The 57,671-nt window shown below is 64.1% G+C and carries 52 protein-coding genes and 1 pseudogene (2 of these 53 running past the window's edge); 31 read left to right on the top strand and 22 right to left on the bottom strand.

The features are described 5' to 3' along the window. Positions 1–3,132, bottom strand: partial view of a LamG-like jellyroll fold domain-containing protein gene (locus tag A3E1_RS0103120; RefSeq protein WP_169454359.1) — the start only. 8,682 nt of this gene lie to the left of the window's left edge; 3,132 of the gene's 11,814 nt are visible here — the first part of the coding sequence; the start codon lies at positions 3,130–3,132; the stop codon falls past the left edge of the window. Positions 3,133–3,219: 87 nt separating this feature from the next. Then, on the bottom strand, positions 3,220–3,612 hold the full coding sequence (locus A3E1_RS38615) for a hypothetical protein (RefSeq protein WP_020519279.1): 393 nt from the start codon (positions 3,610–3,612) through the stop codon (positions 3,220–3,222). Positions 3,613–3,734: 122 nt separating this feature from the next. Between A3E1_RS38615 and A3E1_RS49030 the strand changes: the two are divergent. From A3E1_RS49030 to A3E1_RS0103085, 7 genes and pseudogenes are all read left to right on the top strand, one after another. Next, positions 3,735–5,111: pseudogene (locus A3E1_RS49030) on the top strand (BTAD domain-containing putative transcriptional regulator); the annotation flags it as partial. A 1,066-nt stretch (positions 5,112–6,177) separates the two neighbouring features. Further along, positions 6,178–6,450, top strand: coding sequence for a tetratricopeptide repeat protein (locus A3E1_RS49025; protein WP_083929332.1), 273 nt, complete (start codon positions 6,178–6,180; stop codon positions 6,448–6,450). A gap of 546 nt (positions 6,451–6,996) precedes the next feature. Beyond that, complete coding sequence (locus A3E1_RS0103105) at positions 6,997–7,338, top strand: hypothetical protein (RefSeq protein WP_020519278.1); 342 nt, start codon at positions 6,997–6,999, stop codon at positions 7,336–7,338. 10 nt (positions 7,339–7,348) lie between these two features. Then, complete coding sequence (locus tag A3E1_RS0103100) at positions 7,349–7,639, top strand: hypothetical protein (RefSeq protein WP_245571067.1); 291 nt, start codon at positions 7,349–7,351, stop codon at positions 7,637–7,639. 14 nt (positions 7,640–7,653) lie between these two features. Further along, positions 7,654–7,947 (top strand): hypothetical protein, encoded by a 294-nt coding sequence (locus tag A3E1_RS0103095; protein WP_245571066.1) that lies wholly within the window; start codon positions 7,654–7,656, stop codon positions 7,945–7,947. 30 nt (positions 7,948–7,977) lie between these two features. Beyond that, positions 7,978–8,967: an MvdC/MvdD family ATP grasp protein gene (locus tag A3E1_RS0103090; protein ID WP_020519275.1), complete on the top strand. Its 990-nt coding sequence runs from the start codon at positions 7,978–7,980 to the stop codon at positions 8,965–8,967. Next, complete coding sequence (locus A3E1_RS0103085; RefSeq protein WP_020519274.1) at positions 8,967–10,748, top strand: ABC transporter ATP-binding protein; 1,782 nt, start codon at positions 8,967–8,969, stop codon at positions 10,746–10,748. Before A3E1_RS0103090 ends, A3E1_RS0103085 begins: the two co-directional genes overlap by 1 nt. Positions 10,749–10,812: 64 nt before the next feature. Here the strand turns inward: A3E1_RS0103085 and A3E1_RS0103080 are convergent, their stop codons facing one another. Continuing rightward, positions 10,813–11,940, bottom strand: coding sequence for an epoxide hydrolase family protein (locus tag A3E1_RS0103080; protein ID WP_020519273.1), 1,128 nt, complete (start codon positions 11,938–11,940; stop codon positions 10,813–10,815). A 103-nt stretch (positions 11,941–12,043) separates the two neighbouring features. Here A3E1_RS0103080 and A3E1_RS0103075 point away from each other — a divergent pair, with 103 nt between their 5' ends. Then, positions 12,044–12,676, top strand: coding sequence for a TetR/AcrR family transcriptional regulator (locus tag A3E1_RS0103075; RefSeq protein WP_020519272.1), 633 nt, complete (start codon positions 12,044–12,046; stop codon positions 12,674–12,676). Between the two features lie 9 nt (positions 12,677–12,685). On the opposite strand, the gene A3E1_RS0103070 is transcribed toward A3E1_RS0103075, so the two are convergent. The 4 genes from A3E1_RS0103070 to ahcY form a co-directional block, all read right to left on the bottom strand. Next, positions 12,686–13,048, bottom strand: coding sequence for a GntR family transcriptional regulator (locus A3E1_RS0103070; protein WP_020519271.1), 363 nt, complete (start codon positions 13,046–13,048; stop codon positions 12,686–12,688). After that, positions 13,045–13,824 carry a hypothetical protein gene (locus A3E1_RS0103065; protein WP_020519270.1) on the bottom strand — a complete coding sequence of 260 codons (780 nt, stop codon included), beginning with the start codon at positions 13,822–13,824 and terminating at the stop codon, positions 13,045–13,047. The genes A3E1_RS0103070 and A3E1_RS0103065 overlap by 4 nt, the downstream gene beginning before the upstream one ends. Positions 13,825–13,910: 86 nt before the next feature. Beyond that, positions 13,911–14,852: an acyltransferase domain-containing protein gene (locus A3E1_RS0103060; RefSeq protein WP_020519269.1), complete on the bottom strand. Its 942-nt coding sequence runs from the start codon at positions 14,850–14,852 to the stop codon at positions 13,911–13,913. A gap of 125 nt (positions 14,853–14,977) precedes the next feature. Continuing rightward, positions 14,978–16,438 (bottom strand): adenosylhomocysteinase, encoded by a 1,461-nt coding sequence (ahcY, locus tag A3E1_RS0103055; RefSeq protein ID WP_020519268.1) that lies wholly within the window; start codon positions 16,436–16,438, stop codon positions 14,978–14,980. Positions 16,439–16,789: 351 nt separating this feature from the next. Between ahcY and A3E1_RS0103050 the strand changes: the two genes are divergently transcribed. Then, positions 16,790–17,308 carry a hypothetical protein gene (locus A3E1_RS0103050; protein ID WP_020519267.1) on the top strand — a complete coding sequence of 173 codons (519 nt, stop codon included), beginning with the start codon at positions 16,790–16,792 and terminating at the stop codon, positions 17,306–17,308. A 99-nt stretch (positions 17,309–17,407) separates the two neighbouring features. Next, positions 17,408–18,211, top strand: coding sequence for a cyclase family protein (locus tag A3E1_RS0103045; RefSeq protein ID WP_040390325.1), 804 nt, complete (start codon positions 17,408–17,410; stop codon positions 18,209–18,211). On the opposite strand, the gene A3E1_RS38605 is transcribed toward A3E1_RS0103045, so the two are convergent. Continuing rightward, a complete protein-coding gene (locus A3E1_RS38605) occupies positions 18,174–20,468 on the bottom strand; it encodes a putative bifunctional diguanylate cyclase/phosphodiesterase (RefSeq protein ID WP_083929330.1) in 2,295 nt (764 codons plus the stop codon). The two genes, A3E1_RS0103045 and A3E1_RS38605, sit on opposite strands and share 38 nt — an antisense overlap. Positions 20,469–21,113: 645 nt before the next feature. On the opposite strand from A3E1_RS38605, the gene A3E1_RS0103035 reads away from it, so the two are divergent. Continuing rightward, positions 21,114–22,457, top strand: coding sequence for an aspartate aminotransferase family protein (locus A3E1_RS0103035; protein WP_020519264.1), 1,344 nt, complete (start codon positions 21,114–21,116; stop codon positions 22,455–22,457). Here A3E1_RS0103035 and A3E1_RS0103030 read toward each other — a convergent pair. The 4 genes from A3E1_RS0103030 to A3E1_RS0103015 are packed head-to-tail and all read right to left on the bottom strand — an operon-like array spanning position 22,442 to position 27,188. Continuing rightward, positions 22,442–23,449, bottom strand: coding sequence for a TIGR03842 family LLM class F420-dependent oxidoreductase (locus A3E1_RS0103030; protein WP_020519263.1), 1,008 nt, complete (start codon positions 23,447–23,449; stop codon positions 22,442–22,444). The two genes, A3E1_RS0103035 and A3E1_RS0103030, sit on opposite strands and share 16 nt — an antisense overlap. Positions 23,450–23,453: 4 nt before the next feature. Next, positions 23,454–24,935 carry a CoA-acylating methylmalonate-semialdehyde dehydrogenase gene (locus A3E1_RS0103025; RefSeq protein WP_020519262.1) on the bottom strand — a complete coding sequence of 494 codons (1,482 nt, stop codon included), beginning with the start codon at positions 24,933–24,935 and terminating at the stop codon, positions 23,454–23,456. Between the two features lie 10 nt (positions 24,936–24,945). After that, positions 24,946–26,349 carry a dihydropyrimidinase gene (gene hydA, locus A3E1_RS0103020; RefSeq protein WP_020519261.1) on the bottom strand — a complete coding sequence of 468 codons (1,404 nt, stop codon included), beginning with the start codon at positions 26,347–26,349 and terminating at the stop codon, positions 24,946–24,948. Next, entirely contained in the window at positions 26,346–27,188 is an 843-nt protein-coding gene (locus A3E1_RS0103015) for a nitrilase-related carbon-nitrogen hydrolase (RefSeq protein ID WP_026208031.1), read from the bottom strand. The genes hydA and A3E1_RS0103015 overlap by 4 nt, the downstream gene beginning before the upstream one ends. Positions 27,189–27,344: 156 nt before the next feature. Between A3E1_RS0103015 and A3E1_RS0103010 the strand changes: the two genes are divergently transcribed. Next, complete coding sequence (locus tag A3E1_RS0103010; RefSeq protein WP_020519259.1) at positions 27,345–28,718, top strand: aminotransferase-like domain-containing protein; 1,374 nt, start codon at positions 27,345–27,347, stop codon at positions 28,716–28,718. 155 nt (positions 28,719–28,873) lie between these two features. Here A3E1_RS0103010 and A3E1_RS0103005 read toward each other — a convergent pair whose 3' ends face one another. Then, positions 28,874–30,049: an acyltransferase family protein gene (locus A3E1_RS0103005; protein ID WP_157631273.1), complete on the bottom strand. Its 1,176-nt coding sequence runs from the start codon at positions 30,047–30,049 to the stop codon at positions 28,874–28,876. A 382-nt stretch (positions 30,050–30,431) separates the two neighbouring features. Between A3E1_RS0103005 and A3E1_RS0103000 the strand changes: the two genes are divergently transcribed. From A3E1_RS0103000 to A3E1_RS49280, 16 genes are all read left to right on the top strand, one after another. Further along, positions 30,432–30,701 (top strand): metal-sensitive transcriptional regulator, encoded by a 270-nt coding sequence (locus A3E1_RS0103000; protein ID WP_020519257.1) that lies wholly within the window; start codon positions 30,432–30,434, stop codon positions 30,699–30,701. Between the two features lie 88 nt (positions 30,702–30,789). Further along, positions 30,790–31,101 (top strand): rhodanese-like domain-containing protein, encoded by a 312-nt coding sequence (locus A3E1_RS0102995; protein WP_020519256.1) that lies wholly within the window; start codon positions 30,790–30,792, stop codon positions 31,099–31,101. A 72-nt stretch (positions 31,102–31,173) separates the two neighbouring features. Next, entirely contained in the window at positions 31,174–31,743 is a 570-nt protein-coding gene (locus A3E1_RS0102990; protein WP_020519255.1) for a rhodanese-like domain-containing protein, read from the top strand. After that, positions 31,740–32,501 (top strand): sulfite exporter TauE/SafE family protein, encoded by a 762-nt coding sequence (locus A3E1_RS0102985; RefSeq protein ID WP_020519254.1) that lies wholly within the window; start codon positions 31,740–31,742, stop codon positions 32,499–32,501. Before A3E1_RS0102990 ends, A3E1_RS0102985 begins: the two co-directional genes overlap by 4 nt. Positions 32,502–32,600: 99 nt before the next feature. Then, on the top strand, positions 32,601–33,986 hold the full coding sequence (locus A3E1_RS0102980) for an MBL fold metallo-hydrolase (protein ID WP_020519253.1): 1,386 nt from the start codon (positions 32,601–32,603) through the stop codon (positions 33,984–33,986). A gap of 582 nt (positions 33,987–34,568) precedes the next feature. Beyond that, positions 34,569–35,918, top strand: a complete 1,350-nt coding sequence (locus A3E1_RS0102975) for a ferredoxin reductase family protein (protein WP_169454358.1) — start codon at positions 34,569–34,571, stop codon at positions 35,916–35,918. Between the two features lie 4 nt (positions 35,919–35,922). Beyond that, positions 35,923–36,498, top strand: a complete 576-nt coding sequence (locus A3E1_RS38600) for an FMN-binding protein (protein ID WP_020519251.1) — start codon at positions 35,923–35,925, stop codon at positions 36,496–36,498. Between the two features lie 35 nt (positions 36,499–36,533). Next, entirely contained in the window at positions 36,534–37,256 is a 723-nt protein-coding gene (locus A3E1_RS0102965; RefSeq protein ID WP_020519250.1) for an FAD:protein FMN transferase, read from the top strand. Between the two features lie 520 nt (positions 37,257–37,776). Continuing rightward, entirely contained in the window at positions 37,777–38,475 is a 699-nt protein-coding gene (locus A3E1_RS0102955) for a response regulator transcription factor (RefSeq protein WP_020519248.1), read from the top strand. Next, on the top strand, positions 38,472–39,770 hold the full coding sequence (locus tag A3E1_RS0102950; protein WP_020519247.1) for a sensor histidine kinase: 1,299 nt from the start codon (positions 38,472–38,474) through the stop codon (positions 39,768–39,770). Before A3E1_RS0102955 ends, A3E1_RS0102950 begins: the two co-directional genes overlap by 4 nt. A 122-nt stretch (positions 39,771–39,892) precedes the next feature. Beyond that, positions 39,893–42,661, top strand: coding sequence for an AfsR/SARP family transcriptional regulator (locus A3E1_RS0102945; RefSeq protein WP_020519246.1), 2,769 nt, complete (start codon positions 39,893–39,895; stop codon positions 42,659–42,661). 48 nt (positions 42,662–42,709) lie between these two features. Beyond that, positions 42,710–43,861, top strand: coding sequence for an epoxide hydrolase family protein (locus tag A3E1_RS0102940; RefSeq protein ID WP_020519245.1), 1,152 nt, complete (start codon positions 42,710–42,712; stop codon positions 43,859–43,861). Beyond that, positions 43,861–44,439, top strand: a complete 579-nt coding sequence (locus A3E1_RS38590) for a TIGR03086 family metal-binding protein (RefSeq protein ID WP_020519244.1) — start codon at positions 43,861–43,863, stop codon at positions 44,437–44,439. Before A3E1_RS0102940 ends, A3E1_RS38590 begins: the two co-directional genes overlap by 1 nt. Before the next feature lie 409 nt (positions 44,440–44,848). Then, a complete protein-coding gene (locus A3E1_RS38585) occupies positions 44,849–47,020 on the top strand; it encodes an acyltransferase family protein (RefSeq protein WP_245571064.1) in 2,172 nt (723 codons plus the stop codon). Between the two features lie 137 nt (positions 47,021–47,157). After that, the gene (locus A3E1_RS49285; protein ID WP_020519242.1) at positions 47,158–47,268 is read left to right on the top strand and encodes a VOC family protein; all 111 of its coding nucleotides are present in this window, start codon (positions 47,158–47,160) and stop codon (positions 47,266–47,268) included. 24 nt (positions 47,269–47,292) lie between these two features. Further along, positions 47,293–47,532, top strand: coding sequence for a VOC family protein (locus A3E1_RS49280; RefSeq protein WP_456064336.1), 240 nt, complete (start codon positions 47,293–47,295; stop codon positions 47,530–47,532). On the opposite strand, the gene A3E1_RS0102915 is transcribed toward A3E1_RS49280, so the two are convergent. Both A3E1_RS0102915 and A3E1_RS0102910 read right to left on the bottom strand, forming a co-directional pair. Then, positions 47,514–48,107, bottom strand: coding sequence for a histidine phosphatase family protein (locus tag A3E1_RS0102915; protein ID WP_020519240.1), 594 nt, complete (start codon positions 48,105–48,107; stop codon positions 47,514–47,516). The two genes, A3E1_RS49280 and A3E1_RS0102915, sit on opposite strands and share 19 nt — an antisense overlap. A gap of 4 nt (positions 48,108–48,111) precedes the next feature. Continuing rightward, a complete protein-coding gene (locus A3E1_RS0102910) occupies positions 48,112–49,227 on the bottom strand; it encodes a PEP/pyruvate-binding domain-containing protein (protein ID WP_020519239.1) in 1,116 nt (371 codons plus the stop codon). A gap of 55 nt (positions 49,228–49,282) precedes the next feature. Here A3E1_RS0102910 and A3E1_RS0102905 point away from each other — a divergent pair, with 55 nt between their 5' ends. Both A3E1_RS0102905 and A3E1_RS0102900 read left to right on the top strand, forming a co-directional pair. Beyond that, complete coding sequence (locus tag A3E1_RS0102905; protein ID WP_040390459.1) at positions 49,283–49,669, top strand: hypothetical protein; 387 nt, start codon at positions 49,283–49,285, stop codon at positions 49,667–49,669. After that, a complete protein-coding gene (locus tag A3E1_RS0102900; protein WP_020519237.1) occupies positions 49,666–50,298 on the top strand; it encodes a hypothetical protein in 633 nt (210 codons plus the stop codon). Before A3E1_RS0102905 ends, A3E1_RS0102900 begins: the two co-directional genes overlap by 4 nt. A gap of 47 nt (positions 50,299–50,345) precedes the next feature. Here the strand turns inward: A3E1_RS0102900 and A3E1_RS0102895 are convergent, their stop codons facing one another. Then, the gene (locus tag A3E1_RS0102895; RefSeq protein WP_020519236.1) at positions 50,346–50,879 is read right to left on the bottom strand and encodes a dihydrofolate reductase family protein; all 534 of its coding nucleotides are present in this window, start codon (positions 50,877–50,879) and stop codon (positions 50,346–50,348) included. A gap of 156 nt (positions 50,880–51,035) precedes the next feature. Here A3E1_RS0102895 and A3E1_RS0102890 point away from each other — a divergent pair, with 156 nt between their 5' ends. After that, positions 51,036–51,782 (top strand): TetR/AcrR family transcriptional regulator, encoded by a 747-nt coding sequence (locus tag A3E1_RS0102890; RefSeq protein WP_020519235.1) that lies wholly within the window; start codon positions 51,036–51,038, stop codon positions 51,780–51,782. On the opposite strand, the gene A3E1_RS0102885 is transcribed toward A3E1_RS0102890, so the two are convergent. The 6 genes from A3E1_RS0102885 to A3E1_RS48235 all read right to left on the bottom strand — a co-directional run. After that, positions 51,765–52,157 (bottom strand): VOC family protein, encoded by a 393-nt coding sequence (locus A3E1_RS0102885; protein ID WP_020519234.1) that lies wholly within the window; start codon positions 52,155–52,157, stop codon positions 51,765–51,767. The two genes, A3E1_RS0102890 and A3E1_RS0102885, sit on opposite strands and share 18 nt — an antisense overlap. A 75-nt stretch (positions 52,158–52,232) precedes the next feature. After that, positions 52,233–53,000 carry an enoyl-CoA hydratase gene (locus A3E1_RS0102880; RefSeq protein WP_020519233.1) on the bottom strand — a complete coding sequence of 256 codons (768 nt, stop codon included), beginning with the start codon at positions 52,998–53,000 and terminating at the stop codon, positions 52,233–52,235. A gap of 17 nt (positions 53,001–53,017) precedes the next feature. Next, the gene (locus A3E1_RS0102875; RefSeq protein ID WP_020519232.1) at positions 53,018–54,337 is read right to left on the bottom strand and encodes a ferredoxin reductase domain-containing protein; all 1,320 of its coding nucleotides are present in this window, start codon (positions 54,335–54,337) and stop codon (positions 53,018–53,020) included. Beyond that, positions 54,334–55,917, bottom strand: a complete 1,584-nt coding sequence (locus A3E1_RS0102870) for an amino acid adenylation domain-containing protein (RefSeq protein ID WP_020519231.1) — start codon at positions 55,915–55,917, stop codon at positions 54,334–54,336. Before A3E1_RS0102870 ends, A3E1_RS0102875 begins: the two co-directional genes overlap by 4 nt. 100 nt (positions 55,918–56,017) lie before the next feature. Beyond that, complete coding sequence (locus tag A3E1_RS38575) at positions 56,018–56,971, bottom strand: sensor histidine kinase (protein WP_157631271.1); 954 nt, start codon at positions 56,969–56,971, stop codon at positions 56,018–56,020. Then, positions 56,968–57,671, bottom strand: partial view of an aminotransferase class I/II-fold pyridoxal phosphate-dependent enzyme gene (locus A3E1_RS48235; protein ID WP_020519229.1) — the 3' portion only. It continues 409 nt past the right edge of the window; the window shows 704 of its 1,113 coding nt (coding positions 410–1,113); its start codon lies off the right edge, out of view; its stop codon occupies positions 56,968–56,970. The genes A3E1_RS38575 and A3E1_RS48235 overlap by 4 nt, the downstream gene beginning before the upstream one ends.

Raw genomic sequence — 57,671 nt, 5'->3', positions numbered from 1 at the left:
CTGAGGTGCGATTGGGTACCCACCAACGAGTTTTCCATCAGAGCCGACGTAGAGCAGGGGCTGATAGAGACCGCTGGTGGCTGTTGCCGTAATCGGATCCCATGACTGCCCGAACAGCACCTGATCAGTCGCCGTGGAGGTTTTGAACCACATAGAGATTGCCTGGTACCCCGACTGCGACTCCAGCTTCGCGGGCAAGCTCACGTGCGACGAGGTGCCGTTAAAGCCCGCCGCTGTGGCCGCCGTCCCGGCGAGTTTGCCGGGCTGCCCGAGCGCGACCTCGGAGTAGGTGCCGACATCGGTGCCTGCCCGCTCCAGCACATTACTCAGGGCGGCAGGTCCACTCGCCTCGCCGAGGCGCCAGTAGGAGTAGGGGTCAAGGTTTTCCACCGTGGACGGGTAAAGATTTGCGTCCACATAGGAGTATTGCGTGCACTTGACATCGCTCGCCGGAGAGCACACCTTCACCAGCTGGTTGCCGTTGTAGGCGTAGGTCCACGCGAGCGCCGAGTTCGGATCGCTGGCGGTGACCAGATCGGTCGTGACCTTCGCGATGCGGTTGTTCGCTCCCCACTCGATGTGGAGGTTACGCCCGGACGCCGCGGTCAGCTTGGTGACTTTCGTGCCGGTGTAGGTAAGGGTCAGCGCATTGCCTTGCGCGTCTGTAATCGACGTTAGGCCAACGGCTCCCGACCCTGCGGTGAAAAGGTAGCTGGTGCCGTCCTTGTCGGTCAGCTGGTAGCCACCGGTGACCGTCTTGAAGACCGATGCGCGGCCAAGCCCCGGTGAGAAAGAGCCGTCATCGTTGCGGCCGAAGGAAACCTGTTGCCCCGTGGGATACGTCACGGTCACCGCGACGACGGCGCCCGTGGAGTCGTGCTGTTCCACCGCGTTCATATCGAGCACCGAGGTCCAGCCCTCGCCAAACGCGCCGGATGTCCGCGGGTCGAGCGAATGGTAGGAACGCTGGATGGCTAGCGGCGGCCCAACGGTTTCGACCTTCGCATCCACCGCGGCGGTGGTGTAGGACCCAGAGCCGGCCTGGAATCCGGCGGGACCATTTGAGCCGAGCGTCGACGTGATGACGGCTTGCGGGACCGGAGTGGTGAGCACAAAGCGCCAATCCGGCTGCCAAGGGAACGACGGCTTGCCGTTGTTGGATCGCCCGTCATGCGCGGTCACGTGCCACCGGTACCGGCCGCCCCATTTCAGCACTCCGGCCGGCACGGTCCACGATTTGCTTGTCTGCCAATTGGATTCGGCGATCTTCACCTGGTTCTTGTCGTCTTCGGCGTTGAAGATCTCGAAGTTGTATTCAAGAGTCGCGGGGAAGCCGTCTGAGTCATAAACATCGGCGATCAGCTGTGGCCGCAAGGAAGACACTTGCGTGCCCGATGGTGGGAAAAGATTGTTGACCTGAGGCTTCTCATTCTCGGTGTACGTCAGCTCCAGCGAGGGCCGGCAGTATTCTGTGCCGCACGTGCTTTCACCGAGATTGGCCGAGGTGAACCGCTTCCACGACGTGGTGACGTTCTCCGGGGCCGTCAGCGCCAGCCCGAGAGCCGGCGACGAACCCCGGTTCGTGGCCCAATCGCGAAACGTTGTGGGATCGAGCGTGACCGCGTGCCATTGCCCGACCGTGCGGTTACCGCCAGTGTTGGTGCACGCCGGAGAATGGTCCGTGATCTTCAGCGAGCCGATCGGAGACGTGTACGACGGTGCGGGAGGCGAGGCTAGCCCGGCGTCGGACAGCCCTGCCACCGACCATGCGGAGGTCACGCGGTGAACGTTGAACACATCCGTGGAGCTACAGGTGTTTGACCAGGTGTGGAAGAGGTGCAGCTTCGCAGCGGAGATCTTCTTGCCCAGGAAACCGCCGTTGTCGAACTGGTCGAAGGAAAGGAAGGAACGCGCGATGCCACCCGAATGCCGGCCCACGGCCAGTGACGTGCCGTTCTGGTCCTCAGCGTGGGTGTCCGACTCGTTGTCCACATAGACGTCGGCGTAGTCGCCCGAATAGCGCACCAAGGTCGTCGGGTCGAGGTAGACCGGCCACACCCGCTTCGGGTCATCCAGCCACGCTGTGCCCATGATGAGCTTCAGCGCGGGACGCCCGTCCAAAGTGGTCAGCTCATAGCGGGCATCGTAGGACTTCGGCCGTTCACCTCGCTCGTTGACCGGTGCGGAGTCCTCCATCCACGGCCGCGGGATCTCCATGGCCACTTTGCCCTGGACATCGAGCAACTCGACGTGACCCGCAGCGGTCAGCCGGGGCGTCAACCCAGTCAGGTTCAGCGGGAAAACGAACTCTCGTGCAGCTGAGCGGTTCTTGAGAACCAGCGTTTCCTTGACCCCATTGGCAAGAGCGGACAACTGAACGTCGACGTTTGGCAAAGCGTCGGGATAGGACGCTGTCTGGCCGGCGATCGTGGCGGTCACGTCCTTCGTGCCATGCAAGCCGTAGCTGAGCGACTGCCCACCGGTCAGCTTGACAGTCGCGAGATCCTGTGTCGCTAAGCCCCGCGCGGCGACCGAAATCTGCACGTCATTGGCGGCCACAGCCCAGCGGCCAGCCTGATTCACCAGCCGGCTGTCGATCGGCTGCCAGCGACCGTTGCGGTCGCGATAGTTCACCGCACCCTGCGTGTAGCGGACCGTGATCGACCCGTCCGTGTTCTCGTACACGTTGGCCCCGCGGCCAGAACTCTCGGCCAAGCGTTTGGAGGTTGCGGGATTGAAAGAATTCTCCCCGCCGGGCGCCCATTGGGGACGCGGCGGCGTCGTTGGCTGCTCCCGCTGGTTCTTGTTGGGCGCGTGGTGCCCACGGTCGTGCCCTGAGCCCATGGTTTGCTTGGGCACGCCTGCATAGGCCAGTGCCGCGTCGCCAAACGAGAACCTGACGTTAAGCCAGTCCAGCGGGAACGTTCCACCAGGGGTGACCTCTGCGCCGGCCTGCAAAAGAAGACTGAAGATTACTACCGCGGAAATTCGCCGAACGGCACGCAACATCTGAGGCCTCTCCCCCGTGAGCAGGCCAGCACTCTCGCTAGCGCTGGCGGGCGTCAGTGTGCCGGCCAGCGGTTGCGGCAAAGTTGCGTCGCAGGTCAGCCGCCATTTTTCAAGGGTCTGCACAACACCGGCAGCATGTGGGAACTGCAGACTGAACCAGCGCATCGCCGGAGGCGGAGACGATGCGCTGGTTCAGCTCACGAGCGGCGTTTACTCGCGGAAGGGGTCGTAGTCGCAGGTCGTGCGTGTGTCCGCCGGCCAGCAGATCTTCAGCCGGTACACGTCTCTGTCTTCGACGGTGACGTCGAAGGCGAACTTGTCGCAGCCGGGGTCGCCGCCGTCCTCCTGGGAGGCGCGGGTCACCCAGCCGAGGCTGCTGTTGATGTATTCCTGGACGGCGCCGTAGACACCTTCGCCGTCGACACGGGTGTCGCAAACACTAAACGTGTCGCCGTCGTCGTTGTGCGTGATGCAGCCACGTTCGTATCCGCCGACAGACACGCATTCGACCGTGTCTCCGGCGTATGCGGGCGACGTGATGCCCAGCATCGCGGTGAAACTCGCCGCGGTCACCACCGCTAGACGTGAGAGCACTTTCTTCACGCGGGACGTCCTTTCAAATAGGCGTCGAGCTATTGGTGGCATTGAGTGTGATTAATGCTCCTGTGGCCGGTCTGTAGAAATCCTGTACCGGCGTCCCGTTATCATCGCGAGTGCGTTTCCGGATGCTTGGCCAGCTCGAGGTGTTCGACGGGGTGCAATGGTGCACTGTGGGCGCCCCGAAGTCGCGGTTGCTGCTTTCAATCCTTCTGATCAACGCCGATCAGGTCGTGTCGCTGGATCAGCTCGCCTACGAGTTATGGGGTGACGCTCCACCCCGGACAGTCGCCAATCAGGTGCACGGCTACGTTTCGCGACTGCGGCACGTATTGTCCGATCACGACAGTAGGGCGCTGGTTACCCACTCGCCCGGGTACCGGCTGGTGGCTGAGCCTGACGACATCGACGCGAAATTGTTCTCCCGGCTTGCCGCAGGCGCGACGGCACCGGCCAACGCACAACAGCTGGCACAGGCACTCGCCCTGTGGCGCGGGCCCGCGCTAGCCGACGTCCCGGCAACGCAAACGATCCGTGCCGAAGTGTCCCGGCTCGAACATGAGCGGCTCATCGCGATCGAAGGCCGCATCGAAGCCGACCTCGCCTGCGGCCGCCACGCCCAGCTCCTCACCGAACTCGAAACCCTGATCACTGAGCATCCGTTGCGCGAAATCCTTTGGCAGCACTACATCCTGGCGTTGTACCGCAGCGGCCTGCAAGCGCAAGCACTGGCCGCGTTTCAGCGGGTACGCCTCATCCTTGACGACGAGCTCGGCATCTCCCCCGGCACCGGACTGCGCAAACTTCACCAGCAAATCCTCGCCGGCGGCGCCGGGCTAAACCTTCGGGCGCACACCACCGGCACCGATGCCCGCGTCGTCCCCCGCCAGCTTCCGCCCGACATCGCCAATTTCATCGGCCGAACCCGGCAGCTTGAGCAGCTCAATACGTTCGGGCACCACGACCCCGTCGTCATCACCGGCTGCCCTGGCGTAGGCAAGACCACCCTCGCCATCTACTGGGCACACCGTGTCGCACACCGATTTCCCGACGGGCAGCTCTACCTGAACCTACGCGGGTTCGACCCCGGCGAACGCATCATCAGCTCCACCGAAGCCATTCGCGTCTTCCTCGAGGCACTGCAAGGCGCCACACCAGCGGGCTTGCAGGCTCAGGCAGCGCTCTACCGCAGCCTGCTCGCCGGAAAACGGATGCTCATCGTTTTAGACAACGCACGCGATGCCGACCATGTCCGCCCGCTGCTGCCCGGCTCGGACAGCTGCTTCGTCCTGATCACCAGCCGGGATCAGATGCAGGGACTACTGGCCTCCGATGGAGCACGGCCGGTGTCGGTCGACATGCTCACCGACGATGAGTCGCGGGACTTTCTCGCTGTTCGCCTTGGGGCACAACGGGTCGCGACACAGCCAGAGGCCGCCGAGGCTATCGTGGCCGGTTGTGCCGGGCTCCCCCTCGCCCTGGCGATCGTGGCCGCTCGCGGGGCCACTCACGCGACGTTTCCGTTGGCGGATCTGGCCAGCGGGCTACGCGACGGGCTCGCCGCATTCGACAACGGCGACATGGCCACCGACGTACGCGCGGTCTTCTCCACGTCCTTGCAGACCCTCACTCCACCATCGGCAAAGCTGTTCCGGTCGCTGGCTTTGCATCCCGGCCCCGATCTGTCGGCCACAGCCGCGGCAAGCCTGGCCGGCATCCCCCTGCCCCAAGCGCGCACCCTGCTGGGCGAGCTTTGCCGCGCACACCTGCTGGAGCAACACCAGCCAGGGCGTTACGAGTTGCACGACCTGCTACGCGTCTACGCGCAGGAAATCTCTGCCAGGCAAGACACCGCCGCACAACGGCAGGAGGCGATGACCCGCTGCCTAGACCACTACCTGCACACCGGATTTAAGGCCTGCCGGCTGCTCGCCCCGCGCCGCGATCCCATCCCGCTACCCGCACTGCACGACGGAGTGTCCATTAGCGATCTGAGCGACCATCACCAGGCAATGGCATGGTTCGCCGCCGAACACCCGGCGATCAGAAGGCTCATCGATGAGGCAAACCCCTCCCACGCTTGGCAACTGGCCTGGACCCTGCTGACGTTCCTCGACCGGCGCGGGTACCGAAACGAATGGGTAGCCAGCCAGCGCACCGCCCTAGCGGTAGCCCAGGCCACCAACGACCCGCTCGGCCACGCCCAAACATCCCGCGATCTCGGCCGGGCCCTCAGCTTCGCCGGGCACATCGACGAAGCACACCTTCACCTGCGCCGTGCCCTGAGGCTGTTCGGTGACCTCAATGACCACGCCGCCATGGGACATATCAACCACGACCTCGCCGACGCAGCCCACCTCGTCGGGGACAACCACCAAGCAGTTGAACTCGCCGAGCAAGGACTGCACCATTTTGAGCTGGCCAATCACCAGTCAGGCCTTGCCAATAGCCTCAACAGCCTCGGCTGGTACCAAGCGATGCTAGGCAACGCCAAGCAGACCATCTCCTACTGCACCCGGGCGCTGGTCATCCTCAGAGAACTGAAAGACAAACGCAGGCGAAGCCTCCACATTGGACAGCCTGGGCTACGCCTTCCACGACCTGGGCGAAACCCGCCAGGCCCTCGCCTGTTACCAGCAGGCCGCAGATCTGTTCGCCGAAGTCGGCGACCGCCACGGGCTCAGCGAAGTGCTCAGCCATCTCGGCGACTGCCACCTGGCCATGGGTGAACCAGAAGCCGCCGGGCAAGCGTGGCAACAGGCACTCACCATCCTGGTGGACATCAATCACCCCGATCAGCACGACCTCCGCGCCCGCCTAAAAACCTTAGGGGGTACCAGGTGAGCAGTGCCGTTAATCATCAACAGCTGTCCTATGACGACAATCCACGGTGCAGGCTGCAGCACGCGCCGGCCGCTATCGCATGGGTTTGCCCCAGGTGGGCGGCATCGGCGGCGGGGCCGCCTCGAGTGCGAACGATGAGTAAATCGGCTGACCGGTAACTTCGTCCAGCAGGGAGAAGCCCTCGAAGACGAAGCCCTGGCCGTACCGGCTCCACTGTCCGCCCAGCGAGCTGTGTGGCGCACCTCTCTAATGGTCGCCGGACAACGCCCTGGTGAGCAGCTAAACGAGCGATTTCAGCCGATCGTGACAGCATTCCGGGAGCGAAGGGCGATGGCCATCGTTCGGCGGCAAGATTCCGCGCTACCGGGGAAGATGATCATCGACACTGGCGAGTGCGGCGCGGATGGGCACACCCGGGGCCAGCCATACCGTCAAGATAGGCGACCACATCATCTCGTCTGTCCACATAGGACAGGTCCAGGCCTTTGAGCTGGTAAACACAAACATTCCCAGCTCAAAGATCGATAAACCTTTACATTTATATGCATGCCAGGGACGATGCTTGGCATGACAGCGACGGGGACTGGGCCGGGCGATACGTTGCCAGCGACCTTTCTCCGGCTAGACCGGGCTGAGTTGAGCGACAACCACTTCGTTATCCGGGCGGTCGCGCCGCAGTTGCGTGAGACGCGCCGGGTGTCACAGACATCACCGCTGGGCTATCTGTATGAAAGCCCGCCCGGCGATGAGCCCGACGCCGATCTCACCATCTCGGCCGGGCACTACGACCAGGCAAATCTGGTCTGGTCGTTTTCCGGCGACGTGACCGGCATGCCCGGGCTCACGGAGCCAATGGCGGGGCCGGAATCCGGCCCGGCACACACCTGAAGGAGGTCCAATGACAACAACGCTTGCACGGCACCCACTCAGGACATCTCTGTCCATGACGTTCGGCCACGAGGAAGCGGCTCCGCTGCCCGCCGATGACCCGAGCCGCCCGTTCGCTTACGCCTTCGCGACGTGGACGTGTGAGGACGCCGAAGAGGCGCAGGACGACACGGGCCACTACAACGAGGAAACCCAGGTCTGGGAGATCCCCGGCGGCGGCTACACGATGGGCGTTTACACCAAAACGCGCACCGGCTGCAGCTGCCACCCCGACTACGTGACCGACGACGCCTGCTTCTAACAAGGAGGTCAACGATGACAACCACGCTAGTACGGCATCCGCTCAGGACATCTCTGTCCATGACATCCGGGCACGAAACCATTACCCCGCTTGACGGAGACAACCCTAGCCGTCCCCTCGCTTACGCGTTCGCGGCCTCGATCGCCACGGCCGACCACAGCGAGATTGAAGACGACCCGGGCTTCTACAACGAGGAACTTCAAGTGTGGGAGATCCCCGGCGGCGGCTACACCATGGGTGTGCGCACCCTGACCACCACTGGCGGCAGTTGCGGTTGCGACTGCGTGACCGACGACGCCTGTTTCTAAGCCATGGGCGAGCCATCGAATGATGGGGTTGTGCTCATCCTGACCCAGGACTTCGACCCCACCGTGGATCCCGTGGTGCACAGCCTGAAGGCTAAGGACGCCGAGGTGGTGCGGGTCGACCTGAGCTACTTCCCGCAGAAGATGTATGTGACGGCCTCTGATTTCGATGGCGAAAGGCGGCGGTTACTGCACCGCGGTCGCGACGTTGACCTGAGCAGGCTCAGTGGAGTGTGGTACCGCCGCCCTACCGCCTTCGACTTCGGCCCCGACATGGGCGAAGCCGAGAAACAGTTCGCCCGAAACGAAGCGCTGCAAGGCATTGGCGGCATCCTGCGCGCCACCACTTGCACGTGGATCAACCGGCCCGATCTGGACGCGGTCGCCGAACTCAAGCCATATCAACTCGATATCGCCAAGCGACTGGGAATGCGTACGCCCAAAACGCTGATGACCAATGACCCCGAGGAAGTGTCGGCGCTGCTGGCTAGAGCTGACCGCCCGGTGGTATACAAGGCTTTCAGCGGCGGCGTGATTCACTATCCTGGCTCTTTCCCCAGCGGTCTGTTCACGACCGTCGTGGGAGAAGAGATCAACGAACACCTCGATCGCGTACGCCACACGATGTGCATGTTCCAGGAATACATCGAAAAGGCATACGAGGTAAGGCTTACCGTCATCGGCAATACGTTCTTCCCGGTCGTCATCCGGTCGCAGGAAACGGATGCCACCTCGGTCGACTGGCGCGGCGCCAATCACTTGCCCTACGGCGATTATGTGCCGCTGCCCGAAGACCTCGTGAAGAAGACGCAACTGTTGATGGCGGAGCTGGATCTCGTCTACGCGGCGCTGGACTTCATTGTCACACCTGACGGTGAGTACGTGTTCCTGGAGGCCAATCCCAACGGGCAGTTCATGTGGATGTACCACGATCTGAAGCTGCCCATGGCTGACTGCATAGCCGACCTCCTCATGGCCGGAGGCGAATTCCGGCGTGGTGAGGTCACGCAGATCGGCTACTGATGACGACGTCCTTGTGGGCAGCGATAGCCATCGCCTGGTCATGCGCGGCCCGGCTGCTGGTCGTCAGGGTGCTTGTCACCCTGGCGGCCAGTGGTGCGCCGATCGCCGTGGCGCTGCTCATGAAGACCACCTTGGACCGGCTCGTGCTGCCCGGCAGCCCCGTGCTGGCACCGGTTCTGTTGCTCGCGACGGCGATGGCGCTCATGGTGCTGCTGCCCGAAGTCGGCCGCTACATTGACGGCCAGCTGCAGCGGGCCGTAAACCTGCACACGCGCACTCGTTTGTACCAAGCGGTCAACAGCTTTCAAGGCTTGCGCCGCTTCGAAGATCCCCGCTTTCACGACCGGCTCATGCTGGCCGCCGAAACCGGGCCACAGGGCCCGTCCGAAGTGGTCATCAGCTCACTTGGCATCGCATCCGGTGCGGTAGTCGTTTCCGGCTTCCTCGTCACCATCGGCTTGCTCAATCCTTGGCTATTGCTCGTGATCTGCGTAGCGGCCATACCCGCGATGCGCGCGGAACTGCGCCTGTCCCAGCTGCGCGCCGGAATTCTCACCCAGCTTGGCCACGCCGCACGGCGAGAGTTCTTCTACGCCAACCTGATGACCAGCCTCACGGCGGTCAAAGAAGTCCGGCTCTACGGGCTCGGTCAGCTCTTCGGCGGCCGGATGGTCTCTGAGTTGCGGCGCATTAACCACGGGTACCAGCAAATTGGCCGGCGGGAATTATGGGTCCAGGCGGTGCATGGCCTGATCGGCGCGGCTGTGGCCGGCGGCGGCCTGGTGTGGGCGGTGCTCGCCGCACAGTCAGGACAGCTGAGCATCGGTGACGTGTCGATGTTCGTCGCCGCTATCGCTGGCGTCCAAGGCGGAATCACCTCGGCCATCAACTACGCGGGCCGCCTGCATGCGGCCATGCTGCTGTTCGCTCACTATCGTTTTGTCGTTGACGGAGCGCCGGATCTCACCGACGAAGGACAACCTGTCGGCCCTCTGCGCCATGGCATCGAGTTACGCGACGTGTGGTTTCGATACAACGACGACCTTCCGTGGGTACTACGCGGAGTGAACCTGACCATCCCCGCCGGGCAAGCGGTCGCTTTGGTCGGCCACAACGGTGCGGGCAAGAGCACGCTGGTGAAACTGTTGTGCCGCTTCTACTCCCCGACACGCGGAAGCATCACCTGGGACGGCGTCGACCTGGGCCAGCTGTCCATTGTGGAGCTACGTGAGCGTGTCAGTGCTGTCTTCCAGGACTTCATGCACTACGAGATCAGCGCTGCCGAAAACATCGGCGTCGGCGATGTGTCAAAGCTAGACGACCAGCACCGCATTGAGGCAGCGGCGAAGATGTCGGGCAGCCACGACACGCTTTCGCAACTCCCCCAAGGCTATGCCACCATGCTGACACGCATCTACATGGACGCCGATGACCGCGACGAGCACACCACCGGCGTCGAGTTGTCGGGCGGGCAGTGGCAGCGCATCGCCTTGGCGCGTGCACTATTCCGGCGTGACAGCGACTTGCTGATTCTCGACGAGCCGAGTTCCGGATTGGACCCAGAAGCTGAATACGAACTGCGTGCCAGGCTCAACGAACATCGCGCGGGGCGTACCAGTCTGCTTATCTCCCACCGGCTCGGAGCGGTGCGCGATGCCGACATGGTGGTGGTCCTGTCCGACGGAGTCATTGCGGAGCAAGGCAGTCACGATGAGCTCATCGAATCCGAAGGGACCTACTCGCGGCTGTTCGACCTTCAGGCTGAGGGCTATCGCGCTTAACAACGCCGCGGGCCGCCGCGATGGGGTACCCATCACGGCGGCCTTGGCACGCAACTTTCAGCGGTTAGCCGTCCAGCCCGTCGAAGAACGCCCGCACATCGTCGGCGTACGCGTCGGGCTGTTCGAGGGAAAGGAAGTTGCCGCCGCGCTCGATCTCGGTCCAGCGCACGATGACGCTGTCGCGCTCGGCGAAGCGCCGGATGGTGATGTCGGTGTTCGCGGCCAGGAGAACCGCTGTGGGCACTGGGCTTCGGTCCTTTGGTGCCCAGGCGGCTGGGTCATGTGCGGTCTCGTAGTACAGGTTCGCCGATGAGCCGGCGGTTCCCGAGAACCAGTACACGCTGACGTTTGTTAGCAAGGTGTCGCGGCCGATGGCGTCTTCTGGAAGGTCGGCTGCGGGGTCGGTCCATTCCTTGAACTTCTCGGCGATCCACGCGAGTTGCCCAGAGGGCGAGTCGTGCAGCGCGTGCGCGAGCGTGTGCGGACGGGTCGACTGGATGGCGTTGAAGCCCATCATGTCATCGCGGAAGTTCTGGAGCCGTTGCAGGCGAGTCTGTTCGGCCTCGGTGAGTCCGTTGAAGTCCGACGGGTCACCCGAAGGGAAAGTGATGTGCCCGTTGAGGTGCACCCCGATGATGCGGTCAGGCGCTTGCCGTCCCATCTCGACGGCGATCGCCCCGCCACCGCCGGAGCCTTGCACTCCGTATCGCTCATAGCCGAGCCGGGTCATGATCTCGTTGAACGCACCGGCGATGCGGCCGGTGTTCCAGCCCGGACCGGTCAGCGGGCCACCGAAGCCGACGCCGGGAAGGTTGGTGAGCACCAGGTGGAAGCGGTCGGTCAGCTTCTGCACGACCGTGGTGAACGCGACGAACGACGCCGGCCAGTCGTGCGCCATCAGCAGCGGTGTCGCGTTTGGATTGGCCGAGCGGACGTGGGCGAAGTGGAACGGCTGCCCGTCGACCTCGGTGACGAACTGCGGCAGCTCGTTGAGGGAGGCCTCAGCGGCACGCCAGTCGTATCCGTCGGCCCAGTAGGTCGCCAGGCCCCGCAGGTAGTCCACCGGAACGCCCCGGCTCCAGCCCTGGCCCGGCAGGTCGGTGCCCCACCGGGTGCGGTGCAGGCGTTCACGCAGGTCGTCGAGGTCTGCTTGCGGAACGTCTATGCGATACGGGCGGATCTGCGTGCTCATGGCGAACTCCTTCAGCTCCTTGCGGAACGGAATGTTTTATTCCGTTAGCTAGACTGTAGCAGAGCGGAATGCTCCGTTCCAAATTTTGTGTAGGATGTGATCCATGTCAAAGCCGCTTCCCACCCGGCAGGCAAAGGCCACCCGCAAGGATCAGGTGATCCTCGACGCGGCACGTGAGGTCTTCCTCGCTGACCCCAAGGCGCCGATCACCGCGGTGGCCCAGCGCGCCGGCGTTGGCATCAGCGCTCTGTACCGCCGCTACGCCAGCAAGGAAGACCTCCTGCGCACGTTGTGCCACGAGGGCCTGCGCCGCTTCCTCGCCGAGGCGGAGGCCGCAGCGTCCGAACCCGACGGCTGGGAAGCGTTCACCGGCTTCCTGCGGCGCATCGTCGACGCCGACGTCCACTCCCTGACCGTCCACCTGGCCGGCACCTTCACCCCCACACCGCAGATGCACGACGACATGGCCCGCACCGAGCCGCTTGTGCGAAAGCTGTTTGCACGAGCCAAATCCAGCGGCCGCCTGCGCCACGACGCGGTGGTGGATGACATTACGTTGGTACTAGAGGGATGTGCGGCCGTGCGCGTGCCCGACAGCGTGCGCACCAAGCAATTGCGCCGGCGGTATCTGGCGATCCTGCTCTCGGGACTGTCCGCCGGTGCGGTCGAATTGCCAGGCCCAGCGCCAAAATCGCACGAGCTCAACTGGCGCTGGACCTCCGGGCAGGCTGAGTGACGTTGCCTTTTACTGGCGCGGCAAGCCCAGGGCCGCCTCAACGATGCGCACAGCTTCGGCCGGATCGACGCCAATGCTGGCAATCACCGCGGCGTAGTCGTGTGCTGCGCGGCGGGCCTGTTCGAGGGCCTGCTCGCCACCGGCCGACACGAACGAGCCGGCCCGTCCCCGGGTCTCGATCAGCCCGGCGTCTTCGAGCTCCCGGTAAGCCCGGCCGACCGTATTGATAGCCAGGCCAAGGTCGGCCGCGAGCCGCCGGATCGTCGGCAGTCTGGTGCCGACGGCCAGCGACCGCTCCTGAATCTGCCGGGCGAACTGGGCTCGCAGCTGCTCAAAAGGCGGGACCGGCGATTGTGGGTCGATGACGATCATCGGGCTGCCATGGCGCGGCGTGCCGCGGTTCCGATGTCCTTGGACCGCAACGTGATCACGCTGAAGGCGATAGCTCCCATCACCACGAGTGCGATCGAGGCCGCGTTCCACCAGCCAAACGATTCCCCGTACAGGAAGATAGGCGGCAGCGACCATACGAGCGTGGGCATGACCAGTGCACGGGCATCGTCGATGCGCATGATGACGTCAGCGGTCAGTGAGCCCTCGTCGTATGCCACGGCCGGGCTCGCGAACACCTGACGCAGCTGCATGATCAGCCCTGCGCCAGAGCCAATCAGGCCCACCAGCACCACGATGGCGCCGTTACGCAGGCCCGCATCGGCGATGGGCAGAACGCTTACCGCCAGTAGCAGCGCGGAGGCGTACGAGGCGATGGTGAAGATCGTGAGCGGCTTGCCCAGCACCTCGCGCCGGCCGAGCGCGACCGGATGAGCTACCCGCCGGGACAGTTGTGCTCCAGCCTTCCTGTCCACCCGGCGCACCCACGCGCTGAGCAACCATTGCCCCACAAGCAATCCGGCGACCAACAGCGCCAGCAAGAGCAGCGGCAGCCACGACGGCGTGACCCCGTCTTTCAGCCTCAACGTGTGCGTGAGCGCCGCACCGATGAGGAACCCGGCGATCAGGAGGCTGCCCACCACCTTTGCCTGCACCCGCACCGACAGCCGCGTCTTGAGCAGCGGCGTTGGCTCGACATCAGTCAATCCGTGCTGGTCGAGCCACAGCCTGACCGCCGCTTGGTCTGCCTGGCGCATCTGGCCACCTCCATATGTCGCAACCTTTGTCTTAATACAATGAGTCAAAGTATGCGACAAAGTCAAGCCCGGGCGTGGCGTCCGTGCTACACCGGGAAAAGGCCGCGGCGCCAATACCAGTGGCGGCCAGCTTTCCAATGGTCGAGCACCGCGCGCTGGAGTGCGGTGCGGCGAGGCAGCTCGTCGAGCGGCGTGCTCAGCGAGCGAAAGACGAACCGCCGCACCTCGACGTCGGCGTCTATCCCTTCCGGCTCCTCGTAGGGCTCGAGTTCGAACCTCTGCTGAAAGTGGGCGATGTTGGAGTCAGCCGGCAGGTACTCCAGGAGCTGCGGGTCGAGCAACCACGAGCCGCACGAGAACGCCGTGTAGTGCTCGCCGGGAAAGTGGCGCGGGAAGAACGCACGCGCTTGGTCGAGCGACGCCGATACCGCCTGTGGGGTCAGCGGCCCTGCCTCGGGGATGTGCAAGCCAATGGTGTCGCCGCGCTCGTGCTGAAGCCGGCCGAGCTCGAATACCCCGCCACGCGCGTGCAGTGTCAGCCAGCTCTGCATAACCGGCCAGCCTTCACCATGCATCCGCCTGTCGATCGCGAGGTTGCGTCCGAGGTCGGCAAGTGTCGCCCACGACACCGAATCGGCGACGCCGTGGTCACGGTGATATGCCATGACAACGTCGGTCAATGCCAAGTACGCGTAGACGTATAGATGCCGCCACGCAACACCTCGTTCGCGTGGCAGCTCCGGCCCGGGCGGCAGCCAGCCGTGGCCCCCAAGGTCGGCACGGACCAAGGCGATCGAACGGTCAAGAAGCCAGCGCAACTCCGGAGTCCACAAAGGAGAGTCGAGATCGGGCCAGCCCATCATGATCTCAGCGGCATCCTCCGGCGCCACCGCGAGCCGGTCGAGGAGCGCGGGCGCATCGGCCTTGCGTGGCAACGGAACCGACCGCACCCCATCGGCTAGCTCGTGCACACGCTCGATCTCTTCGACGGGAACCCCAAGCCGGCCAGCGATGTCTTCCAGATCCACGCGGCGATCCTAGCCGCCCAATCCCGGCCCACGTTACTGTCCGCTTAGGACACACTGGCACATACCAGACACCGCCCCGCCCGGGGTGCGGCCCGCTCTGGCTGAACGGGCCGCATCGGCAGGGCCTAATACCGGTAATGGTCTGCCTTATACGGACCGTCCACGTCAACACCGAGGTCCTCGGCCTGACGCGGAGTCAGCGTCGTCAGATGCGCACCGACCGCATCCAGGTGCAGCCGGGCAACCTTCTCGTCCAGATACTTGGGCAGCATGTGAACGGCCGTACCGTAAGAGCCCGGCTTGGTGAAGAGCTCGATCTGCGCCAGGACCTGGTTGGTGAACGAATTGGACATCACGAAACTCGGGTGACCGGTCGCGTTACCCAGGTTCATCAGCCGGCCCTCGGACAGCACGATGACCGAGTGCCCGTCAGGGAAACGCCATTCGTGCACCTGTGGCTTGATCTCGACTGGCTGGATGCCCGGGATCCGGGCGAGCCCCGCCATGTCGATCTCGGTATCGAAATGGCCGACGTTGCCGAGGATCGCATTGTGCTTCATCCGCGCCATGTCTTCTGCCATAACGATATCGACGCCACCGGTCGCGGTGATGACGATGTCCGCGTCAGCGATCACCTCATCGAGCCGCACTACCGTCAGGCCTTCCATCGCCGCCTGCAGCGCACAGATCGGGTCGATCTCGGTCACTACGACCCGTGCGCCCTGCCCGCGCAACGATTCCACCGCGCCCTTGCCGACATCGCCGTAGCCGCATACCACCGCTAGCTTCCCGGCGAGCATCACGTCGGTCGCCCGGTTGAGTCCGTCGGCCAGAGAGTGCCGGATGCCGTACTTGTTGTCGAATTTGGACTTCGTCACCGAATCATTGACGTTGATCGCCGGAAACAGCAGCCTGCCTTCGCGGGCCAGCCGGTAGAGCCGGGTCACCCCGATGGTGGTTTCCTCAGTGACGCCTTGGATTCCGGCGGCGACGCGGGTGAACCGCTTGCTGTCCTCGGCAAGGCTATCGCTCAGGATCTGCACGATCAGCTGGTGTTCAGCGTGATCGTCAGCGGTCGCGGCCGGGGCGACACCTGCCGCCTCGCACTCAACGCCCATATGCACCAGCATCGTGGCGTCTCCGCCGTCGTCAACCATCATGTTCGGCCCGAGGCCATCACCGAAGTCGAACAGCTGCTGAGTGCACCACCAATACTCGGCGAGCGTCTCGCCTTTCCAGGCGAATACGGGGGTACCAGCAGGCTCGTCCACCGTGCCGGAGGGCCCGACGACGACCGCCGCGGCGGCTTCGTCCTGTGTGGAGAAGATGTTGCACGACACCCAGCGCACCTGCGCGCCGAGCGCGACAAGGGTCTCGATCAACACCGCGGTTTGGACAGTCATGTGCAGCGACCCCGCGATCCGGGCACCGCGAAGCGGCTGTGCCGCAGCGAATTCCCGCCGTGTGGCCATCAAGCCCGGCATCTCATGCTCGGCCAGCCGAATCTGATGCCGGCCCGCCTCAGCTAGGGCCAGGTCCGCCACCGCGAACTCGATGCCGTTGAGGGTTTGCAGCTTCACGCTCATGGTCTTCCTTCCCAGCCGGCATTCCTATTCCGGCTGCTTCTCCGATGAAGTCCGATCGAGCGGTCCCTAAGAACACGAAAGGCACCTCCTCGACCGGAGGCGCCCTTGCGGATGATGACGAGCCGAGCGTGGCGGATAAACCATCCGTCGCAGCGCCTCTCGGCCTCGCCCGCGCCGAAGCGCGTACCAGCAAAATACCATGACGAAAGCAAGTCCAGACCCGCCGTCCTATGACCAGATCTTCACCGGCCCTCCGGGGTGACGGCGGATGGAATTGATCGACTCCTTTACCTAATATGGCGGGTGCGCGCTCGTGTACTTGTCGGTGGGCTGAGTTAGTTAGGCGGGGGCATGCAAAAACGGGACAAGGCAGTTGTTGGCGTCGCCCTGTCGGCGGTCAGTGTGGTGATCGCCGTTATTGCTCTCCTCTTTGGAGACAACCTGCTCGGGCGGGATAGCCTGCCGCCTTCGCCCGTTGGCGCCGGAGCCACACCCTCAGCCACCCAAACGCCTGCGCCAGTCAGCCAGACACCCTCATCAGCTAAGAACTCCCCAGCACCGGTCAAAACTACGACTCCACCACCTTCGCCCTATCCCACCGTTGCCAAGACCTACACCAACCTGTTCATCACGGCGTGGGTTGATGGCGAAGCCGATCAGCAAACCGATCTGGCTGGGCAAGCCGTTGTGTTAAAGATGAGAGCTGCGGGGCTCCCCTCCAGCGGATGGCAAGTCGAGGGAACGACCTGTCAAACCCAGGCTGACAAAAAGATTTGCGTCGTCCGCAATACGAACGGCAAGTATTTGACCGTTGACATTCTCAGCGACCGGCTCGGGAAACCTGGCGCCATCATCGAGGCCGCATACTGACACGCCGCTACTGCGGATAGAAGTCCGTCCACTAAGGACGCTCGGCGGTGCTCACCAGCGAAGGTTGCCGCCAAAACGCCGACGGGACAGGATGTACGGATGCATCGACGGCAGGTAATGATTGGCGCGGGTGCCGGACTGGCCGCGGCAATGACCGCAGAACCGGCATACGCCGCAAGTGACCGTATGCGGCTGGACCGGCTCGGCCTGGTTTTTCTGTCCCATGTCAACGATCCGGCAACCACCAGCATGTTTCCGGGCGATCCAGAGTTCACGCTGGAGACTATGGCCACCGTGCCCAACGACGGCTTCTATATGCAGTACGTCATGGAGGGCGAGCACACAGGCAGCCATTGGGGTTCGCCGAACCATTTCCAGGAGGGCGGCCTGTCGGCGGATCAGCTTGACCCACGTGACCTGTTCCTCCCAGCGGTGAAGGTCGACGTCAGGCACAAGGCGGCGGCCAACGCCGACTACGCGGTCACGGTGGACGATCTGCGGGCCTGGGAACACCGGTATGGCCGGATTCCTCGCGGTGCCGCTGTGATCGCGTGGACCGGCTGGGAGCGGCGCTGGGGGACGCCCGCCTACGCGAACCTCGACGCGAACGGCGTGATCCATCAGCCGGGCTTTAGCGTGCCGGCTGCCGAGTGGCTCATCGAGACGGGGCGGCTCGCGGCACGGGGAGCGCTGGGCACCGATACTTTCGGCCCCGATCTCGGTATCGACGAGACCTTTCCGGTCTCGACGTTGCTCTACGACAAGCACCGCATCAGCCTGGAGAACCTCGCCAACCTCGGGCAGCTGCCGCCGGCCGGGGCGTGGGTGCTTGTTGGCGGAACACGCAACAAGAACGGATCTGGCTCTACAGCGACGATCTTTGGACTGATTCCGCCGCAATGAGCCGCAGCTCGCTCAGCGGAGCAGGCCGTCCATACAGGTAGCCCTGGCCCAGGGTGCAGCCCCAGCGGGTCAGGGTTGCCACCTGGGCCGGAGTTTGCACTCCCTCGGCGATGACGGTGATCCCCAGGGCGTGCGAGATCGAGACCACCGACTGGCCGATCGCCTCCCCGCGCTCTGGGTGCGCGGCCGGGGTGATGAACATGTAGTCAAGCTTCACGGTGTCTACCGGCAGGGTATGCAGATAGGCCAGAGTGCTGTAGCCGGTGCCGAAATCGTCGATAGCCACGCTGACCCCGAGGTCACGCAACCGTTGCGCGGATTGTGCCGCTGCCTCTAGATCGGGGATGCGGCTGGTCTCGGTTATCTCCAGCACAAGCCGGCCGCCGCTGAAACCGTAGCGCGCCAACGTATCGCGCACACTTGCCTCCAGCTGCGGACAGCCGAGCCGTCCGGCCGAAATATTGACGTGAACTTGAAGGCCAGCCAGTTTGGCTGTCTCCCGGCAAGCTGTCTCCAGTACCAGATCGTCCAGTGCGCCGATCAGCCCAGCACGTTCGGCGGCCGCGACGAAAACGAGAGGCGGGACCTGCCCGAGCTGCGGGCTGGTCCAGCGGGCGAGCGACTCGACCGCCACCGTGACCCCGTCACCGAGCCGCACGATCGGCTGGTAGTGCACCTCGATCGGGCCGGCGTGCTCCTCTCCCCGGATCGCGGCCGCCAGCAGCGCCGGCAGGTCAGGGTCAGCCCAGTCGGCGAGATCGTTGTGGTAGATCGTCAGAATGCCCTTGCCGTTTCGCTTGCCGCGGTACATCGCGGCATCCACGCGATTGAGCAGCGTATCGGCTGTCAGATTCGGCTCTGGGTCCTTCGTGACAGCGGCACCGATGCTGGCACCGACGGTGACTTGACGCTCGCCGAGGCGAAACGGCAACCGCAGCGCGGCACTGATCCGCTCGCCTGCCTCATCGGGCTGCAGGTCGCTGCGCAGCAGAATCGCGAACTCATCTCCACCCAAACGCGCGACAACATCCACATCGGACACACAGGCGCGGATGCGGTCGGCCACACCTCGCAGCACAATATCGCCAGTGGCGTGGCCGAAACTGTCGTTGACCACCTTGAAGTCGTCGAGATCGACGAACAGCAGCCCGACCGGCACCTGCTTGTGGCGGTGGGCCTGGACCGCGGCCGCTAGGCGATCGTGGAAAAGCGCCCGGTTGGCAAGGCCCGTCAGCGGATCGTGGAACGCTTGATACTCCAGGCGTGCTTGCCCGTAGCGCACACGTTCCAGAAGCATCCGGTTCTCCAGCAACGTGATCAGCTGCCGGGCGACCACCATGAAGATCACGAGCAGTCCCACGACCTTCTCGGCCATGTCTATATGCCCACCGGTCAAAAGCTGCACGGAGATAAGCAGGCCCGTGCCCGCCAGCGGCACGTAGGGCAGCAGGAGATAGGCCAGCTCATACACTCTGTCGCGACCGCTGTCATCATTGCGCCGGCTAGGGCGATCGGTGGCGGCCAACGCGACCAGTGCCGGGCCCACGATGAAACCGATGTCCAGAATGGGGGGCATCTCTTCTGCTCCCCGGCTGACCAAATAGGCGAAGAAGCTATCTGAAATGGACAGTGCCACCAGGCCCAGCACCAAGGTCAGCAGAGCGGGCATCTGCCGGGGATTGCTACGGCCGAAGACCACCATGAGCACCATGATGGTAACGAGGACGAGGTCAGAAACCGGATAGGCGATAGCCACCGCGAACGCGGCCGGCGTCGGCGCCCCCGTCCGCACGACAGCACCTAGCGCGGTGGCCCAGGTGATGATGAACAGGGACCCCACCACGACCAACGCGTCGAGGATGAGCACCGCGTGCGGCGGACGCCACGGCCTGTTCGCCGCCAGGACAAGCAACGCGATAAAGGCGAACACCGGCAGGGTCAGGTAACCTGCGTCAGCCAGCGAAGGCGATGGCAATCCGATGTTGCCGAAGATCCGGTACCAGGCCCATATCGCCATGCCAGCCGACCAGCCGGTGAAGCCGATCCCCACCAGCACCCGCCAGGTCCGGTGTGGACCGTGCGATCGCCAGCCATTCCAGAAACAGCTCACCACCGCCGCCAGGCCCGCCAGCAGCTGGGCGCTGTCATCCAGCACGGTCGCGGCGAGCGGATAATCGCCATGCAGAAGCTGCGCTATCACTCCGACGGTGACAGCCGCCCCGATCACCGCCAGCACACGGGCTGGTGTAACAGTCATGAACCTTCACCAGGGGTATATGCACCCTGAAGGACAGCGTGCATCTAAAGACCCCCGCGCGACCGGTCGTACTTTACCGCAGCGGCGCCTCCCGGACTGTCCGACATCGACATGCACGCATCGACGCGCTACATCTGAGGAGCACGGCGATGGGGTGCCGCCGCGCAGAGCCCGTGGCGATGCCGAGTCCGTCCGCGCAGGATGCCGGAACGCGTCCGCGAGAACGGCGCAAACCGGCGCGACGAAGTTTGGCCGGCGTCCAGGCCGTGTCCTGATTAGACGGTTCCGCTGTCTGGCACCTCGCCGGTGGCTGGTCATGTGAGGCACACGCGCGAGGAATCGTGCGGCACGCGTGTCGAAAGCGGCCGCGATTCGCTGAGAGAAGGACTCACCCGTCTCGATCTCGAAGTCGTACCAGACCGGCACCCCGGCCTCGTGCAGGTTACCGGCCCCGCGTCCCGCATCCCCCGAGCGGCTCACTCCGCCGAACTCATCGTAAAACGTAAATGCGCCACCGGCCCTGGCTAGACCGCGAAGGCGGGAGTTTTCTTGCGGGGATGTTCAGCCGATGGCCTGGGTGAATGGGCCGCAGAATCTCCGCGCGTTTCTATTGTCCGGTGCTATCTGTGTGATTAACGTCAGCTCATGGCTTCCAGTTCACAGGCATACCGTGACGACCGTGCGCACGTGTTCCACTCCTGGTCGGCGCAGGACAGTCTTGATCCCACCGTGATCGCTGGCGGGGAGGGCAGCTGGTTCTGGGACGAGAGCGGCAAACGCTACCTGGATTTCTCCTCCCAGCTGGTCAACCTCAACCTTGGCCACCAGCACCCACGCGTCGTGAGCGCGATTCAGGAGCAGGCCGCAGCGCTGTGCACGGTCGCGCCCAGCTTCGCCAACGCCGCCCGCAGCGAGGCAGCCCGGCTAATCGCCGAGATCGCACCCGGCGACCTGAGCCATGTGTTCTTCACCAACGGCGGTGCTGAGGCCAACGAGCACGCCATCCGGATGGCCCGGCTCACCACGGGCCGCAACAAAGTCCTTAGCCAGTACCGCTCCTACCACGGCGCCACCAACGGGGCGATCACGCTGACCGGTGACCCGCGCCGCTGGCCCAGCGAGCCCGCCATGCATGGTGTCGTGCGCTTCACCGGGCCGTATCCCTACCGGTCGTCGTTCTACGCCTCCTCACCCGAGGAGGAGTGCGCCCGCGCGCTGGCCCACGTCGACGAAGTGCTGATGCTCGAAGGCCCGCACACGGTCGCGGCGATTCTGCTCGAGACCGTGGTGGGCACCAACGGCATTCTCGTTCCCCCAGACGGCTATCTGGCCGGGCTGCGGGAGCGCTGCGACCGGCACGGCATCATGCTGATCTGCGATGAGGTGATGAGCGGATTCGGCCGTTGCGGCGAGTGGTTCGCCGCAGACCGCTGGGAGGTAGTCCCGGATCTGATCACCTTCGCCAAGGGAGTGAACTCCGGCTATGTGCCGCTCGGTGGGGTCATTTTGGGCCCGAGGGTACGCGAGACCTTCGCCAACCGCGTGTATCCGGGCGGCCTAACGTACTCAGGGCATCCACTCGCCTGCGCGGCAGCCGTCGCCGCGATCACCGTCATGCGCGACGAGGACCTGATCGCGCGTACGCGCCGGATCGGTGAAGAACTCGTGCGGCCGCGCCTGACCAAGATGCAAGACCGCCACCCCAGCATCGGCGAAGTCCGGGGACTGGGCATGTTCTGGGCGATCGAGCTCGTGCGTGACCGCGACACCCGCGAAATGCTGGTTCCCTTCAACGCTTCCGGTCCTGACGCGGCCCCGATGGCGGCGATCGTGGCGGCGTGCAAGGAACGTGGCCTGTGGCCGTTCGCTCACTTCAACCGCATCCACGTCGTGCCACCACTTGTCACGACGCCTGAGGACCTCGATCTCGGATTGGACATCCTCGACGAGGTCCTCGACATCGCCGACCAGCACTACACGGGACGCTGAGCTATGGCGGGCATGACCTGCTCGCCATAGGCCGCAAGCGTGTGTTCCTTGTCGTCGTGCTGCAGGTAGAGCGCGAACTGGTCGACACCGAGTTCCTTCAAGGCGAGCAGCTTCTCCACGTGTGCCTCGGCCGGGCCAAGAATGCAGAACCTGTCGACAATATCGTCGGGAACGAAGTCGGCGTGCGTGTTTCCGGCTCGGCCGTGCTGTGAGTAGTCATATCCGTCGCGCCCGCGGATGTAGTCGGTCAGTGCCGTGGGCACCAATCCTGAGTCACCGTAACGGGAAACGATGTCGGCCACGTGATTGCCGACCATGCCACCGAACCACCGGGTCTGGTCGCGCTGATGGGCAAGGTCGTCGCCGACGTAGGCCGGTGCCGCGACACAGAACTTGATCGCGGCAGGGTCCCGCCCGGCCTTCTCCGCCGCTACCCGCACCGCTTTGATCATCCACGCGGCGATGTCCGGGTCGGCGAGCTGAAGAATGTAACCATCGCCCACTTCACCGGTCAGGGCGAGCGCCTTAGGCCCATAGGCGGCAACCCACACCTCCAGCTTTCCGTTGTTAATCCACGGGAAGTGAAGCTCGCGGTCGTTATAGGTTACCGTTTCGCCGTTGGCCAGGCCCCGGATCACCTTCACGCAGTCGCGCAGCTGGCTGATGCTCGTTGGCGGCAGCCCGAGCGTACGCATCGCCGAGTCTCCGCGCCCGATCCCGCAAATCGTGCGGTTGCCGAACATGTCGTTGAGCGTGGCGAACTGTGACGCGGTGACCGTCCAATCACGAGTGCCGGGGTTGGTCACCATCGGGCCTACCATGACTCGCGAAGTGTTAGCCAGGATTTGGCTGTAGATAACGAACGGTTCCTGCCACAGCAGATGTGAGTCAAACGTCCACACGTGGCTGAACCCGTAGGATTCGGCCTGTTGCGAGAGCTTGACGATGTCGCTGGCGGGCGGGTCGAGCTGGAAGACAACACCGAATTCCATGCCCTCACCTCACTTTCGGGAAGCCGAGATCCACCGTGGACAGGGCCGGATCCGGCCACCGCGACGTGACGACCTTGGTGCGGGTATAGAACGCCAGGCCTTCCGGCCCATACATATGCAAGTCCCCGAACAGTGACGCCTTCCAGCCGCCGAAGCTGTAATACGCCACCGGCACCGGGATGGGAACGTTGATGCCGACCATCCCGCAGACGACTTCGTACTGGAAGCGGCGGGCCGCTCCCCCATCGCGGGTAAAGATGGCGGTGCCGTTGCCATAAGGGTTGGTATTAACCAACTCCAGCGCTTCCTCATAGGAGTCGACCCGCACAACGGAAAGCACCGGGCCAAAGATCTCGTCGGTGTAGACCGGCGAATCCGTGGGCACCTTGTCGACGAGTGAGGCCCCGAGGAAGAAGCCAGGCTCTTGGCTGACCGCTGCCGCACGGCCGTCCACGATTACTTCCCCGTGCTGAGTGTCCAAATAGGACGCCACCCGGTCGCGGTGCTCCCGGCTGATCAGCGGGCCCATTTCGGCATTCGGGTCGCTGGCCGGGCCAACCTTGATCTCACGGATCCGCTCGGCGATCGCGGCCACGAGTGGATCGGCCACCGAGCCCACAGCCACCACAACCGACACGGCCATGCACCGTTCCCCGGCCGAGCCGAAACCGGCCGATACGGCGGCATCAGCAGCGGCGGCGATGTCAGCGTCGGGCAGCACCACCATGTGGTTCTTCGCGCCACCCAGTGCCTGCACCCGTTTGCCAGCCTTGGTTCCTGTCTCGTAGATGTGACGGGCCACCGCGGTCGAGCCGACAAAGCTGACCGCCTCCACCTGAGGATGGCTAAGTAGCGCATCGACCGCGGTTCTGTCGCCCTGGATCACGTTGAAAGCGCCCGCGGGCAGGCCGGCCTGCCGCCACAGATCGGCCAGCAGCAAACTGACCGATGGGTCCTTCTCGCTCGGCTTGAGCACGAATGTGTTGCCCGCGACCAAGGCGGTGCAGCACATCCACAACGGAACCATGGCCGGGAAGTTGAACGGGGTAATGCCCGCGACCACGCCCAGCGGCTGGCGAATCGAATAGACATCCACCCCGGTTGAGGCCTGCTCGGTGAATCCACCTTTGAGCAAGGCAGGCGCACCAGCGGCGAACTCCACGTTTTCCAGCCCGCGCGCGACCTCGCCCAGGGCATCGGCAACGGTTTTGCCGTGCTCTGAGCTAAGCAGGCGCGCTATTTCCTTGCGGTGGGCGTCAATCAGCTCGCGGAAGCGGAAGACCACTTCAGCACGGCGGGAAAGTGAGGCGGCCCTCCATTCTGGCTGTACCGCGGCCGCCGCCTTGACAGCGTCGTCGACCTCCGCCGCGGTGGCCGCGATCACCGTCGCCTGCTGCAGCCCGGTGGCCGGGTCGAAGACAGGCAGCGACCGGTCACCGGTGCCTTCGACCGTTGCCCCGTTTATCCAGTGTGGGATCGTCCTCATTGGTCTCGCCTCAAATCAGGTAACTTGATAGCCCGCGCTGCAGGAACTTGCCACGTCCCTTGCGGCCGTGGAACTCCCCAGCGTCATCGACAAGGACTTCGCCCCGCGATATGACAGTGCCGACCTTGCCCGCGATTTCATAACCCTCGTATGCGGAGTGGTCCATGTTCATGTGGTGCGTCTGCACGCTGATCCTGGTGCGCCCGTTGGGGTCATAGACGACGATATCGGCATCGGCGCCCGGCGCGATCACCCCTTTGCGGGGGTAGAGACCAAACATGCGGGCCGGTGTGGTGGCGATCGTTTCCACCCACCGCTCCAGCGACAGCTTGCCGTCGGCGACACCTTGGTAGAGCAGATCCACGCGATGCTCGACACCACCGATCCCGTTGGGAATCTTAGAGAAGTCGCCGAGCCCCAGCTCCTTTTGGTCTTTGAAGCAGAAGGGGCAGTGGTCGGTGGACACGATGGACAGATCGTTGGTACGCAGGCCCTGCCACAGGTCGGCCCGGTGTGACTCGTGCTTGCTGCGCAACGGCGTCGAACAGACCCACTTCGCGCCCTCGAACCCAGGCGCGCCAAGCTGATCCTCAAGCGTCAGATAGAGGTATTGCGGGCAGGTCTCGGCGAAGACGTTACGCCCACGGTCGCGCGCTTCGGCCACGGCCGCAAGGGCTTTGCTCGCCGACAAGTGCACGATGTAGAGCGGACAGTCAGCCGCCACGCTCGCCAGCCAGATCGCCCGGCTGGTCGCTTCGGCTTCCAGCGCCTCGGGCCGCGTCAGTCCATGATGGACCGGATCGGTTTCCCCGCGCGCGAGCGCTTGCTGGACAAGGACATCGATCGCGAGGCCGTTTTCCGCGTGCATCATAATCATGGAGCCGTTTTCGCGTGCCTTCTGCATCGCGCGCAGGATCTGGCCGTCGTCGCTATAGAACACGCCCGGGTATGCCATGAAAAGCTTGAAGCTGCTGATCCCCTCTTCGCGTACCAGGGAGTCCATGGCCTTGAGGGAAGCGTCGTCCACCCCGCCGATAATCATGTGGAAGCCGTAGTCGACGAAACAGTTGCCCGCCGCCTTCTCGTGCCAGGCCGCCAGTCCATCCTGGACAACCTCGCCTGTCTTCTGCACAGCGAAGTCGATAATCGTCGTCGTGCCGCCGAAAGCCGCCGCCCTGGTGCCTGTTTCGAACGTGTCGCTCGCCGACGTCCCGCCGAACGGCAGCTGCATGTGGGTGTGCGCGTCAATCGCGCCGGGGATCACATACTTGCCCGTCGCGTCGATGACCTGTGCGACGTCGGGAGCACGGCCCGGCGCGAACACGGCCGCGATCGTCTCACCGTCGACGAGCACATCAGCCGGAATCGAGCCGCTCGGCCCGATGACCGTTCCGCCTTTGATCAGAAGGGTCATGGCTTCACCAGATCCCCATAGGCGTCAGGGCGGCGGTCACGGTAGAAGGCCCACCGGTCGCGCACGGTGGCCAGCAGATCCATGTCCAGATCGCGGACGATCAGTTCCGGGGCGTGTGGATCGCCTACCTCGCCGACGAATTTGCCTTCAGGGTCCACAAAGTAGGACGTGCCGTAGAAGTCGTTGTCGCCGATCTCGGATTCGATGCCGACGCGGTTGATCGCCCCCACGTAGTATTCGTTGGCGACCGCTGAGGCCGGCTGTTCCAGCTTCCATAGATACGACGACAGGCCACGGCTGGTGGCGCTGGGGTTGAAGACGATCTGCGCGCCGTTGAGGCCGAGCGCACGCCAGCCTTCCGGGAAGTGACGGTCGTAGCAGATGTAGACACCTACTTTTCCGACCGCGGTGTCGAATACCGGGTACCCCAAATTGCCTGGCTTGAAATAGAACTTTTCCCAGAATCCCTTGACCTGAGGAATGTGGTTCTTTCGATATTTACCGAGATATTTGCCGTCGGCATCGACCACGGCGGCGGTGTTGTAGAGGACGCCGGGCTGTTCTTGTTCATACATCGGCAGGATCAGCACCATGCCGAGCTCGGCCGCTAGCGCCTGGAACCGCTCAGTGGTCGGGCCGGGGACAGACTCGGCGTAGGCGTAATACTGCGGGTCTTGCACCTGGCAGAAATAGGGGCCGTAGAACAGCTCCTGGAAGCACATCACTTTGGCGCCCTGCGCCGCGGCCTGGCGCGCGTATTCTTCGTGCGCTTTGATCATTGACTCTTTGTCGCCGGTCCAGCTCGTCTGCACGAGTGCTGCCCGGATCAGGTTAGCCATGGCCATCTTCTCCTCAATGCTTTACCCTGCGCTCTTGAAAAGATCACTGGACGGAACAGTGGTTACAACACGGGTCAGATGACGTAAAACTTTAGTGACACAGATGGCGGCGGACAATAACCAAAGCACGTTTCGCGGCGATCGGAGGAAGAGATTTTGCTGGATTTGATCACCGGCTCGGTCAGCGACCGCAGCGCCCGTGGCATCGCCGCCGCCGTAAGCCGCCTCATCACCAGCGGCCAGCTCCCGGCCGGCACCCGGCTTCCCACCGTGCGTGCTGTGGCACAGCGCCTCGGCATCAGCCCCACCACCATTAGTGAGGCATGGACCAGCCTGACCAAGGCAGGCATCATCCAGACACGTGGCCGTTCGGGCACCTTCGTTTTGGCACCTGCTGACCCGCGCCAGCGGCTGCGCTACACCAAGCTTTCCACGAGCCCGGACACCCTGCCACTGGATCTATCCACCGGAATCCCCGACCACGATCTGCTGCCGAGCCTCACCCGCGCCCTGCGCCACATCGGCCAGGCACCACCAGCGACCACAAGCTACCTCGACCGGCCCGTCCTGCCCCAGCTCGAAGAGCTGCTCCGGGAACGCTGGCCCTACTCCCCCGAGCAATTGACCATTGTGGACGGCGCACTCGACGCACAAGACCGCATCACCAGCGCCCTGGTGCGCTTCGGCGATCACGTCCTGGTGGAGAACCCCACGTTTCCCGCCACATTGGACCTTCTCGAGTCGGCGGGCGCGATCGCGGTGCCGATCCCGGTGGATGGATCCGGCCCCCGCCCGGACACGCTCAAGGCAGCATTGCAATGCTCGCCCGTCGCGCTCTACCTTCAGCCACGAGCCCAAAACCCCACCGGGTTAAGCATGACGGCCCGGCGTGCCCGCGACCTTTCAAAAATCCTCGGGGGTACGCCATGCTGGGTGGTCGAAGACGACCACGCCGGCGACATCGCGACCGCCCCAGCGGTGAGCATCGGTAGCCACCTTCCGCATCAGACAGTGCGCATCCACAGTTTCTCCAAGAGCCACGGCCCCGACCTCAGACTCGCCGCGATCGGCGGCCCCGCTTCCCTGCTGGCTTCCATCACTGACCGCCGGCTCCTAGGGCCTGGCTGGTCAAGCCGGCTACTCCAAGCCGTTCTCGTTCACTTGCTGACCGACCCCGCGAGCATCAAGCAAGTCACGCGCGCGCGAGCCGAGTACGCTCGCCGCCGCGAAACAATGCTGGCCGCTTTGGCCACGCGCGGTGTGACGGCCAGCGCCAGTGACGGCATCAACCTCTGGATGCAAGTCGACAACCAGGAAGCCGCCGTGCTAAGCCTTGCGGCACACGGGATCGCGGTCGCACCGGGCGCACCGTTTCAAGTCACTCCCCTGGGCGCCGATCACGTACGCGTCACCGTTGGCCTGGTACACAACGACTTCGACCACCTGGCCGACGTGCTGGCAGCCGCGGCCAGCCCACAGCAACGCCCAGCCGGAGCCCGCCAGCGAGAGCTGTCGCGCAACGGACGCTGAACGCAATCCCCTGAGATATCGCTGATGGCCGTCCAAAATGGAGCCGAGCCATTCTTTGCGACGGTGCTGGCAATCTCTCGCCAGCACCGTCAATGCGTGATCAGGCCACGCCGAGGAACGACACGTCGCTTAGCCATTCGCTGTCAGCGCACGGGCTAAAGCAAGCGCGCCACGATCGGGAAACGGCGAATTAAGAGCCAGGCGAGCCAGAAGGAGCCGGCCACTCCGCCCATCGCCACGATGACAGCCTTGGCTTCGGCCACCAACGGTACTGGCCTAAGCACCAAGGCTAACCCGAGCAAAACTATGCCCTGCAACAGGAATGCGCCGTACGCGCTGCGGCGCGCCGCGGGCCGAATCCAGCGAAAGTCGCGGTCCAGCAACCGTTGTGCGGCGGCAAGAAACCAGATCGCGCCGAAGATGGCAAGCATGCTTTCTATAGCCGCGAACGCTAAAGCTGGCCACCGCCACCCACCACTCCAGGTCTGCTCGGTGACTCCACCCCATATCGCCCCGGCCACGGCGAAGGCACCGAAGGCAGTTATCGCCATCAGCGTTGCTGTCCGGCTTTTCCTGCGCACGTTTTCCGTCACCCGCGAAAGCCAGCCCCGGTGGTATCCGGCGACACCCAGCCCAAACAGCGCCGCACAGGCTGGCCACTGGGACATATTCAAATCAATGACCTTGTTATCGGATTCAAGGGGAACCACCAGGCGCACGAGGAATGAACCGGCTGCTACAGCGGCAGCAAGGCCAAACAGGTGTGTCAGGGGTAAGTCCCGGCTTGCTGACCGAACCGGCTGGGGCGACAGCCGAACCCATGCGGCATAGGCCAGAGAGAAGATGAGCAGAACGCCCACGAACCACAGGACGCCAGTGTCAAGGCTTCCCTCGGCGGCAAGATATTCCCGCAGCCCAGGCGCCTGGCCGTACCAGCGGAACAGTCCATACTCCAGCAGCGGCCACAACACCACGGCGAAGATGACAAACGGAACCCCCAGGCGAACAAGACGGTCACGCACATACCGGCGGACGCCTTTGCGTCGCAGCGATGGCGGTGTCAGGAGCCCGGCCACCAGGAACAACAACGGAACGGCGAACAGCCCGAACGGGGCGGCCAGCGCGAAGAGGACAGCGACCGTCACCCGGGAAAGGGTAACCTCACGGACATCGGCGTAGGACCACCAATCGAATTCGGCATAGCTCAAAACACCGTGACCGGCAATGATCGCAGCGACCAGAAGACACTTCAAGTTGTCCACATAAGGCAGGCGCCCAGCAGAGTCGCCCGCCCAGCTAGCCTGTGTCGCCACGGCCCAAGCCTCAGACATCAACGGCTGCGCGGCAAGTGCCAAAAGACCTATCGTTGCCTGCCGCTGAGACATAACCGCCTCGGCGATGACCCACCCTATTTGCCCTGAAGGACGAACTCCATTTGATGCACGGGGGAACCAAATGGGCGACATGGATTTCGCGCGCCGAATGAAGCTGCCGATCGCAGACCCGGTCCATGTAGGGGTAACCACCTAGACGCGAAGGACCCTGACACCAGTTTTCCGCCGATCGAACAGCTGTTACCTCCGGCCGGCACCGACCACTTGATCAGCCCCGAGGAACGTCTCCGGGTGGCAATGGCACGCCAATAGCATGGCGCCCCTGCCCGGTGGACGAAATCACAATGCGGCGCGGTACCCCTGGGGGTATCGTGAAGACATGCGTTTGAACGAGGCATTGGCTGGTGACGCGCACACGCGACTGAAGCGGGCGCAGGGACAGCTGGCAGCGGTTATCTCCATGATCGAAGACGGCGAGGAGTGCGAGAAGGTGCTCACGCAGCTCGCTGCTGTCTCGAAGGCGATCGACCGGGCCGGGTTCAAGCTCGTCGCGTCCGGGTTGCGCCATTGTCAGGCCGCGCGCGAGCGTGGGGAACAACCGCCAATGGATGAGGCGGAACTGGAAAAGCTCTTCCTGGCTCTCGCCTGACTAAGTTTCGGAAAAATGCGCCCAGTGGCCTGGGCGCATTTTTCCGGCCTGCACGATACCCCTGGGGGTATAGGAATTTGGAGGCAAGATGGAGATATCGCAAGCAGATTTCGCACGCGCACGCCAGGCGGGCGACCCCGTGATCGACGTGCGCACCAACGCGGAATACGCGTCGGGTCACGTTCCTGGAGCCCTGTCGATTCCGCTCGATGACCTCACGGCCAGGCTGGCCGAGGTCCCAGCCGGGCGGGTCCAGGTGATTTGCGCCAGCGGCAATCGCAGCAAGATCGCTGTGAGCCTGCTGCGCCGCGCTGGCCGTGACGCGTGGTCGGTCACCGGCGGCACCGCAGCCTGGGCCGGCGCTGGCAATCGCGTGACGCTAGGCGCGACCCCGGCATGAAAAAGTCGAATTCTTTGGCACATGCGTGCCTTCCGCATACCCCCAGGGGTATATTTTGAAAGCGAGTTTAGGATGACAGCCACCGAGGTTGCGGCCGTTCAGGCATTGCTGCAGTCCAATCCGGACACTCTCGTCATCGACGTCCGCACTCCGGCGGAGTTCGAAGGAGTGCACATTCCCGGCGCCATTAACCTGCCGCTGGACCAAGTCGACCTCCACCTGGAACGCATCGTCACCGATGCGGGTGGGCAAATGGTCTTGGTGTGCCAGGCGGGGTCGCGAGCCGATCAGTGCCAGCGCAAGCTGGCCGCGGCCGGGCTAAGCGCAACAACCGTGCTATCAGGAGGCATGAATGCCTGGGCGGCGGCTGGAGGCGCCGTTGTCCGGGGCCGGCAGCGCTGGGGCCTGGAGCGTCAGGTTCGGCTGGCCGCAGGATCCATCGTCGCCCTAGCTGTCCTCGTTAGCGTGTGGTGGCCACCGGCCCGTTTCATCGCGGGAATGATCGGGGCCGGGCTTGCCTTCGCTGCCGTAACCAACACCTGCGCGATGGGGATGCTCCTGTCCCGGCTGCCTTACAACCGCCCCACGTACAAAGTAGATATTGAGGCAAGCCTGGCCCAGCTAACGGGATCGCGGCCGTGAGCACAGCGATGCTCCTAACCCTGGCCGCTGCCTTGATGGTCGGGTTAGCCCTCGGCGGGCTCGGCGGCGGCGGCTCGATTCTGACCGTGCCGGTACTGATCTATCTCGCCGGTGTAGACCCGAAACCAGCCATCGCCATGTCTTTGGTTGTTGTCGGGGTAACCGCGGCGGTGGCGCTCATCCCGCATGCGCGTGCTGGACGGGTTCATTGGCGCACGGGGCTCCTGTTCGGTGGATTTGGAATGGCCGGCGCCTACGCTGGCGGCCGGATCGCCGCCTTCGTGCCAGCGAACGTGCTGCTGGCTGGTTTCGCCGTGATGATGCTGGTCACCGCGGTGGCCATGCTGCGACCTAACCGCACCGCCGCTCCGGCGGCCGCTGCCGTGCACCGGCGTCCGCTGGCGAAGATCGCGATTGAAGGCGCGGCCGTCGGGCTGATTACCGGGCTCGTCGGGGCGGGCGGCGGGTTCCTCGTGGTGCCGGCGCTGGTTCTGCTTGGCGGCCTGTCCATGCCCGCCGCCGTCGGCACCAGCCTTCTCGTCATCAGTCTCAAGTCTGGTGCCGCCCTGGCTGGATATCTTCACTCCGTCGCCATTGACTGGCCCCTAACCCTTTCCGTCACCGCCTTGGCCGTCGCCGGAAGCTTGATCGGTGCCCGGTTAGCCGGGCGAGCCGACCCGGGCGCGCTACGCCGGGGATTCGGCTGGTTCGTCATCGTCATGGGCCTTGGCGTCTTGACTGGTCAACTACTCGCCTGACACTCGTACACCAACTTCCACACACCCGCCATGACCCGGAAATACCCCGGGGGGTATATAAGTTAGATGTGGCGGGACTACCAACGCAGGAGAAAACTCATGTTGTTCACCCAGTACTACCTGGATTGCCTGTCGCAGGCGTCATACCTCGTAGCCGACGAGACCACCCGCCGGGCCGTCCTCATTGACCCGCGCCGCGACATCGCTGAGTATCTCGCCGACGCCGGCGCCCGCGGGCTCACCATCGAAGGCGTCATCAACACGCACTTTCACGCCGACTTCGTCGCTGGGCATTTGGAAGTCGCCGCCGCCACCGGAGCGTGGATCGGCTATGGAAAGCGCGCCGACACCGAATACCGCATACGAAAGCTCAGCGACGGTGAACGGATCAGCCTCGGCGAGGTCACCTTGGAGATCATGGAGACGCCTGGCCACACCCCGGAATCGATCAGCATCTTGGTTTACGAGCACCCCGGCGATGCCGTCGCCTACGGCGTCATGACCGGCGATGCGCTCTTTATCGGCGACGTCGGGCGGCCCGACCTGCTCGCCTCCGCCGGAGTGACGGCCAGCGAACTCGGCCGGATGCTCTACGACAGCGTTCAGCACAAACTGATGGGCTTGCCCGACGGTGTTCGCGTCTTTCCAGCACATGGCGCCGGATCGTCCTGCGGCAAAAACCTGTCGACCGAACGCCAGTCCACCATCGGCGAGCAGCGCCGCACCAACTACGCCTGCGCTCCGATGACCGAAGAACAGTTCCTCACCCTGGTAACCGCCGGACAGCCGGCCGCACCGGGTTACTTCTCTTATGACGCGAAGCTGAACCGCTCAGCGCGCGCACTGCTAGACCTCACTCCACGGATCCGCTCACTCAGCCCGTCTGACTTCCAGCAGGCACGCCAATCTGGAGCCATCGTGGTTGACGCTCGCGATCCACATGAATTCGCCGCCGGACACCTAGAAGGGTCCATCAACGTCCCTGCTGACGGGCGGTTCGCCGAAACCGCCGGAACCGTTGTCAAACCCCACCAGGCCCTGCTCGTCGTGGCCCCTGACGACGACATCGCCAAGGAGACTGTGGTCCGGCTGGCCCGCATCGGATTCGATCACGTCACCGGTTACCTGGCAGACCCGTCAAGCTCCCTGGCCCAGCTGGCCCCGGCGATGACGCCAGGCAGCCGGCTGACCGCTGTAGCCCTTCACGAAGCACTTAAGGGCCCAAACGCACCGGTGCTCGTCGACGTACGCAACGCGGCGGAGCGCGAACTCGGTTACATCGCTGGATCGGTACACATCCCGCTCGCGGAACTGCCAGCCCGCCTCGGCGAAATCCCGGCCGGGGTGCCCACCGTCGTGCACTGCGCCGGCGGCTACCGGTCCTCGGTCGCGGCCAGCCTGCTGCGCCACCACGGCCACACCGACGTGTCAGACCTCATCGGCGGATACGCGGCCTGGGCGAGCACGTTCGCCACGGCCAGCTAAGGCAGGACGGGCGCACTCCCTGCCGAGGCGCTTGAACAACTCATCACCGCGGTCCGCGAAGTGGACCTGAACCAGCCGCACGCCACTTAGACACCGGCAACCCTCAGGAGGACAAAAATGTGCCAGCGAACGACTTGCCGCACCTGCGGCAAAGCCACCTACCGGGGCTGCGGAAACCACGTCGAGCAGGTGCTCGCCGGAGTGCCAAAATCGCAGCGCTGTCCAGGCAACTGCCAGCCCAGCCAGAAAGAGCCAAGCAGCGGATTCTGGTCCCGGCTACGCCGCCGGTAACTGCGACATATAAGCGGCACCCAAGGCAACTTTAAGACTGCCCCAAAAGCGGGCGTTTGCCTTGCCCTGGCGAAGAAATCGCTGGTAACAACTATCGCGATGGACCGACACCGGAGAATACAAGCCCCTGAGCGTCCCCGTGGCCGCCATTCCTTCGACGCCGAATGGGCGGATGGTCACTGGATCTACGATCAGGGGCCTGCGCTGGCTGTCGCCCGGCAACCATCGACGGCCGTCGCGCACCGGCGGCAAACACCTCTCCCACCGGCACGCACCTTGCAGTTGCCACAGGTGCCCGCCGGCACCGCTGCCGCACGGCAACGGCCATACGCGGCCGGCCGGACGTTCTTCCTGATCCTTCTGTGGTTCACCCTGGCGACAAGCGTTGAACTGTGGTGGCTCAACTCCCCTAGTGAGTCCATAACGGACACAGCCGGTGTCCTCCTGGCTATCGGCCGAATCACCGGCATGGTCGGCGGCTTCGTGCTGCTGTTCCAGCTGCTGTTAATGAGCCGCGTCGGCTGGCTGGAACGCTGGATCGGCGCACACGATCTTCTCATCTGGCACCGGGAATTCGGCGCGTACGTCTTCGCCGCCGTCCTTGTCCATGTAGTGACGACCATCGTCGGCTACGCGATCGGAGCCGACATACCGATCCTGCGAGAGGCTTGGTCTATGTCCACATCGGACATAGACATGATCTCGGCATCAGCCGCCACCATCCTGCTGATCCTCATCGCTGTCACGTCGATTCGCTGGCTGCGCCGCAGAATCTCCTACGAGAAGTGGTATTACCTCCACGCGACAAGCTATCTGATTGTCATTCTCGGCTACGCACACCAGTTTTCTGCCGGCCGGGAACTGATGGTGCCAGGATTCGGCGCCTGGTTCTGGAAATCCCTCTACGGCTTCGTGCTCGCCTGCCTTATCTGGGGCCGGGTCATCGGGCCGCTCGCCCTCAATCTGCGGCACCGGCTTCGGGTGGTCCAGGTGGCACCTGAAGCGCCCGACATGGTTTCCATTTACATCGGCGGGCGCAAACTGGACCGGCTCAACGCGCGGGCCGGGCAATACTTCCGATGGCGCTTTCTGACCTGGGGATGCTGGTGGCAAGCCCACCCGTTCTCGCTTTCAGCCGCCCCTAACGGCGAGTGGCTACGCCTAACGGTGAAGGTGGTCGGAGACCACACCCAGGAACTGCAGCATCTTGAACCCGGCGTACGGGTATTCGCTGAAGGGCCATCAGGAGTGTTCACCGCCGACCGCAGTGTCAAGCGCCGCGCTCTGCTCATCGCGGGCGGCAGCGGTATCGCCCCCATCCGCGCCCTCATCGAAGATCTTCCCCCGGGAACGGTTCTGATCTATCGCGCGAGCACCGCTAGTGAACTTGTCTTTCGCGACGAACTCGATTGGCTTGCCCGGCAACGAGGTGCCTACGTCTGGTACGTCCTGGGCAACCGAGACGATCCCGGCCCGAAGCATCTGTTTACGCCGCGCGGGCTAAAGGAACTCGTGCCAGACGTGGCACGCCGCGACGTCTTCCTCTGCGGCCCACAAGGACTAGTCGATGCCTCTGTCGCCTTGCTCCGCAAGGTCCGCGTCCCCAAACGGCAAGTCCACCTCGACCCCTTTGAATTCTGAAACGATGGAGATAACGCTCATGCGCCGCACGACTGTCGCCCTATTCGGCACCATGCTCGGTACCAGCCTCATGATCGCGGCGAAGATGGGAACCGCGAAGCCGGGCGGCGAAGACATATTCGCCGCGGCAGACGCCGGAGTGGGCACCGAGTCCTCGGCCGAGCCACTGCCCACGCCACAAGATGGCGCGACATCGGCACCCGCCCCCACATCCGCGCCAGGCCAGCCTCAGCCCACCGCGGCCACTACCACAGCGGCGGCCCGGCCAACAACACCACCGACAACACGGCCGCCAGCGACCGGATACAAAGACGGAACCTTTGCCGGGCCTGGAGTCACCCAGAAGTACGGAACCATCAAAGTCACCATCGTCGTTTCAGGCGGGCGGATTACCAGTGTCACCGCGACCTACCCCACCGGCGGCGAGACAGGGAGCATCAACGCCAACGCGATTCCCAAGCTGCGCCAGTCCACATTGAACGCTCAAAGCGCCAGCATCTCCACGGTCTCTGGGGCCACCTATACCAGCAATGCCTTCAAATCATCGCTGCAGGGCGCCCTGACCGCGGCCAAGGCGTAGCTGGAGCCGGCCTCGTGCACCGGGTTGAATTCGTTATGGGAACGGCGATCAGTGTGGAGATCGCGGGCGCGGTCGCACCTAAACTGGCCACCGCGATGACGGAGCAGGCTTTTGCCTGGTTCCGTTCGGTCGACTCGCGATTTAGCACCTACAAAGACGATTCGGAGGTCAGCCGGTTCGCCCGGGGCGAACTGGCCGCCGACGTGTCATCACCTGGTTTTCGTGAAGTGCTTTGTGAATGCAGCCGGCTATGGGATGAAACTCAAGGCTACTTCGACGTGTACGCCGGCGGCTCATATGATCCTTCCGGATACGTCAAGGGATGGTCAGTTCAGGTAGCCTCCGACCGGCTTCTGGCCGCTGGCATCGTCGATCACTGCATCAACGCCGGCGGCGACGTGAGAGTCCATGGCCGCACGGATTCTGGCGAGCTGTGGCGCGTCGGTATCCGGCACCCCTGGGAGTCAACGAAATTGGCCTGGGTCCTCGAGAGCACCAACCTCGCGGTCGCCACGTCAGGGACATATGAACGTGGGCTTCACGTCATCAATCCGCGCACCGGAAAGCCGGCTGACCAGCTCTGCTCCGTCACCGTTTCCGGGCCCGATTTAGGCGTCGCCGATGCCTATGCCACGGCGGCGATGGCCATGGGAGAGGCTGGGCTGCAATGGCTCGCCAGCTTGGCTGGTTACCAGTCTTCGGCGGTCACTGTCGACGGCCGCGCCTACGTTTCGGATGGCTGGCGGAGTGTCGCCTAATGACCCACGGTGGCCTCAGGCACGCCCTTGACGCACCGGACGGTGAGATAGTATTCGCGCCCGGATGTTTCGAATTTGACCCGCGCCACCGATGCGGGGCCTCTGCGAACATCTTCTGCTTTGTAACCCGGCGCTGGACTCCAGGAAACTAGAAATGCGCCCGCCGCCGAGCACCGGGCGACCGCGCTTCCACCAGGCGAGCTAACCTGCCTTTCCACGCCACTTGGCGCAAGGCTGGGCTGCGGAGCGGGTGTCTGGTCATTAAGGCTGAGCGATGGTGACGGCAGCTGTGGAAAGACATCTGAGGCCGGGTCAGGACTCGACCCGAAGTCGATCGAGGTTAGAGCGAACATGCCAACAGCCGTCGCCGACATAGCGCCCAGCAACCACGCGATGACAGCCGTCGCGGCCTTGCCCCAGTTCACCCGCACACCCTAGCTTCGCACCATCGGCGTTAAGGCAACGCTAACGAGAATCTATCGTTTCGCTGCCCTACCGATACCCGGCTAAGGTGGCGACCGTGGCACAGCTACTGCTCGTCGAGGACGATGGGGAGATCCGCCGTGCGCTGATCAAGGCGCTGACCGGTTACGGCCACGTGGTCTTGAGCGCTGGCGCGGGACTTCCCGCTATCGAAGCGGTGCTGGGCGATCGCCCAGACCTAGTGATCCTCGACCTTGGCCTGCCAGATATCGATGGCCGGGAAGTACTCCGGATGATCCGCGCTGTTAGCGCTGTACCGGTCATCGTGGCAACCGCGCGCGACGGCGAACCCGCGATGGTCGAAATCCTTAACCTTGGCGCTGACGATTACGTACACAAACCTTTCGGTGCCGCGCAACTCGACGCCAGGATCCGCGCCGTATTAAGGCGCGGCGGCAACGCGGCCAGCCAGCCCGAGCCCGTCGTGGTCGGCGGGCTCAAGCTTGATTCAGTGTCGCGAATGGTGACGCTCGACGATCAACCCATCGAACTGACACCGCGTGAGTTTGATCTGCTGTTCTACTTGGCCAGCCGCCCAGGTGCGGTCGTCACCAAACGCGAGATCGTCGCCGAGGTCTGGCGGCAGCCATTTAGCAGCACTGACAAGACACTCGACGTGCACCTATCCTGGCTGCGGCGAAAGCTCGGCGAAGACGCTCGTAACGCCCGCTACTTGCACACGGTGCGCGGCGTGGGCGTGCGCCTAACGGCACCAGACCGGCAAGCAAGCTCATGAAGCGCCGTCTAGTGCTGCTGGTTTTAGCCACCTGCACGCTGATGCTGGCCGCCTTTCTCATACCGCTGGCTTTACTGGTTCGCTCGGCCGCTGCCGAACGGGCGACTTCGGCGGCCATCGCGGAAGCTCAGCGTCTGGCGCCTTTGGTAGTAACCCTCACCCCTGTCGAGCTAACGGTCCTACTCAACAACGTCAACGCCCAAAGTCATTTCGCCACAACGGTATTCCTCGGAGATCACAGCGCCTTAGGCGCCACCGCCGCTCGCACCGATTCGGTCGGCACAGCAGCGCGCGGCGCGAGTATCACGCGCAACCTCGACGGAGGCAGAGAAGTCCTTATCGCCACCGCAGGGCGCACGGATGGCATCGCTGTCATCCGGGTCTTCATTCCCGCGAGCGAACTCACTTCCGGAGTCAACCGGGCCTGGGCCATCCTGTTTGGTCTGGGCGCCGGCGTGCTCGTCGTTGCCACGCTGGTGGCAAACCGGCTTTCGCGCACCATTATCCGCCCGCTATCGGCAGTCGCTGACGTGGCGGACCGCTTAACCGCCGGCGACTTGACGATTCGCGCCATACCAGCTGGGCCACCGGAGATCAGACGTCTAGGTGTCGGGCTCAACGACCTGGCCAGCCGCATCGGCGAGCTACTCAAAAATGAACGGGAGGCAGCCGCGGATTTGTCACACCGCCTGCGCACACCACTGACCGCATTGCGCATTGACGCCGAAGGCATTGCCGACCAAGCGGACCGCTCGCGGCTGCTTGCCGATATCGACGCCCTGGAAAGGACAGTCAACGAGATCATCCGGACCGCCCGGCGCGGCCGCGATCAAACCCAAATCTGTGATGCCGCAACAGTTCTGAGGCAACGCGTTGACTTCTGGTCTGCGCTCGCCGACGAAGAACAGCGTCCCCTTAGCATCCAGATCACCCCGGCACCGGCATACATCGCGGTCACCGGTGAAGATTTCGCCGCTTGCGTGGATGCCTTACTGGGTAACGTATTCGCACACACTCCGGAAGGCACACCGCTGGCCATCGACCTCGTGAAGCGCCCGGATGGATCAGTTGTCATGGCAATCGCCGATCGGGGTCCCGGCCTCGACCCCACGATCGCCGCACGCGGATTCAGCGGAGTCGGCTCCACAGGTCTTGGCCTCGACATCGCCAACCGAACCGCGATCGCCACTGGCGGAACACTGACACTAACCCAGACGAGCGGCGGCGGTCTGACTGTCATCGCCGTGCTGGCGCCGCCTTCTGTCAGCGGCAGACCGCGATCGTCAGCCCGGTGATTTGCTGAGCGTTCGCATTCCTTGCCGCTGGCGCCGCACTCATTAGACACCGTGGGCGCGGCGGGGGTTGCGCGAACAATCCGAGATATCACGGCGTGATCGACCTATGTCATGATTTGCCGGTGGGGGTCGAGATTCGTCTACTTGGTCCGCTGGAAGTGCTGGTCGGGGGCACGCCTATCCGGTTGACCGGGCGGCAACGCACGTTGCTGCCAGCGCTGGCTATCTCGTCAGGACGTGCGGTTTCGCTGGACCGGCTGACTGACGTGATCTGGGGCGCCGATTTGCCGGCCAATCCGAGGGCCAGCTTGCACACGTATCTGACTCGGTTGCGGCAAGTGCTTGGCCCCGGTGTGGTTGAGGCCGGCCCAGGCGGCTACTTGCTGCGCGACACCGCCGTCGACGTTGACGCGCTGCGATTCGTGCAACTGCTCGATCTGGCTGCCACCGCGACAGACACCGCCGAAGAGCGGCAACGGCTGGATGAGGCGCTGGCGTTGTGGCGTGGGACGCCGTTTACCGGGGTCGAATCGCGCTGGCTGGAAACCATCGAGGCGCCCCGGCTGGTGGAGCGTTACTTGGCGGCGGTGGAGCGGCGCATCGATCTCGATCTGACCGCCGGACGGCTCGATGGGCTGGCCGCTGAGCTTGTCGAGCTGACATCGCGGTACCCATTGCGGGAATCGTTGGTAGCACGGCTGCTGACGGTGCTGGATCGCGGCGGCCGCAGGGCTGAAGCACTGGAGCGGTACGAGGAATTCCGTGTCCAGATCGCCAACGACCTAGGCGCTGATCCGGGTCCGCAGTTGCGCACGATCCACGCCCAGTTGTTGTCAGCACAGACATCCAGGCCGCCAGCTGCACCTGCTGAGATCGTCGCCGTACCACGGCAGCTACCCATGGACATCGCGGGCTTCGTCGGCCGAAGCAGTGCCCTGGAAGCGCTGAATGCCTTACTAGACAAGACTTTGTCGCCGGTCGTCATCACCGCGATCGGAGGTGCGGCAGGGGTTGGTAAAACGGCGCTGGCCGTGCACTGGGCACACCGCGTGGCCGGGCGGTTCCCCGACGGTCAGCTGTATGTCAATCTGCGCGGCTTCGATCCCAGCGGCACCGTGATGACACCCACCGAGGCCATCCGGCGGTTCCTTGACGCGCTTAACGTTGCGCCGCAACGCATCCCAGCCGACCCAGGCGCGCAGGCCGACCTGTATCGCACGGTGCTGGCGGACAAACGCATGCTGATCGTGCTCGACAACGCCCGCGACCCCGACCAGGTGCGGCCACTGCTGCCTGGCTCCGCCGGTTGCCTAGTCTTGGTTACCAGCCGGCACAGGCTCACTGGACTGATAGCCGCAGACGGCGCCCAGCCGTTGCCGCTCGATTTACTTAACCCGGATGAGGCCCGCGATCTGCTGTCGCGCCGCCTTGGCCCGGCCCGGGTCAGTGCCGAATCTGAGGCGGTCGACGAGCTGATCGCCTGCTGCGCCCGGCTCCCGCTGGCTCTGGCGATCGTCGCGGCCAACGCCGCCACCCAGCCGCATTTGCCGCTCGCTGTTCTCGCCGGCCAGTTGCGCGACCGCCGCGACCGTCTAGACGCACTGTCCACTGGCGACACTGCCGCCACTGATGTTAGGGCGGTGTTCTCCTGGTCCTATGACGCCCTCGGCGAGGATTCCGCGCGCTTGTTCAGGCTGCTCGGTTTGCACCCCGGCCCGGACATTTCCCTTGCCGCAGCGGCCAGTCTCGCCGGCCTTTCTGCCGGACGTGTGCGACCGCTGCTCATGGAACTCGTAGGCGCGCACCTCATTTCTGAACACGTCTCCGGCCGGTACACCTTCCACGATCTGCTGCGCGCCTATGCCGCCGATCTGGCGCGCACCAACGATTCCGGTGCCGAGCGTGACGCGGCGAGCCTTCGCATGTTCGACCACTATCTGCACACCGCCCACGCCGCAAACGCACGCATAGACCCGAGTCGCGACCCGCTTACCCTTACCCCACCCCAATCCGGGACCACGCCGGAAAGTCCTGCCGACAATGACAAGGCGCTGGACTGGTTTGTAGCCGAGCGTGCCGTGCTGCTGGCTACCATCGATCACGCGGCCGCCACCGGTTACGACACCCACACGTGGCAGCTGACGTGGACTTTCGCGACTTTCCAGGACCGGCAAGGACATTGGCAGGACCTCGCCGCCACCCAGCACGCCGCATTGACCGCGGCGGCGCGCCTCAACGATTCAGCCACGCAAGCCAACACCCACCGCAATCTCGCCAGTGCATATGGCCGCCTGGGCCGCTTCGACGACGCGCACACTCATCTGCTGCAAGCGCTTGAGTTGGACCGGCAAGCCGGCGACCTCGTCGGGCAGGGCCACACCTATCGCAGCCTGGCCGTCATCTCGGGCAGGCAGCGCCAGCACCGTGAGGCCCTTGAGCACGCCCGGCAAGCCCTTGACCTCTACCAGGCCGCCGGCTACCGCAAAGGGCAGGCCCGCGCCTTTAATGCCATCGGCTGGTACTACACGTTGCTCGGCGACCACCAACAAGCCCTGACGTATTGTCAGCAGGCTCTCACCTTGCTGCAGGAGTTCGGTGACCGGCATGGGCAGGCCGGCACCTGGGACAGCCTCGGCCACGCCTACCACTATCTCGGCCAGCATATTCAGGCGCTCACCTGCTATCACCACGCCTTGGACCTCTACCGCAACCTTGGCGACCGGCACCAGGAAGCCGAAACTCTCACCAACCTCGGCGAAACCCGTGCCGCCATGGGCGATGTCGCGTCAGCCCGCAAAGCATGGCAGGAAGCGCTCGACATCTACACCGAGCTTGGCCATGCCACCGCCGGCGAGGTCAGAACGAAACTTCAGACCGTGATCAAAGAATGAAAGTGATTTGACCGCGAATAGAAAGTCGCCCGGAATAGCTTGCGAACCATGGCCGATCATGACATCACTCCCTTTCGCATCGCCATTCCGCAAGCAGATCTCGACGACCTCATAAACCGCCTTGCTGGTACCAGGTGGGCCAACGAGTTGCCGGAAAAGGAAGTCATCGCCGGTGGTGCTGGTGCCCCAACGCCACCGGGGTGGGAATACGGTGTTCCTGTTTCCTACGTGCAGGATCTGGTTGAGCAGTGGCGCACGTCGTTTGACTGGCGTGCCCGCGAAGCGCAGCTCAACGAATATCCCCAGTTCAATACGGTCATTGATGGGCAGAAGATCCACTTTGTACACATCAAATCGCCACAGCCGAACGCGATTCCGCTGATTTTGACCCACGGCTGGCCTAATAGCTTCATCGAGTACCTGCCCTTAGCCTTGCCGCTAACCGACCCTTCCGATGCCCCTGCGTTCGACTTGGTGATTCCGTCGTTGCCTGGGTTCACCTTTTCTGGCCCCACCCGTGAGCACGGCTGGAGCGCATACCGCACTGCCACGGCGTGGGCCGAATTGATGCGGCGCCTGGGATATGACCGCTACGGCGCGGTCGGCAACGACTCCGGGTCGATCGTCTCGCCCATCCTGGGCGAACAGGACCGTGAGCACGTCATCGGCGTGCACGTCACGCAGATCTTCTCCTTCCCTCGCGGCGACGATGGCGAGTTTGACGGGCTAAGCGGCGAAGACTATGGCGCGCTTCAGTTCGGCCAGGCATTTGTCGAGCACGCCATCCACGACCGCTCTCAACAGGCTCAGCCACAAACGCTGGCGCACGCTTTGGCCGACTCCCCAGCCGGCCAACTCGCCTGGAGCGGACAGTTGTTCGGCACGGCGCTGAGCGCAGAGGAGATCCTGACCAACGCGTCGCTGTACTGGTTCACCAACACAGCGGCCTCAGCGGCTCGCTTCTACTACGAAAACCGCCGCGCCGCACACGATTCAGAACCGACCACGGTCCCCATCGGCTTGGCATCGTTCGCTTGGGACTTCAAGGCGGTGCGGCGGTTCGCCGAGCGCGACCACCACAACATCGTGTCCTGGAACACCTTTGACCGCGGCGGGCACTGGTCCACTCACGACGCCGCAGATCTTCTCGTGCAAGACATCCGCCAATTCTTTAGCGCACTAACTGAAAGAAGCATCTGATGACTTTTACTGTCCTGACCACCGCTCTTGAGGCACTGGATCGCGTCACCATCGCCGCCGTCGACAGCGGACAGCTCAACGAGCCCACCCCGTGCACTGATTGGACCGTCGCTCAGGTGCTCTTCCACGCCGCGGGCGACCAGCACGCCTGGGCTTCCGTGGTCGGGTCCGGAAACATGCCGGCCTACGACCCGTTCAACCCGCCACACGAGCTCGACGAAGGCGTCGCCGTCACCGTGACCAAAGCCATCCAAGCGGCCACCGCGTCGTGGGCCGGCGTTGACCCAGCCGCTGCTTCGGTGCACACGCCACTGCCTCCCGTCCCGGTGATGGAGCCAGAGCTCGCCGCCGCCGCGTGCGCCCTCGACGCTGCCGTGCACGCATGGGACGTCGCCGTCGCGACAGGACAGCCTTCACCGCTCACCGCGGAGCTCGCGGAGCAGCTCATGCCAGCAGCGCGCGCGACAGCAGACCCGTTGCGCGGCTTCGCCTACGCCGCCGCACTCCCCTCACAACCCGGCGAGGACGCTGCCGAAGCCCTGCTTCGCTACCTGGGCCGCGACCCGCACTGGAGCTGATCATGAAAAACGGCCCCCGCTACCCAGGCGGGGGCCATTTTTCATCTGTTATGCACCATTGATCAGCGTTGCTGCATTGCGGCCAAAAGATCCAAGCGAGATGACTCCCGTCGTGAGCCGTCTACATCGGACCCCCTGGAGTTCCTGCCCGCGCCGATAGGGTCGGCGAACTCGCGATCCACCGGCTAGGTTGTCTAGCGGAATGAGGCTGGACGGAGTGCTTTTCAGAGCCCGCAGCAATGGGGGCGGGCGTATGGGTACCGGCTCCCGTGAACATGTCCCGGAGCAGGAAATCGTCTGACCCCCGCCCCCACCTTCAACTGGCTAGATCAAATCCATCCCAACAGCTCTGCTATAACTGCCTGTCACAGGGGTGCTAGCGGTCCGCCGCAGCCGGTATATTGCCCGTTTGACGCCGCGCCCGGCGTCGACGGGCAGGGAGATGGTTCACGTGCACCCAACGGGCCGCCTTGAGTATCGCGGGGACATCGAGGGTATGCGCGCGATCGCGGTGCTTTTGGTGGTTATCGGCCATGCGTCGGTCGGGTGGTTCTCGGGTGGATTTGTCGGCGTCGACGTGTTCTTCGTTATCTCCGGCTTCCTCATCACCTCGCTGCTGGCCAAAGAGCTGACGGACACCGGAAAGATCTCCATTGGAGGGTTCTACGCCCGCCGGGCACTGCGCCTGCTGCCCGCCTCGACCGTGGTCTTGCTAGCCACACTGATCGCATCATGGGCCTGGTTATCGCCACTGAAATTCGCCGACACGGTCCGTGACATCCTCGCGAGCGCGTTCTACTTCATCAATTTCCGGCTCGCCGACATTGGCACCGACTACCTAGCGGCTGATGATCCGCCGTCGGCCGTCCAGCATTTCTGGTCGCTCGCGGTGGAAGAGCAGTTCTACATGGTCTGGCCGCTGCTGATCGTGCTGGCCACGCTGCGGTCACGACGTCGCGGGCAGACAAAGTTCGGCTTCCTCGTCGCGGTGCTGGCGACGATAACGGTCGGTTCCCTTGCCCTGAGCTGGTTCGTGACCCACCAAAGCGCGCCATGGGCCTACTTCGGCACCCACACCCGGGCATGGGAACTGGGAATCGGCGCGCTGGTCGCGCTAGGCGCACCCCGGCTTGTGCGCCTTCCTCGGGTAGCCGCCGAACTTGCCGCCTGGATAGGTCTTGGCGCCATCATTACGGCCGCAATGCTCTACGACGAGTTCACGCCATTTCCAGGTATTGCCGCGCTCCTGCCCGTTGCGGGCGCGGCCTTGATTCTCGCCGCCGGCTGCCGTACTTCTTCCGCGGGCCACGTACTCAGCGTGGCGCCCATGAGGTACCTAGGAAAGCTGTCCTACGGCTGGTACCTATGGCATTGGCCGTTGCTAATCATCGTCCCGGCCGCCTTCGAACTTGAGCCGAGCCCGGCGGTCAACCTCGCCCTCGTCACCGGGGCGCTGGTGCTGGCACAGGTTTCCCTGGTGGCGGTGGAAAATCCGATCCGTCACCTCGCCACGCTTCGGCACCGTCCCGTGCGAGGCATCGGGCTCGGTCTGTCGCTTTCGTCCACCACGGCTGCTGTCGCGGTGAGTTTGGCGATCATGCTGCCGCCAGACGTCCCCGGCCTTCTGCCCGACAACAGGGCGATATTCGTGCCACCGCCAGTGTCACTCGAGTTGCCCACCTTGCCGGCCTCCCCAGCGCCGGGTGCCAGCCCGTCAGCGAAGCCGGCTCCGTCGATGGCAAGCCTCATCGCACAGGGACTCGCGACACAGAGCCTGCCCCGAAACCTGGACCCGCCACTTTCCAGGGCATCCAAGGACGTTCCCGCCACCTATGCCGCTGGCTGTCACCGCGGTTTTGAGGGGACCTCGCTACCCGATCCCGTCCGATGCGTGTTCGGTGATCTGTCCTCGCCAACGACGGTGGTGCTGATCGGGGATTCCCATGCCGCGCAATGGTTCCCGGCGCTCCTGCGCCTGGCTGAGGAACGTCATTGGCGGCTCGTGCCTATGACAAAAGGCAACTGCGGCGTCGGCGATGTGCCCGTGTTCGAAAAGACATTCAACCGGACCTACACCGAGTGCGAGGAGTGGCGGGACAAGGCCTTTGCCCGCATCGCGACTCTGCGCCCGGCTCTTGTGGTGACAGGCACCTACTTCGACGGCCGGCCGCCCGTTCCCGCATCGTCCAACCCGCAGGCCGTGTGGGTCGATGGCTGGCGGAAGTCTTTCGTCAACCTGCAAAAGTCGGCAGGCCACGTCGTCATGATGGTCGACAACCTCTACCGTTTCACGGCCGGGCCGGAGTGTGCTGCCGCGCATCCCAATCGCCTCAGCGCTTGCATTCAATCGGCAACCTCCGGCGGACTCATGGAGTCTGTCCGCAGAGCGAACATTGCCAAGCTGGCGCAATCCCTGGGCGTGACCGTCATCGACCCGCTCCCGTGGATGTGCCTGGACGCCAAGTGCCCGGTCGTGATCGGCAACGTGCTGGTCTACCGCGACAACCACCACATCACGACACCGTTTTCCCGACTGGTCGCACCCATGCTCGACGCGCAATTGCCCTCACTAACGCCGTAAAATCGGGCCGTTGCAGATCGCCGTGCTTGGGGCAGCGTTCCCCTCGCTGTTCACTGGCCTGGTCGCTGCCGCGAAGCCACCAGCGGACGGGCCTGCAGGGGCGAATCATCGCGTACCCACTAGGGTATGGGGTTTGAATGATTGGAACGCTGGAGAAGACGGTTTTCGATTGCCCGGACCCGCGCGCTCTTGCGGCGTTTTACGCGGAGATCCTGGGGATGCGGGTCAATGAGGACAGCCCTGATTGAGTCGTGATTGGACTGCGGCCCGGCATGAGGCAGCTCGCGTTTCAGCGTGCGCGTGAATGGCGACCGCCGGTGTGGCGTGATCCGGAGCGAGGACAGCAGCTGCACGTGGACATTCTGGTTGATGACATTGAGGTTGCCGAGCAGGCGGTGCTGGCGCTGGGCGCGCGACGAGCGCCGGGAGAAACCGATGCGGAGGGATTCAGGGTGTACCTGGATCCGGCTGGCCACCCGTTCTGCTTCACCTTTCACGGCCTTGGCACGTAAGGGAATCCGGTCCAGCGTAGTTCGGCGGGCAGGTGGCTCAGGTCATTGAACATGACCAGCGCAGGGTGCTGGCCGGTGCGGTACTCAATCACCGTCAGCCCAGTGTTCGCGCTGTTAAGGCCGAGCCAGCGCGACAGCGGTGCGCCGAGGGCGTCTCGCACGAGCCAGGCGATCGGGTAGGCATGGGTGATAAGGATTTCGTGACTGTCCGCATTGGCGGCTGTGGCGAAGCGGGCGGTGAGCGCTCGGGCGAGTTCGTAGCCGGACGCCGCTTCGGCATCGTCGTAGCCGTCGAAGAAGCCGGCCCAGGATGCTGGCGTCTCTGCGGCCTCAGGGACGTAGGGCACGTGGTCGATGAGTTCGGCCGCTTCGCAGACGGCAACTCCCGGTAGGTGCCGGGCGATTTCGTGGGCGCTGGCGGCGGCGCGGGGCAGCGGCGAATGCCATATGGCGCCGATCGGCAACTTGGCGAAACGTTGGCCCAGCAGACTGGCCTGTTGTCGCCCAACGTCGGTGAGGTTTCCGAAGGCGTCGGCTTCGCCGTGCCGGGCGAGGTAGAGGTGCCGGGTTGCCATGTGCTCAAACCTCTTCCGTGGTAACGGTTCCTGCGGTGCCGTTGACGGTGATGGTGGCTCCGTCTGGGATCGCCGTGGTCGCGTTGGCGATGGCGAGGACGGCGGGGATGCCGTGCTCACGGGCGACGATCGCGGCGTGACTGAGCACCCCGCCGGTTTCGGTGACGACACCGGAAACGAGGCGCAGCAAGGGAGTCCAGCCGGGGTCGGTGTAGCGGCTGACGAGGATGTCTCCGGGGCGCACCCGGTCAAAGTCAGCAGGGCCGCGCACGACACGTGCCGTGCCGGTTGCGGTGCCGTGGCTGCCCGGGGTGCCGGTCAGCAACGTGTCCGACGGTGTGCCAATACTCATAGGAGGTAAGGCGGTAACCGGGCGCGCTTGCAGAATCCAGATGCGGCCGCCGGCGATCGACCACTCGACGTCCTGTGCCCCGCCAAGGAGTTCGGCGATCCGTTGCCCGAGCTTGGCTAGCCGGATCGCGGTCTGTTCGCCGAGTGCCGGCTTTTCGCGGTGAGAAGCCTGGACCTGTTGGGTGACAAGGTGTGTTCCTTGGCGGTCGATCCGGGTTGCCTTGGACGCCAGAAACTTTGTCACGACTTCTTCGGCGGAGACGTGGAAGGTGTCGGGTGTGACGGTGCCGCCGACGACACTTGGCCCTAGCCCCCAGGACGCCTCAATCTTGGTGTCACCGCGCATCTCCGGTGGCGTGAACATGACTCCGGAAACATCGGCGTCTATGTGACGCTGGATGAGCACCGCCATCGCTGGATTGCCCTCAACCCCGGCGCACGAAGCCCAGCATGACTTGACTGCTTCAGCGACGGCACGCACACCTCGTACCCCCAGAAAGGTTTTGTATTGCCCTGCAGCCGACCGCGCCGTGGTGTCCTCATTGGACGCTGAGGAACGCACCGCTACCGTCGGGTCGCCAAGCTCCGCTAATCCGCTGGCAATGGCGGCGAGCAACGCGGAGTCGAAGTGTTGACTCATCGAGCGGTAGATGGCGAATGGCAGCACGAAGCCGCCAGGCACTGGCAGTCCGGCGCGCATCAGCGTCGCCTGGGCGGCCGCCTTGCCGCCACAGCTGTCAGCCACGGCATCAGCCAGCGGAACTATCATCCGACACCTTCAACAAAATGTTGACAACGTTTTGTTGAGTATGCATGCTGATGGCATGCCTCGCAAGGAAGACGCCGCCAGAGCAGATCAAGCGCAAGCCAACCGTGAGCGGGAAGCCAGTCAGCACCTGCGGCGCCTCGGCGCGAAAGACATCGCCCCACGGCCGTGGCGGCCCGCTTCCGTTGCGCCGTCGGCAGTTGACCTCGCGCAGTTCGCCCTGTGGCGTTCGGCCAGCCTTGAGCCGCAAGACCTTATGAGCGCTTTGGCTTTGCTGCCCGCCGCACGCGCCGAGGTCGATGGGCTCGAATCGGGATTGTTGTTTGCCGCCCGCAGCGCCGGTCTGACGTGGGCCCAAATCGCCGACGCGATGGGATTCAACTCACCACAGGCCTGCCAGCAGCACTTCACGCGGCTCACTTCACGGCAGGGAGCAGATTCGTGACCCGGCAGTCCCCCAGCGAACTTCTTGTGCTGCACGCGGTTCGCCTCGCCGGTTTCGCCGACACCGCCGCGGCCGCGCACCGTTTTGGCACCGGCTTGGCCGAAACCGAAGAGATCCTTGGCGACGCTGAGGCATACGGCTGGGTGAGCCATGCTTCCTTCGCGGGCCTTAGTGGCTGGTCGTTAACCGAGCGAGGCAGAGCCGAAAACGAACGTCAGCTCGCGGCCGAACTCGCCGAAACCGGTGCGGTGACTGAGGTTCAGCAGATCCACGAAGACTTCCTCCCGCTCAACGGCCGTCTGCTGCACGCCTGCACCAACTGGCAGTTGCGTCCCACCCCGAGCGACCCGCTCGCGGTGAACGACCACAGCGATCCGGATTGGGACGCAGCCGTTATCGGGGAATTGGCTTTCCTCGCCGGTGCTTTGACGCCGCTGGCTCACCGGCTGGAGAAAATCCTCAACCGATTCAGTGGGTACGACACACGCTTCACCGCAGCCATGCAACGCGCCCGCGACGGCGACGGCAGATGGGTCGACCACACCGACATCGACTCCTGCCACCGCGTGTGGTTCGAGCTTCACGAAGACCTTATCGCCACCCTCGGCCTCAGCCGGGAACACGGCTAACAGCCCGGGTGCGGCAGGTTGCCCTTGCCTCACCCGGGCTCAGTGGACTATTCGTTGGCATAAACCAGGTGCAGCACACCGGTGCTGAAGGTCTTCGAGCTGACCAGCTTCAGCGGAATCTTGCCCGAGCCGTCGAACAGCCGCTGCCCGGCGCCCACTACGACGGGATGCACGAGCAGGTGCAGCTCATCGAGTACGCCTGCGGCCAAAAGGTTTTGCACGAGCTTGGCGCTGCCGGAGATGCCCAGGTCCTTGTCTGCCTTCAGAGCGCGCAGCTGGTCATATACATCGTCGCCAGTGATGACGGTGGTGTTCTGCCAGTCGGCGTGAGTGAGGCTATTGGACACCACGTACTTCTGGGCTTCGTTCATCTGCTTGGTGAACGGGTCCTCCGGGTCGGCACTCGGCCAGTACGCGGCGAACCCGTCGTAAGTCACGCGGCCCAGGAGCATGGCGTCGGTGGCCATGAGCGCGCCGACTGCCTCCCCCATCTCATCGTTGAAGTAGCTGAAGTGCCACGTCTCCGGTGACTCGATCACGCCGTCGAGCGAGATGAACAGGCCGGACTTGATGCTCCCCATGTCGGTTCTCCTTCGGTATGGCCAGGCAGGACGCTGGTGTCCGTAGCCAATCTGAGTATCTGGCGGCTATCTTGTGTCCGCCGGATACTTTGGATACTGTAGACACACGAGCGCGGCGGCGGCAAGCCCCAAGCTTCCGGCCGAGAGGAACAGCGAATGGCAGACCAGGATGACGCGGGCCGCGCAGGTGCCGAGTTTCTCTGGGGGCTGCGTGAACGGCCGGTCAAACAACCGCGGCTAGCCCTTACCGTCGACCGCATCGCCACCGCCGCCATTGAGATGGCCGATGCCGAAGGCATTGAAGGCGTGTCCATGCAGCGCGTGGCGGCCAGCCTCGACGTCACCAAAATGGCGCTGTACCGCCATTTGACCAACAAGGCCGAGCTCGTCGCGGTCATGATTGAGATGGCCGTGGGCGACCCGCCCGACCTCAGCGCTATCGAAGGCGGATGGCGCCCCCGCATCGAACACTGGGCCGAACTCATGCGCGGCACGTGGCGCCGCCACCCATGGCTTCCCACCGCGACCGTCGGCGACCGGGCGATCGGCCCGCGTGAGATCGGCTGGACCGAAAGCGCCTTAAGTGCCTTCGACGGTACGCCGCTGCTCGGCGCCGAGAAGATTGACGCCGTCTTCGTCCTAAGTGGACACATCCGCAACAGTCAGGTCGCCGCGCTCTCAGGCACGCAGCCGTGGACCAGCGATCGCCGCACCCGCGGCGACATCGGCGAACTGATGCGCCGCAACCACAACCAGTTCCCGCACATCCTGGCAGCCCTCGACGACGCGCGAAACGCGCCCGCCGACAACTCGTGGGCGTTCGGCCTCGAACAGATCCTGCGCGGGCTCGCCAGTCTCATCGACGAGCGTGCCACCACCAAACCGTTACGCAGGGCCAAGTAGATCCCATCGGTTGCCGGCGATGTCGAGGAACACCGCTACGCGACCATAGGGTTCCGAGCGGGCCGGGCTGACGAACTTCACGCCAGCATCAACCATTCGCTGGTACGCGGCATCGAAGTCCTCTACCCGCAGAAAGAACCCGACACGGCCAGCGACCTGGTTACCGACGGCATCGGCCTGACGCTGCCCGTCGGCCTGGGCGAGAAGGATGCCTGTTTGCCCACCGGGCGGGCGGACGACGACCCAGCGTTTGGCGCGGCCGTCATTCGTCAGCGACGGCGAGTCTTCTGCCAGTTCGAATCCAAGCGCATCAACAAAGAATCTAATGGCCTCGTCATAATCATCGACAATGATCGCTGTGAGCTCAAGGTGCATGAGCGTCAGCCTATTTCAAGCGACAAAGTGTCAGACTGGCCGGGCGCTCACCACACCCGGCCGGTGTGCTAGCCGTCATCGGCCGGTGAACTCGGCCGGCCGCTTCTCCAAAAACGCGCGCATCCCTTCGGTTTGGTCTTCGCTGGCGAATAGCGAGTGGAACACACGCCGTTCGAAGAGCAGTCCTTCTCGCAGACCGACTTCCAGGGCCCGGTCCACCGTTTCGCGAGCCGCCATGACAGCTGTTTTGCCGAAAGTGGCGATCTTCCCGGCCACGGCCATCGTTTCTGACAGCAACGCTTCCGCTGGAAAGACCCGTGCGACCAGACCAGCCCGTTCCGCCTCGGCGGCGTCCATCAACCGTCCAGTCAGGATCATATCCATGGCTTTCGCTTTGCCGACAAGCCTTGTCAGGCGCTGTGTTCCGCCGATGCCCGGGATGACACCGAGCGTGATTTCCGGTTGCCCGAACTTGGCAGTGTCCGCGGCGAAAATGAGGTCGCACATCATGGCCAGCTCGCAACCGCCGCCGAGGGCATATCCGGCCACGGCCGCGATTTTGGGCGTACGCAACGCGGCGAAGCCATCCCAGCCGGCGAAGAAGTCTTCGGTGAACATCTCCACCGCGGACTTCGGGGCCATTTCCCGGATGTCGGCACCGGCGGCGAAGGCACGTGCCGAACCGGTGATGACGAAACAGCCGATGTCAGGGTCGCGGTCGAGGGGGCGCAGTGTGTCGACCAGTTCGGTCATCAGCTCGGTGTTGAGCGCGTTGAGCACCTCTGGCCGGTGAAGGGTGACGGTGGCGACGCGGTGGTGCTGTTCAATCTTGAGGTATTTCATGGCTTTGCCCCTCTCGGTCAGGAGTCCCAAATCGCGCCGTAGGCCGGGATTCCCCGGCGTTCGAGGCCGTGCACGACTTCCCAGGTCAGCTTCTTGTTCGAGATGCAGATGACGGCTTCGGCGCCGAAAGCCACATACGCCTCGTAGGCCAGCCGCACCATGTCAGGCTTTCCGTGCTCGGCGGTGTCCCAGACGGTCGCGTCTTGCTGACAGGAAAGGATTTCGTCAACTAGCGCGTCGCCGTATGTGATCCGGGGGCTGCGGGTTGCCCAAACCAGCCGCGATGGCACCTTGCGCGCCAGCAGATGCGGCAGAACCGGCCCGATGCCGCTACCGGTAGCCACATAAACCACTTTGGAGAAAAGCGTTTCGATGTTGGCCACCCCAGCCGTAGTAATGCCTTTGACCCAAACATGCGATGGCATTTCGTCGATGAACGATCCGGTCCAGTCACCGGCCCGCGAGATGGTGAGCCGAAAGCCGGGCTCGCCCGGGGAAGGCACATTGGCGAACGAGTGCCATTCAAGCAATGGGCGGCGGCTAACCGCGGTAGACGATCCGGCGAACGGCGTCACCCCATACGTGAAGTGAGCCAGTGCCACATGGCTTGACGGTCTGGTGACGCGCACCGGAACCTTGCGTAACCGTAGCCACGGCAAGGCGATGCTGAAGGTGAGCAAGGCCAGCACCCAGATCTGCGGTGCGCTCAGCAAACTGACGCCTGGACCGGATCGAACTAATAGGACAGTCTGAGCCCAGAACAGGAACAGGGCGGTCCAGCCGCCGAAGCGGTGCATCAGCTCAAACCGGTTGTGCCGCTTGGCCCGGTAGCCCGGCCGCGCCATGACGACCATCGTCAGCAAAACTATCAGCAGTGCGCACGAAATCACGATCTGGTTCGCTGAGATGGCCGGGTCACGGCGAATCGCCGCGAGCGTCAGCGACACCGTGAGGATGAGGAACCACAGTGTCCCGGCAAGGGCACCGCCAACGTGCAGGCCACCGAAGTGATACACCTTCGCCAGGGTCCACCGGATCCTCAATGGCCAGTGGACGGGCGCACGGGTCGCGAGCCAGAACAGCACATTGATGACATACTGCTGGCGGATAAGAATCGCCAGCGCGAAGTTCGCCAGGACAACGCCGGACATGGCGGCCAGGCCGAGGCCTTCGGTAAGCGCGCGTACGAGCAGGGGCACGTTCGCCGCCAGAACCAGGGCTGCCAGGCGGTTGTGGTGCATCAGCCGGGGATGCTTGAAAATCCGCTTCGGTAAAGAGGTCACCGGAGGCAGGACAATTTCCTCGACGGTAGCGGGCGCGGAGATAGTCGTGGTCATGCCACGTGCTCCAACTGGGCGTCGGCGATGGCCATCTGCCGCAGCGCCGCTTTGTCGATCTTTCCTCGGCTAGTCTCGGGCAGAGCCGGTAAGGCATAGATGGCCGCCGGGACGCAGTAATACGGCAGCGCGTTAGCCACCGCCTGGCGGGCCGTCTGCGGGTCGACATGGCTTGGCGCGACGAAGGACACGAGGTTGCGGTCGTCGAGCTTGAGGGTGACAGCTCGCTGACAGCCGGGTACCGATTCCAAAATGGCCGAGACCGAATCCAGCTCCACCCGAAATCCCCGGACCTTGACCTGGTCGTCGGTACGCCCGAGGTGCTCCAACCGGCCATCATGAGTCCAGTGCCCCAGGTCGCGCGTGCGGAACATGAGCCGGCCGCCGCCAAGAAACGGATCCGGGACATAGCGTTCCGCGTTCAAGGCTGGGTTGCCCACATAGCCGGCTGACACGCCGTCGCCCCCGGCCCACATCTCCCCAATCTCGCCGATACGGCATGGGCGCCCGGCCGGGTCGAGGACATAAACCGTGTTGTTGGGAGTCGGCCGCCCAATGGTGAGCTGACGTGCCGCATCGTGAAGGTGCATCGTGTTGACGATGGTGGTTTCGGTTGGGCCGCAGCCGTTATAGAACGCGCACCGGGTCGCCCACTGATCCGCCAGCGAGGCAGGGCACGGTTCCCCCGCCACCGCGACTACCTTTACCGATTCGCACCGCCCAGGATCAAGTGCACTCAGCACGGTTGGGGTCGCGATGATGACGTCGGCCCGCTCAGCCGCCGCGGCGACGTCGTCGCCTCTAATCGCGAGGGTGCCGCCATTGCTGAGGCAACCGAGAATCTCCCAGGCCGCCATGTCGAAGGCCACGTTGAGCAACTGCGCCACCGTCCAACCTGGACGGATGCCGAGGTTTCCGGGCGCGGTGAGCAGGATGTTGCATACGTTGCGATGCGTGACCACGACCCCATTGGGCTTTCCTGTGGTGCCAGAGGTGAACAGCACGTAGCAGTTCTCCCCAGGACTCACCGGTGCCCGTAAGCGAAACGTGTCGTCATTGAGCGGATGAGCCATCAAAGTGTCGAGGTGGATCAGATGATGCCCGGCGGGCAAAGGAACATGGTGGGCGACGCTGGACTCGGTCAGGATGACGCGGGTCGCCGCGGTGTCTATCACGTGGCGCAGATGGGCGGGCGGAGCCAGGGCGGCGTCCTGCGGCACGTAGGCGCCACCCGCTTTGAGCACCCCGAGTATCCCGACAAGCATCGGGATGCCACGGCGCACGAAGACGGCGACATTGTCTCCCGGCCGGACGCCGTACCCGGCAAGCGTGGTGGCAAGCCGGTTCGCCTGGCGGTTCAGTTCGGCGTAGGTGATGGTCTCGCCGCGATGCTCGGCAGCGACGGCATCAGGCTGAATAGCCGCGTAGCGCTCGAAGGGGCGGTGAATATGGGTGTCCGGCACGGTCATCACGGGCCCTTGCCCGAAGCGCCAAAACCGCTCGCGGTCGTGATCGGAAAGGTGGTCCAGCGCCTGTACGGACTGAGATAGTGAAGCGCGCTCGATCACTTGCTGTTGCATAGTTTCTTTCCCTTCAATCGACAGGTTTGTTTGGAGTGTCGACAAACTTGCACATGTCGATAGTTGGGAACGCGTCTCAGAATTTTCTTAGAGAGCGTGACTATCTGGGTGCCGCGGGCAGCCGAACCGTGAACCGTGCACCGTGGCCGGGCTCGCTCGCGGCGACGACCGTGCCACCGTGACTTTCGATGACATCGCGGGCCAGCGCGAGACCGATCCCGAACCGCTGCCCGCGGCCCGCCGAGCCGCGCTCGAAACGGCCGAAGATGACGGCGCTTTCGGCTGGATCGAAACCCACGCCCGAGTCCTCGACGACCAGTTCGACTGACCGGCCACGGTCGGCTGGCGCGACGGAAATGACGATGCGTCCCGCCGGCCCGGTGTGCCCAATCGCGTTGTCTACCAACGCAGATAACATCCGCCTCAGGGCGGGCCTGACGCCCAGAACAACCAGCGGCTCAGGTTTGATATCGAGATCGGCCACCAGCCCTCGCCGGTGAAGGCGCCCGGCCTCCGCCGTGAGCAGATCGGCGGCGACCTCGGCTAGGTCGATCGGCTCATCATGTGGCCCGCCGGCACGTAACCGCGCGCCACGCAGCACGTCATCTAGGACATCACTGAGTTCACGGGTATCGGCTCGCATCCGGCGCAGCTCCGCGGCGACCGGCGCGGGCAGCTGATCGGCCCGCTGCAACAGAACCTGACTGCGCATATAGAGCCGGGTAAGCGGTGCCCGCAACTCGTGGCTGGTGTCCTCGACGAACCGGCAGCGCCGGTCCAGCAGATCCGCGACCGGATACACCACTCGCTTCGCTAACTTCACGCCCGTGAACACTGCCCCGATCAGGCCCATCAGCCCGGCAACACTCACCGTCACAGTAGCGTGGCCGGCGGATCGCTCCACAGTGGACTGGTGATGCCGCTCAATGAGCAGCAAGGCCAGGCCACTGAGCAGCAGGACAAGGGCGCTGATCGCGGCCGCCGCACTGGTCGCCACGCATAGGCGTAGTCGGCGCAGGACGCAGCCGTCCCGGCCCTGACGCGTTCGGCTCACAGAGCGCCAATCTGATAGCCAAGCCCGTGCACGGTGCGCACAATGCCAGGCCCCAGCTTGCGCCGCAGGTAGTGCACGTAAGTGTCCACTATGGACTCAGAATCCGCGCCGTCAAACACCCGGCTGCGCAACTGGTTTCGGCTGTGGACGGCACGTGGACCCTTAGCGAGCGAACGGATCAGCGCGAACTCACGGCCCGACAGACTGACGAAATCCCCACTGGGCAGCTGTACACCACGTTGTGCGATGTCTAATTGCGCCGCGCCCAGCGGAATTACTTGCGCGTCATCTAGTGCCCGACGGCTTAAGGCGCGCGTTCGGGCCAGCAACTCCCCTATTTCGAAAGGTTTGCCGAGGTAATCATCGGCGCCGGCGTCGAGGCCAGCGACGAGAGCTTCGCTGCCGCCTAGAGCGATTTCGGTGAACACCGGGATCGGCAGGCCGACGATCTGAGCCTGGTCGAAGATGCTCCCGATGCCAAACGAGGAGCGGATGCGCGCGTGGGCGGCCAGTTGCGCATCGGCGGTAAGCAATGCCCCGCCCTCGCCGCTGGTGGCTCCCTTGCGCCCGTGGAAAGACAGACAGGCCACGGGCGCCAGCGCACCGGCTTGCTGTCCGCGATAGGTGGCGCCCACGGAACAGGCCGCGTCCTCCACAACGAACAGTCCATGGCGGTCAGCTAAGGTGTGCAGTTCGGCGT

The sequence above is a fragment of the Catelliglobosispora koreensis DSM 44566 genome (assembly GCF_000379685.1).
GTDB lineage: Bacteria > Actinomycetota > Actinomycetes > Mycobacteriales > Micromonosporaceae > Catelliglobosispora > Catelliglobosispora koreensis.
The sequence above is the reverse complement of the archived record's forward strand: the minus strand, read 5'-3'. Positions and strand labels throughout refer to the sequence as shown.

Bases quoted from the DNA above. Each gene is read 5' to 3' on its own strand.
- A3E1_RS0102915 (WP_020519240.1), bottom strand. From the start codon at position 48,107: ATGGCAACCCGGCACCTCTACCTCGCCCGGCACGGCGAAGCCGACGCC.
- A3E1_RS49285 (WP_020519242.1), top strand. From the start codon at position 47,158: ATGATTGGAACGCTGGAGAAGACGGTTTTCGATTGCCCGGACCCGCGC.
- A3E1_RS0102875 (WP_020519232.1), bottom strand. From the start codon at position 54,337: ATGACCACGACTATCTCCGCGCCCGCTACCGTCGAGGAAATTGTCCTG.
- A3E1_RS38590 (WP_020519244.1), top strand. From the start codon at position 43,861: ATGACTTTTACTGTCCTGACCACCGCTCTTGAGGCACTGGATCGCGTC.
- A3E1_RS0102890 (WP_020519235.1), top strand. From the start codon at position 51,036: ATGGCAGACCAGGATGACGCGGGCCGCGCAGGTGCCGAGTTTCTCTGG.
- ahcY (WP_020519268.1), bottom strand. From the start codon at position 16,438: ATGAGCGTGAAGCTGCAAACCCTCAACGGCATCGAGTTCGCGGTGGCG.
- A3E1_RS0103070 (WP_020519271.1), bottom strand. From the start codon at position 13,048: ATGATCGTCATCGACCCACAATCGCCGGTCCCGCCTTTTGAGCAGCTG.
- A3E1_RS0103035 (WP_020519264.1), top strand. From the start codon at position 21,114: ATGGCTTCCAGTTCACAGGCATACCGTGACGACCGTGCGCACGTGTTC.
- A3E1_RS0103080 (WP_020519273.1), bottom strand. From the start codon at position 11,940: ATGAGCACGCAGATCCGCCCGTATCGCATAGACGTTCCGCAAGCAGAC.
- A3E1_RS0102965 (WP_020519250.1), top strand. From the start codon at position 36,534: ATGGGAACGGCGATCAGTGTGGAGATCGCGGGCGCGGTCGCACCTAAA.
- A3E1_RS0102950 (WP_020519247.1), top strand. From the start codon at position 38,472: ATGAAGCGCCGTCTAGTGCTGCTGGTTTTAGCCACCTGCACGCTGATG.
- A3E1_RS0103050 (WP_020519267.1), top strand. From the start codon at position 16,790: ATGCAAAAACGGGACAAGGCAGTTGTTGGCGTCGCCCTGTCGGCGGTC.
- hydA (WP_020519261.1), bottom strand. From the start codon at position 26,349: ATGACCCTTCTGATCAAAGGCGGAACGGTCATCGGGCCGAGCGGCTCG.
- A3E1_RS49280 (WP_456064336.1), top strand. From the start codon at position 47,293: ATGAGGCAGCTCGCGTTTCAGCGTGCGCGTGAATGGCGACCGCCGGTG.
- A3E1_RS0103005 (WP_157631273.1), bottom strand. From the start codon at position 30,049: ATGTCTGAGGCTTGGGCCGTGGCGACACAGGCTAGCTGGGCGGGCGAC.
- A3E1_RS0102990 (WP_020519255.1), top strand. From the start codon at position 31,174: ATGACAGCCACCGAGGTTGCGGCCGTTCAGGCATTGCTGCAGTCCAAT.
- A3E1_RS38605 (WP_083929330.1), bottom strand. From the start codon at position 20,468: ATGACTGTTACACCAGCCCGTGTGCTGGCGGTGATCGGGGCGGCTGTC.
- A3E1_RS0102895 (WP_020519236.1), bottom strand. From the start codon at position 50,879: ATGGGGAGCATCAAGTCCGGCCTGTTCATCTCGCTCGACGGCGTGATC.
- A3E1_RS0103085 (WP_020519274.1), top strand. From the start codon at position 8,967: ATGACGACGTCCTTGTGGGCAGCGATAGCCATCGCCTGGTCATGCGCG.
- A3E1_RS0102905 (WP_040390459.1), top strand. From the start codon at position 49,283: ATGCCTCGCAAGGAAGACGCCGCCAGAGCAGATCAAGCGCAAGCCAAC.
- A3E1_RS0103030 (WP_020519263.1), bottom strand. From the start codon at position 23,449: ATGGAATTCGGTGTTGTCTTCCAGCTCGACCCGCCCGCCAGCGACATC.
- A3E1_RS0103065 (WP_020519270.1), bottom strand. From the start codon at position 13,824: ATGCGCCAGGCAGACCAAGCGGCGGTCAGGCTGTGGCTCGACCAGCAC.
- A3E1_RS0103015 (WP_026208031.1), bottom strand. From the start codon at position 27,188: ATGGCTAACCTGATCCGGGCAGCACTCGTGCAGACGAGCTGGACCGGC.
- A3E1_RS0102995 (WP_020519256.1), top strand. From the start codon at position 30,790: ATGGAGATATCGCAAGCAGATTTCGCACGCGCACGCCAGGCGGGCGAC.
- A3E1_RS0103045 (WP_040390325.1), top strand. From the start codon at position 17,408: ATGCATCGACGGCAGGTAATGATTGGCGCGGGTGCCGGACTGGCCGCG.
- A3E1_RS0103095 (WP_245571066.1), top strand. From the start codon at position 7,654: ATGACAACCACGCTAGTACGGCATCCGCTCAGGACATCTCTGTCCATG.
- A3E1_RS0102980 (WP_020519253.1), top strand. From the start codon at position 32,601: ATGTTGTTCACCCAGTACTACCTGGATTGCCTGTCGCAGGCGTCATAC.
- A3E1_RS0102910 (WP_020519239.1), bottom strand. From the start codon at position 49,227: ATGATAGTTCCGCTGGCTGATGCCGTGGCTGACAGCTGTGGCGGCAAG.
- A3E1_RS0103105 (WP_020519278.1), top strand. From the start codon at position 6,997: ATGCCAGGGACGATGCTTGGCATGACAGCGACGGGGACTGGGCCGGGC.
- A3E1_RS0102940 (WP_020519245.1), top strand. From the start codon at position 42,710: ATGGCCGATCATGACATCACTCCCTTTCGCATCGCCATTCCGCAAGCA.
- A3E1_RS0102880 (WP_020519233.1), bottom strand. From the start codon at position 53,000: ATGAAATACCTCAAGATTGAACAGCACCACCGCGTCGCCACCGTCACC.
- A3E1_RS0103025 (WP_020519262.1), bottom strand. From the start codon at position 24,935: ATGAGGACGATCCCACACTGGATAAACGGGGCAACGGTCGAAGGCACC.
- A3E1_RS0102885 (WP_020519234.1), bottom strand. From the start codon at position 52,157: ATGCACCTTGAGCTCACAGCGATCATTGTCGATGATTATGACGAGGCC.
- A3E1_RS0102870 (WP_020519231.1), bottom strand. From the start codon at position 55,917: ATGCAACAGCAAGTGATCGAGCGCGCTTCACTATCTCAGTCCGTACAG.
- A3E1_RS0103075 (WP_020519272.1), top strand. From the start codon at position 12,044: ATGTCAAAGCCGCTTCCCACCCGGCAGGCAAAGGCCACCCGCAAGGAT.
- A3E1_RS0103100 (WP_245571067.1), top strand. From the start codon at position 7,349: ATGACAACAACGCTTGCACGGCACCCACTCAGGACATCTCTGTCCATG.
- A3E1_RS0103000 (WP_020519257.1), top strand. From the start codon at position 30,432: ATGCGTTTGAACGAGGCATTGGCTGGTGACGCGCACACGCGACTGAAG.
- A3E1_RS38600 (WP_020519251.1), top strand. From the start codon at position 35,923: ATGGAGATAACGCTCATGCGCCGCACGACTGTCGCCCTATTCGGCACC.